Below are 57,671 nucleotides of genomic sequence, written 5' to 3' on the forward strand. Positions count from 1 at the left end.
ACACGCCAGTTGCCGCCGTTATTGCTGTTATTAATGTCCTGAATATAGAAATAGTCAGCGCCCATGCTATCGGCACGACGAGAAACCGCGCTTGCTGCATCGTTGATCGCGTTAAAGCGTCCGCTGATCGTTACTCGTTCAAATGGTTTTAGTTCGGAGGCTTTCTCTGGTGTGAGTTCCTGTGCAGCCTGAACAGACAGCGCAGTAAGAGACAATAACGCTGATGCAATAATGGTGGTTTTCAGCTTCATAAAAAATCCTTTACGCCTTTTTGCATTGACGAGTATTGCAGGCAGAACCGTTTCGTCTTTTAACAGTTGTTTCTGCTGATGCTCAACTTATCGTAGTGACAATGTATGTAAAAAATAATGGGGCAGATTATTACATGTAATAAGTTGTCATGCCTCAGTAATTTATGCGTACTCAGTGATATGGTTACCAAATCGCATTTTTGCTTCATTCTAGATTACGCTAAAGAAATTCGCGTAGCAGCCAGAATAGCACTCAAGTGTTAAGTTTGTGTTAACGCATCATTCAAGTTCATGATTAAAAGGCTTCATGGCAATCGTCTGGCTAATATCTACCCACTCTTTTGACCGTGAAATCAAGATATTAAGACCCGTTTTCACAATCTTTCTACTAATCCTGAACATAAAGCGATAAATTTTATTAAATATAGCCTGCAAACGTATGGGAATAGTGGATCATCGGTTATATTTTCAGTAGGTTATAGGTAGCTATGTATACCTAAAGTAGCAAGAGTTTCTACTCTGTGTAAAAAAGGTATAGCAAACACTGAGCTGCAAGGCTCTGACGGTCATCGCTATCTCAGGATGACGCTCATCTTATTGACAGGTGAAAAGGGAAGATTATGCGTATTGGTATACCCAGAGAGCGGTTGGCCAATGAAGCCCGTGTAGCAGCCACGCCGAAAACGGTAGAGCAGCTACTGAAATTGGGTTTTACCGTGGCGATCGAAAACGGTGCTGGCAAATTAGCGAGCTTCGATGATGCGGCATTCCAGCAGGCTGGAGCCGAAATTGTTGGTTATGAAGATATTTGGCAATCTGACGTCATTTTAAAAGTGAATGCGCCAGAAGATGAAGAAATTGCCCTGATGAATCCGGGCAGTACTTTAATCAGCTTCATTTGGCCTGCACAAAACCAAGATCTGCTACAAAAACTGGCAGAGCGTCAGGTCACCGTTATGGCGATGGATTCCGTGCCGCGTATTTCTCGCGCCCAATCCCTCGACGCCCTGAGCTCCATGGCAAACATCGCGGGTTACCGTGCCATTGTTGAAGCCGCACACGAATTCGGGCGCTTCTTTACCGGACAGATCACCGCAGCAGGTAAAGTTCCTCCTGCCAAAGTGATGGTCATTGGTGCTGGCGTGGCTGGTTTAGCTGCGATCGGCGCAGCGGGAAGCTTAGGTGCCATAGTGCGCGCCTTCGATACGCGCCCCGAAGTGAAAGAGCAAGTACAAAGCATGGGCGCCGAGTTCCTTGAGCTAGACTTCGAGGAAGAAGCCGGCAGCGGCGATGGCTACGCTAAGGTGATGTCTCCGGCGTTCATTAAAGCTGAGATGGAACTGTTCGCCGCTCAGGCGAAAGACGTGGATATTATCGTCACCACGGCGCTGATTCCGGGTAAACCTGCCCCACGCTTGATTACCAAAGAAATGGTTGAGTCCATGAAGCCGGGCAGCGTGATTGTCGATTTGGCGGCGCAAACCGGCGGTAACTGCGAACTGACAGTCGCGGACACGGTAACCGAAACGCCAAACGGCGTGAAAATCATAGGCTATACCGATCTGCCAAGCCGGTTGCCAACCCAGTCATCTCAGCTGTATGCCACCAACTTGGTAAACCTGCTGAAACTGTTGTGCAAAGAGAAAGACGGCACGCTTAACGTTGATTTCGACGATACCGTTATTCGCGGTGTTACCGTCGTTAAAACCGGTGAAGTGACGTGGCCAGCACCGCCAATTCAGGTTTCTGCTCAGCCAAAAGCGAAAGCGGCTGAACCTGTTGCGGCAAAAGAGCCAGAGAAACCGGCTTCTCCATTCAAAAAATATATCATTCTTGCCGTCGCCATTATCCTGTTTGGTTGGCTGGCGAATGTCGCACCAAAAGAGTTTCTTTCGCACTTTACCGTTTTCGCACTTTCGTGCGTGGTCGGTTATTACGTTGTGTGGAATGTCAGTCACGCACTGCATACGCCATTGATGTCGGTAACCAACGCGATTTCAGGGATTATCGTGGTGGGGGCGGTGCTGCAAATTGGCCACGGCGGCTGGATCACGTTCTTTGCTTTTATCGCCGTGCTGATTGCCAGCATTAACATTTTTGGTGGATTCACCGTGACTCAGCGCATGCTGAAAATGTTCCGCAAGAACTAAGGGGTAACACATGTCTGGAGGATTAGTTACTGCAGCATACATTGTTGCCGCGATCCTGTTTATTTTTAGTCTGGCGGGTCTGTCTAAACACGAAACGTCCAAGCAGGGTAACATTTTTGGCGTTGTCGGGATGGCCATTGCGTTGATCGCAACCATCTTTGGCCCAGATTCCAGCAACGTTGGCTGGATCATCGTTGCCATGGTGATCGGTGGTGCCATTGGTATCTATCTGGCGAAGAAAGTCGAAATGACCGAAATGCCAGAGCTGGTTGCCGTATTGCACAGCTTCGTGGGTTTGGCAGCCGTACTGGTCGGCTTTAACAGCTTTATTGAACACCAGCCGGGTTCGATGGAACATGTGATGGAAAACATCCATCTGACCGAAGTGTTCCTCGGTATCTTCATTGGTGCGGTCACCTTCACCGGTTCTATCGTCGCATTTGGTAAACTACGTGGCACGATTTCATCTAAGCCACTAATGTTGCCAAGCCGTCATAAGCTGAACCTGGCTGCGCTGGTTGTCTCTTTCCTTCTGATGGTATGGTTCGTTAATACCGGTAGCACCAGCGTTCAGGTCATGTGCGTACTGCTGATGACAATCATTGCTCTGGCGTTTGGTTGGCATTTGGTGGCCTCAATTGGCGGTGCAGACATGCCGGTTGTGGTTTCTATGCTGAACTCCTATTCCGGTTGGGCCGCAGCGGCTGCGGGCTTCATGCTCAGCAACGATTTGCTGATCGTGACTGGTGCGTTGGTGGGTTCTTCCGGTGCCATCCTGTCTTACATTATGTGTAAGGCGATGAACCGCTCGTTCTTCAGCGTTATAGCCGGTGGTTTTGGTACCGATGGCTCTTCAACGGGTGAAGATCAGGAAATGGGTGAGTACCGCGAAACTACGGCTGAAGAAGTGGCTGAACAGTTGAAAGGCTCTTCATCTGTGATTATCACCCCAGGCTACGGCATGGCCGTGGCTCAGGCGCAGTATCCGGTGGCAGAAATCACCGCGAAGCTGCGTGCGATGGGCGTAAAAGTTCGCTTTGGTATTCATCCGGTTGCCGGTCGTTTGCCAGGACACATGAACGTATTGCTGGCAGAAGCAAAAGTCCCGTATGACATCGTGCTAGAAATGGACGAGATAAACGACGACTTTGCTGATACCGATACCGTTCTGGTTATTGGCGCGAATGACACGGTAAACCCAGCGGCAATGGAAGATCCACGTAGCCCAATCGCCGGTATGCCGGTGTTGGAAGTGTGGAAAGCGCAGAATGTTATCGTGTTCAAACGCTCAATGAACACCGGCTATGCTGGCGTTCAGAACCCATTGTTCTTCAAAGACAATACCCAAATGCTATTTGGTGATGCGAAAGCCAGCGTGGAAGCTATTCTGCGCGCGCTGTAATCACCCTCAGGTATAAAACACAAGGGCCGCAATTGCGGCCCTTTTTACATCTATTATTAGCTACTCATCATCATGTTCATCGTCGTCATCTAATTCCACCGGAGACTGGAAGCCATCAGGCTTAATGGCCAGCAGGTCACACTTCAGATGGTCGATCACATGTTCTGCGGTATTGCCAATAAATGCCGCGGAGATACCGGTTCGCCCTAGCGTACCAAGCACCACAACGCCCGCGTTCAAATGTTCGGCAACGTCAGGAATCACTTCTTCAGGCAGGCCTTTTTCGACATGCGTACATTCTTCTTTCATGCCAAATTTCTGCCGCAACGCTTTCATCGCCAGCAGATGCTGTCCGCGAATCGCATCGTTATAAATACTCGGATCAAAGTCCGGCAGTTCGATGGCGATATTAATTGGCGTAACCGGATAGGCGCCGACCAAGTGCAGAGAGGTATGGTCCACGTGCTCCGCCAGTTCGAGCGACTCTTTCACTAATTTAATGTTAAGCGGGTCATGGTAGGGCTCTTCGCTCGATAGATTCACCGCCACCAGCGCTGTACCGTGCTGTGGCCATGGCTGGTCTTTGACCATCCACACAGGGCAAGGACATTTACGTAATAAATGCCAATCGGTAGGGGTGAAAATAACGGATTCTAAGCGATCGTGCTGATGCGCCATCTTGAGCAGCAAATCGTATTTACCGCTGATGACTTCCTGAATAATCGCTTCAAAAGGACGGTTATGCCAAACCACTTTGATATCAATCGGCACGCCAGCTTCCAAATAATAGCGGCACTGCTCTTTGATCCACGCTGAACGCTGGCTGATAACGCCCTGACGCATGGAGGTGCGCTCATTTGGCGATAACAGCGTTGTCATTTCATAGGAGAAATCATAGATAGACAGGAACGCGGTAATGCGTCCACCGTTTCGTTGGACCAGATAAACAGCACGACGTAACGCCGGTTGATCATCCTGATTGGGGTCAATAGCCACCAGAAGATTCTGATACTTCGCCATACCGCCTCCTCGCTAACCCAAAAAATGTGCGCATGGCACTGTTTTATCGTCCAAAGGACAAAACCATACAATAGGCCTTACTCGTTAAGAGTAAACCATGATGAAAAAACAGCGATGGTTTACTTTTACGCCATTAAAAATCAAAAACTTAAAATCCATATACAATCTATGCTTTTGTAAATGATTTAGATAGCGAATCAACTGTAGCAGTACAACAACAGGATGTGATGATAAGTGTCTCACTTTTGAAGAAAACTTATGGGGATTCACTGAAAAAGTTATCGAATACAACGTAAGAGGGTATAAGCGCTGGGGAGTTAAGCTTAGCTGAGAGATGCTGTTGGGTACCTAGCCTGTAAATACAGGCCTTATGTTTATGCCTCGATCAGCCGCTTGAACAGCAGTTGCTGAATATCTTGGCGCTGCGAAAGAATTACGTGGACGGTAATTCTTTCTTCAGTAGCTGAATAAAGAATTCGGTAACCATTCGCAGTATTGCATTCACGATACTTATCACAGCCGATTTTCACGAGTTCAGGTGCGATTGGGCAGCCTTGCGGAAATATGCCCACTTTGTTTTCAAAATCATCGAGCATTTCACCAACGATAGGGCGAGGGTCGATCTGATTATACTGAAGATAATAAACAATATCATTCAGTGTACTTTTCGCCGTTTGAGTATATTCAATGCTTAAAGGCTGTTTTGACATAAAACTCTCCAATCACTTGCAGATTCACCGATCAAGATCTGCCATTAATTGGTCACGAGAATAAACACGGCCTTCAGCCTTATCTTTCTCAGAAATCGTCAAAAGCTTAAGGAGCGCGATAGCATTATCTCGTTGCTGACGATCATCATAAGATTCAACAACATAAGCCGGTATACCATTCTGGGTAACCACCAATGGTTCCGATAGATCTAGCGCTGCAGCATTTTTCTTTAAATAGCTGATAGTTTCGATTCTCATAATGGCTCCTTTTTATTGAGATCTAAATATAGACCAAATTCAGACCAACGTAAATGGTGGGGTAGTGGCGCGTATGTTTTAGTTGAGTTGAACGATGGGCGCTATGGGCACATATAAACAAAAAGCCCACATCTTAAGATGTGGGCTTTTTAAATTCGGTTAGATAACGCACTGAGCAACTACACGTTCGATTACTCGGTGGTTGAGCGAGGATTACCTGCCAGCAACGAAAGGGCGTCTACGTCTTGAATGGTGATGTATTTGCCTTTAACGCTTAAAATTTCACTTTTCTGGAAACGACCCAGCAGACGGCTGATGGTTTCAACGGTCAGACCCAGATAGTTACCAATGTCGCCACGCGTCATGGTCAAACGGAACTCACGCGGCGAGAAGCCACGTTGGGCAAAACGGCGAGAGAGGTTATAGATGAAGGCTGCCAAACGTTCTTCGGCATTTTTCTTCGACAGCAACAGGATCATGTCCTGATCGCCTTTGATTTCACCGCTCATCAAACGCATCATCTGCTGACGCAGGCTCGGCATTTTACCGGAGAGATCGTCCAGTGTTTCGAATGGGATCTCACAAACCATTGAGGTTTCGAGTGCCTGAGCAAAACTTGGATGTTGCTGGGTACCGATAGCATCAAAACCAACCAGATCGCCCGCAAGATGGAATGCGGTAATCTGTTCATCACCTTGTTCGGTAATGGTGTAGCTCTTGATGGTTCCGGAGCGAATGGCATACAGCGATTTCAGCTCGTCACCGGCTTTAAACAACGCCTGACCTTTCTGAATCGGCTTTTTACGCTCAATGATATTGTCAAGCTGATCCAGCTCGTGCTCATTAAGAGTAAAAGGAATGCACAGCTGGCTAATGCTGCAATCCTGACAATGGATCGCACAACCGCCAGACTGGATACGACGAATGACGCGCTTTTCCGGAATCATAGGTAATGCCCAAGCAATATTGATATTGGTCAATTTTAACATCTTTTAGGGTAGAGAATAAACCCTGTTGTTGATCCAAACGATAATTCCACGATTAAGTCGGCCTAAATTTAAGAAATGTGACCGAAATTAAGTTCTTTTTATGTGACAACGTCACTCAATAAGAATGAATTTGTTGTTATGTTGTGAGTGAATTATTTTCAGTGTTAAATTTTAGCAAAGAAAATAACCATTTAGTTTTCTGCATGAAGTCGAAGTTTCATCGATAAAAGTCAATGGCGGTGCGGTTTTGAGCGCAGCATGTAAACCTTGAAGGTTAATAATTTGTCTCTATTCGTGAAATAACGGTAGCGCAGCCTAAATGAAATTTAAATAATTTCTCATAATGAATATTTTTTTCCTTTTTTGCGAACTCACAACATAAATGAGCAAAAGAGAAACGGAAAAAATCACTGTCCGGCTCACGTTTGGCTTACTTAGTTCAATAAGCTATATCAGACCATTTTTGATTATTTGGCCCGTTCAGCAAAACGCTTTAAAAATGGCGGATGTTTTCTTGTTTAAAGATAGGTCATGAACTTCCAACAACTGAAGATCATCCGCGAGTCTGCGCGTTGCAACTTCAATCTCACCGAAGTCGCTAGCATGCTCTATACCTCCCAGTCGGGAGTAAGCCGCCATATCCGTGAGCTAGAGGATGAGCTGGGGCTGGAAATTTTTGTGCGCCACGGCAAGCGTATTCTGGGGCTCACTGAACCGGGTAAGGCGCTACTCACTGTGGTAGAAAGAACCTTGGACGAAGCCAGCAATATTCGGCGCATTGCAGAGGATTTCACCCAGCAATCGTCAGGTATTTTAGTCATCGCCACCACGCACACCCAAGCGCGTTACAGCCTGCCTCTGGTATTGAAAAACTTTCGTCAGCGATTTCCACAGGTGCGCTTAGTGCTCAATCAAGGCTCGCCGCAGGAAATTCGCACCATGCTGCATAACGGCGATGCGGATATTGGTATCGCCAGCGAGTGTTTAACGGAGTCGCCTGCCATTGCCGCTTTTCCGTGGTTTAACTGGCAACATGCGCTTTTAGTTCCACGAACGCATCCGTTGGTTGAACTGCCGATTACGCTGGAGAACGTTAGCCAATTTCCTTTAATTACCTATCGGCAAGGCATCACTGGGCGCTCACGTATCGATCAGGCGTTCAGTGCGGCGGGGCTAGCACCCGATATCGTACTTAGCGCCCAGGATTCGGACGTGGTCAAGACTTACGTTGAACTGGGTTTTGGCGTTGGGATACTTGCTGAACAGGCATGTCAGAGACTGGAGACTCATCAATTGGTAACGCTTGATGCAAGCGCTCTTTTTGCGCCAAATACGGCGTGGATTGGGGTGAGGAAAGGGCAGATACAGCGTGATTATGTCTGGCAGCTAATTGAATTATGTAATCCAGCATTAACCCCAGCGCAAATAAAAACGCAGGTGATGCAGTTCGAAGACCCATCGGTTATTGATTATCAAATTTGATTTCAGCCATTGAGCATTACGGTGATAGCTCTGTATAAAGCGTGAGCTATCACCGCACTTCCCGAATTTTAAAACCTCTAGCGATGATTTAACCGCTTCGACAGCTTGTCTCCGCTAAACTGCAACACGGTGACCAATGCAACCAGCGCCACAATCACCGTAAACATAACCTGCGTATCAAAGCGCTGATAACCGTAGCGATAGGCTAAATCACCTAGCCCACCGGCACCGATGGCACCGGCCATGGCGGAGGCGTTGATCATGGTCACCAAGGTGATGGTGAAACCACTGACAATGCCCGGTAATGCCTCGGGTAGCAAAACGTGCCAAATGATGTGCAGTCGTTTGCATCCCATCGCCTGCGCAGCTTCTACCAGACCATGATCAACTTCCCGCAGGCTTACTTCTGCGATACGCGCAAAGAAGGGTGTTGCGGCCACGGTCAACGGCACCACGGCGGCCCATACGCCGTAGGTCGTTCCCACAATTAACCGCGTGAAAGGGATCAGTGCGACCATCAGAATTAAGAAAGGCACGGAGCGAAATAGATTCACAAACCAGCCCAATACCTGTTGTATACGTGGCGCTTCATAGAGTCCGTTACGGCTGCATACCACCAAAATCACAGCCAGTGGGAGGCCAATCAGCAGCGCCAGCAGTGATGAAACTCCCACCATCAATAGAGTATCAATAAATCCTTGCCACAAACGATCAAGCTGAATAGACATAGCCCAATGCCTCCACGCGGGTAGCGACTTTTTGCGCTTTGTTAATCAACGCCGTAGCACCAAATTGGGGAATTGCGGTCAGTAAAACGCTGCCGACGGTACGCTGTTGGATAACATCCAGAGAGCTGCTGATAATCTGCACGTCATGGCCTAAGGCCTTTACCAACGCGCTTAGGTTTGGACGACTCGCTTCAAATCCGCTGTAGCTAAGCCGTAATAACAGCGCGACACGCGCAGATTTTGGGTGCGGATGTAATTGAGCTTGGATATTCTCCGGCAGACTCTGTCTCGTCGGCGTGAGCAAGGTTTGTGTGACCTCATGCTGAGGCTCACCAAAAACCTGCCAGACATCGCCAGACTCAATCATTTCGCCATGTTCGAGGACGACTACGCGGTCGCAGATTTCACGGATCACTTCCATCTCGTGGGTAATCAATACAATCGTGAGCTTTAACGTTTGGTTGATGCTTTTAAGCAATGCCAGAATAGAATGCGTAGTTTCAGGATCGAGCGCCGAAGTGGCTTCATCACACAGCAAAATCTCGGGGTCATGCACCAAGGCTCGGGCAATACCTACACGCTGTTTTTGTCCTCCTGAAAGCTGCGCGGGATAAGCATTATGCCGCGCCTCTAAACCCACCAACTTCAGCAGGCTATCGACCTTTAATTTTCTTGCCGCTGCGCTCACGCCCGCTACTTTGAGCGGCAGCTCGATATTTTCACGTACGGTTTTGGCCGAAAGTAAATTGAAGTGCTGGAAAATCATGCCGGTACGGCGTCGAAAGGCAACCAGCTCATTTTCATTCAATGCGCCAATATTGACACCGTTCACAGCCACCGTTCCCGATGACGGATTTTCTAAGCGATTCAGCGTGCGAATCAGAGATGATTTTCCTGCGCCGCTGCGGCCGATAATGCCAAATATTTCACCGCGCTGGATAGTCAGATTAATGTCTTTGAGCGCCTTCACGCCGTTGGCGTAGGTTTTATTCAGATCCGCTAACACAATATGATTGTAGGGAACCTCAGGCACATTTTCGGTTTCTTGAATCTCTTGCTGTTCTAGCACCGCTGGCTCCCGCAGGCTTTCTGCCAGCATAGCGGTGTTGAACATCGAGAGTTGAAGCGCCGACAGGCGAAGCATAGAGAGATTCATCATGGTTATGCGCTCCAGCCAGGCTGATACAGTTTGCCGTAAAATGCGTCCAGTTTGGCGCGAACAACCGGAGAATGCTGATAGATATCAACGAATTTACGCAGTCTCGGGTCGGCTTGATGTCCATCGCGGATCACGAATTGAATGATGTACTGTGGATGGTCAATGCCGTCAAACAGCAAAGCGCTTTCCGGTGCCACGGTATTGGCCTGACGCAGATAGCTTGGATAGCCCTGAGCTAAGTCCACGTCGTCGAAGGAACGAGACAGTTGCACTGCTTCAATTTCTATAATCTGAATTTTCTTGGGATTGCTTATGATGTCATCTTGAGTCGCTTTGTAATCCACGCCGGGTTTCAGAGTAATTAATCCGGCTTTCTGTAACAGCAATAACCCGCGTCCGGCGTTTATCGGATCGTTAGCGATAGCGACTTTCGCACCGACTGGGAGATCGGAAATCTTGCTGTATTTTTTTGAATACAAACCCACGTTATTAATGATGGCGGGCGCGTATGGAACGAGATGCAAACCACCTTGCTGATTGGCATTTTCCAAGAAGGGCTTGTGCTGGAAAAGATTAACGTCAATATCACCATTTTCCAGACTTACGTTGGGCGCGATCCAATCACTGAACTCGATCAGCTCAACGTTCAAACCTTGTTTTTTCGCTTCGGCAACGGCCACCTCAAGCGGCGGTGCGAATGCTGCCGTGGTGCCTAGTTTTAACGGCCCTTCGAACTGAGCGGCGGCGAATACGCTCTGAACACTCAACAACAGCGTAACGGCCAAAGTTCCGAGTTTTACGTGCGCTAACTTCATGGTTCCACCCCTGTAAATACCAAAATTAAGATGCTTGTTTTAACCGGCAAAAGCTTGCAAAGGCTGCGGTTGATAACGTCGTTTAGCGGCTGGGTGCAACGCAGTAAGCTGCGCACCTTGGCCAAAAAGTTTGTGCCGCAGCGCGCCTTCGGCGTACTCGGTTTTGTAAACGCCGCGTGATTGCAGTTCAGGCACCACTAAATCGATGAAGTCGCGGTAGCTGCCGGGATTAACGATGCGCGTTAGGTTGAAACCATCCACGTCGGCTTCATCAATCCACACTTGTAGCGCATCCGCGACCTGCGACGGTGACCCGACAATGACGGGATAACGTGCGCCCAGTGAGTGCTGTTCAAGCAGGCGACGTTTAGTCCAGCCGCTGAAAGCCTTGGTTACGGATTCGATAGCCTCAACTTTTCCCGCCACGATAGGCTCATCCAAATCAAACGAAGCCAAATCAATACCCGTTGAGCTGGAAAAATGTGCCAATCCGGCTTCAGGGCTGGCATAGCGCAGATACTCCTGATGCTTTTCTTTCGCCTCAGCTTCGGTTTTAGCCACAATAACGCCCACACCCATGAACACTTTGAGTGAGTCTGCACGACGACCCGCCGCGACGGCAGCCTGGCGCAGTGTATTGACCTGAGCTTTCATGGCCTGAGGCGTAGCGCCATTCACAAAGGTGCATTCCGCATGGCGAGCCGCGAATTGAATGCCTCGTTTGGAACTTCCCGCCTGATAAAGCAGCGGAGTGCGCTGCGGTGATGGCGAGGTGAGGTGATAGCCTTCAACGTCAAAAAATTCACCATGATGTTGAATAGAGTGAATTTTAGTGCTGTCTGCATAGATTCGGTTTTGACGATCGGCCAGCAGCGCATCTTCTTGCCAACTGCCTTCCCAAAGCTGGTAAAGCACATCAAGGTATTCATCAGCCATATCGTAGCGACGGTCATGCGGGATCTGCTGAGTTTGTCCCATCGCTCGCGCAGCGCTGTCGAGATAACCGGTCACAATATTCCATCCGGCGCGCCCTTGGGTCAGGTGATCCAGCGTGGACATCCTGCGTGCAAACAAATAGGGCTGCTCGTAGCTGAGATTGGCGGTAACACCAAACCCTAAATGTTGTGTAACGCTCGCCATAGCCGGCACCAGCAGCATCGGATCATTCACGGGAAGTTGAATCGACTCCCGCGCCGTTAGACCAATGCCTTGCTGGTATACGTCGTAAACCCCCACGATATCGGCAATAAACAGGCCATCAAACAAACCGCGCTCGAGTAGCTTCGCCAAGTCGAGCCAATAGTTCAGGCTATTGAAATCCGTCGAGCGATCCTCGGGATGCGTCCACATACCGTGATGAATATGCCCAACGCAATTCATGTTGAAGGCATTCATCAAGATCTGTTTTTTAGGCTGGCTCATCAGATTGTCCCTCGGCGCGGCGGACGTTGCCCATTGAGATAAAAATTCCCAACCGCATGGTATTTCCAGCGCACCGGATCGTGCAGGGTATGGGTACGCGCATTGCGCCAATGGCGATCGAGGTTATATTCGCGCAGCGTGGAACGGCTTCCGCCTAGTTCAAAAAGAAGATTACCGGCCGCTAGCGCCACCTCGGTGGTATATGCGCGCGCCTGTGCAACATCAATAGAGGCCTGAGCCACGCTATCCGCCGTTGAGTTATGTTGGGCGGTATCAACCGATAAACCGGCTATTTCCAGCAGCGCATCACCCGCGCTCAGGCGTGCGGAAATACGCCCGATTCGTTCCAGCGTCAAAGGGTCTTCAGTGGCGGCACCCACGCCTGAGTCTATCCACGGGCGTCCATGCTCACGCACAAACGCCAGCATATCTTCGTATGCCGCGCGGGCGATGCCTTGATCGATGGCGGCATGCAGCAGCTGTGCAAATGGGCCAACGGTGGTTGGACGCTCAAATGCGGTGTGGAAAGGCACGACGTCGTCAATATCAACTTCACAATTATTGAGTAACACCGTACCGCTGCCGGTAGTGCGCTGACCAAAACCTGACCAGTCATCAATAATGGTCAGCCCTTCAGTCTCTCTAGGTAAGAAAATCAATACTTCGTTGCCGTCTTCTCCCAGTGCCAGAACCGGAATGCGCTGGGCATAAATTGCGCCGGTGGCATAAAACTTACGGCCGGAAAGCAGCAGTTTATCGCCGCTGCGATGCAGATGAGTCCGACGCGTATGGGCATTCGGTGTGCCAAATTCAGCCAATGCATTACCCAGATGCACACCGTCTAAGACCTCCTGATATAGCCGTTGCTGTTGCGCCTGAGTGCCATTGATACGCAAGACTTCCAAGGCATAAAAATGATTTTGCGGCACCTGTCCAATAGAACCGTCAGCCTGAGCCAAACGGCTTACCACCTGTGCCAAAGTGGCACATGACACATCAGCACCGCCGAATTGAGCCGGAACTGTAATACCCCCTAAACCACTGCTGAACAGCGTATGCAGTTCACTGTCAGGCAGGCGTCGTTCCCGATCACGCAGCGCTGATTCGACGGAAAAAGCCTCGGCTAAACGTTGTGTGAGCGCCAATATTTGGTCTGTAGTTTCTAATCTGGCCGCAGGCGTTTGCGGGGTAACTTGTGTTGTCATAGCAAAATCATCCTGTCGTTGAATTAAATCCAAGAGTGGCGGGCAGGGAATATGCCATTAAGGCGATACTGGCCGATGGCGTGAAATTTCCAGCGCACCGGATCGTGCAGCGTGTGGGTGCGGGCGTTGCGCCAGTGGCGATCTAAGCCAAATTCGGCCAATGTCGAGCGACTACCTGCCCACTCAAACAGTTTTTCACTGGCCGCGAGGGCGATATCCGTGGTTAAGACTTTGGCTTCTGCCACGGCAATGGAGGCATAAGCGGCACTTTCTGCCGTTATTGGCGCAGATTGCGTTTGATCCAAGATACTCGCGGCTCGTTTCAACAGGGCATTCGCAGCATTCAGTTCGATAGTTAAACGACCAACGTCGGCAATGATGTAAAGGTCGTCGCTGTTACGTTCAACGTTGGCATCAATCCAAGGGCGTGAACGTTCGCGTATAAATGATTTTGCTTCTTCTAAGGCTCCGTGGGCGATACCCGCATCGATAGCGGCCTGAATAAGCTGAGAAACTGCGCCCTGAATATTCGGCTGCTGTGAAATAGGGGCGAGGGCAATGACATTCTCTGGAGCAACTAACGCGTTGTGCAGCTTAATTGTTCCGCTGGCGGTAGTGCGCTGTCCCATACCTGACCAATCGTCGACGATGTGCAGACCTTCCGTGTGTTTAGGAATAAAAGTGATCACCGGTTGTTGATTATCATCGATAGCTTTAATCGCCACCCAATGAGCAAACAATGCACCGGTAGAATAAAATTTCTCACCGTTTAATACTAAGCCCGCTGCGGTTTTGGTTAGCCGCGTGCGCATGTCTAAAGTATCTTTCGTTCCGCGCTCTGGGCCGCCATTGCCAATTCGCCACCCTGCGAGTACAGAACCGTATAATCGTTTTAATTGTTCTTCTGATGCCGTAATACTTAATAGTTGCAGAATGCCAAAGTGATTTTGCGGTATTTGCCCCAGCGCCGGATCAACGGCGGAAATAATTCGAAAGACTTCAGCAACGGTGGCGAAAGAGAGCTGCGGCCCACCAAATTCCTTCGGAATAGTGATACTGCCAAGACCGCTATGCGTGAATAAATCGAGCGCTGCGTGCGGTAATACTCGCTGCCGGTCACGGTGCTGAGCCTCTTCAGCGGCAAATTTTGCCACCTGCTTGGCGGCTTCTATCGCCTCACGTTCGGTGGTGATTATTTTGGCTGGAGATACCGCCGAATTAGTTTGGTATTTATTTTCATCAGGCGTTAATACGGGCATATATTATTCCTTATGGTTCTTATCCAAAATTTAGGCAATAGCAACCCGCATATTGAATATATGAAAATTTAAATAACGCTAGATATTGGGTTATGACTTATTACGTTTGGTTATTTCTCTTGCCTTGAGCTTATGCCGTGCCAAGAGCGCTTAATTCGATAAAGATATAATTAACGCAATAATGTAATCGGATAGTAATAAGTATTAACGCTTTATGTAAAGCAGTTGCTTAGCCTTATTTCAGCAATGCTTAGTTAATTTTTGATTTTAGATTGCGTGTTCGCTTAAGATTTTGTTCAAACCAAATGACTTCGCAATGGGTATAAATCATCGATAAGGGCCGTTATGACGTCTCCGGCAGACAATATTATCCAGTTATACCAGCAAAACTCCGCCTTCTGGGATTCCCAACGCAATGGTGTTCGGGGAGATTCGCCGCGCTGCGAGGTTCCTTGGCTAGAACGGTTTCTCGCACAGCTTCCGGCCCATGGCCATATTCTGGATATTGGCTGTGGCAGCGGAGAGCCCATCGCGGGGCACTTTATCCGGCAGGGATTCACCGTCACCAGCATCGATGGCGCTTCGACGCAAATAGCGCGTTGCCGAGAACGTTTTCCACAGCAGCGCTGGTTGGTCAACGACATGCGCGAATTAGATTTAGGTACGCGCTTTGACGGGATCATTGCATGGGATAGCTTTTTCCATTTGTGTCAGGCCGATCAGCGAAAGATGTTTGCTATATTTCTCGCACATGCCGCCGATAAAGCCGCGCTGATGTTCACCAGCGGGCCAGAACAGGGAGAAGCGATAGGGGAATTTTGTGGAAAACCGCTTTTTCATGCCAGCCTCAGTCCAACAGAGTATATAAGCCTGCTTCATCAGCACGATTTCAGCGTGGTAGAGCATCGCATTGAAGATCCAGAATGTGGTTTTCATACCGTTTGGTTGGCGATTCGTGGCGCTTAAGCTGAATAAATCACACATTGTGAGCGGGGATTTCTTGTGAAGTGTAAATTCCCGACTACAATAGCCACGTTTTCGCCTTTTCACTAAGACGGTTTATCCATGCAACGAAGCGATGTTTTGCCTAAAATTACTCATAAAAACAAGATTGAATTATTAAGCCCCGCACGCGATGTTGCTATTGCTCGCGAGGCGATTCTACACGGCGCTGATGCCGTTTATATCGGTGGCCCAGATTTTGGTGCGCGTCACAATGCAGGCAATTCGCTCAGCGACATCGCTGAATTGGTGGGATTTGCGCATCGATATGCGGCGAAGATTTTTGTCACGCTGAATACCATTTTGCATGACGATGAACTGAAACCGGCGGAACGTTTGATCCATCAGCTTTATGAAGCGGGAGTGGATGCCCTTATCGTTCAGGATTTGGGTATTCTCGAATTGGATATCCCACCGATTGAGCTGCACGCCAGCACCCAAACCGATATTCGTAGCGTTGAAAAAGCAAAGTTTTTATCGGACGTCGGTTTTTCGCAAATCGTTTTAGCCCGTGAACTCAACCTGAATCAAATAAAAGCCATCAGCGATAATATCGACGCTACCGTTGAATTCTTTATTCACGGCGCGCTATGCGTGGCTTATTCCGGCCAGTGCTATATCTCGCATGCTCAGACCGGCCGCAGTGCGAACCGTGGTGATTGCTCGCAGGCATGCCGTTTGCCTTATACGCTTAAAGACGATCAGGGGCGCGTGGTCGCTTACGAAAAGCATCTTCTGTCGATGAAAGACAACGATCAAAGCCAAAACCTAATCGCATTAATTGATGCAGGCGTGCGCTCGTTCAAAATTGAAGGGCGTTATAAAGATATGAGCTATGTGAAAAACATCACGGCTTATTATCGCCAGCACCTTGATGCGATTATGACGGCAAGGCCAGAGTTGGCTCCGGCGTCGATGGGGCGCACTGAGCACTTTTTTGTCCCGTCTCCGGATAAAACCTTCCACCGTGGCAGCACCGATTATTTTGTTAACCAGCGCCAAATGGACATCGGCGCATTCGATTCCCCTAAATTCGTTGGTTTGCCTATTGGTGAAGTGCTGAAGGTCGGGAAAGATCACGTTGATGTGAGCGTGACAGAGCCGTTGACCAATGGCGATGGACTGAACGTATTGATTAAGCGTGACATTGTCGGCTTCCGCGCCAGTAAAGTGGAAAAGATTGCCGCTAATAGTTTCCGCGTTTGGCCAAACGACATGTTGGACGCGCTGAAAAATCTGCGTCCGCATCATCCGCTAAACCGCAATCTGGATCATAACTGGCAACAGGCGTTGCTGAAAACGTCAAGCGAGCGACGTATTGGCGTCAAACTACGCCTGAGCGGAAATGAAAATAAGCTGATGCTAACAGCCAGTACGATGGACGGCGTTAGCGTTAGCCAAACGCTGGAAGGCTTCTTCGAAATTGCCAAACAGCCTGAGAAAGCCTTCAATAGTTTGCACGATGGCCTCGCTAAGCTAGGCCAGAGTATCTATTTCTCAGAGGGCATCGAGATTAACCTGCCAGCAGCGTATTTCGTGCCTAATGGTTTGCTCAATCAGCTACGTCGCGAAACCATAGACATGCTGACGGAAGCGCGTTTACATGCCTATCAGCGTGGCAGCCGTAAAGCCGTAGCTGAGCCAGCGCCGGTTTACCCTGAAACTCACCTGACATTTTTAGCTAACGTGTATAACCATAAAGCGCGCGAGTTTTATCAGCGCTATGGCGTGCAGTTGATTGATGCCGCCTACGAGGCGCACGAAGAAAAAGGCGATGTTCCGGTGATGATCACCAAGCACTGTCTGCGCTTTGCCTTTAACCTGTGTCCTAAACAGGCCAAAGGCGTGCAGGGTGTGAAGGGGCGAGCGTCGCCGATGCAGCTGGTTCATCAGGATGAAGTACTGACGCTGAAGTTCGATTGCAAACCGTGTGAAATGCACGTGATAGGGAAAATCAAAAATCACATTTTAAAAATGCCGCTGGCTGGCAGCGTAGTGGCATCGGTAACGCCTGACGAATTATTGAAAACGTTGCCGCGTAAGTCAGCGACTGTGGCGAAAACGAAAACTCGCCGCTAACAGTTTTCTGTAAATGCGGTAAATAGCACGTTAATAATAGAGCCTATCCACCAACCGGAGAGGCTCTATTGATCTCCAAACCTACCTTCTCTGACGGGTTATATTGTCAATATCCGCGCAGGATAGACCAATATCTTTCAGCTGCTGCGCACTCATCCGTTGTAAATCGTTATGCGCTTTTCTTCGCATATGCCACGTTTGCCAATGCTGGTACAGCCCCATGAAAAACAGATAAAACGGCGACTGTAAAAATGGTTTCTTGGCTTGGTTTTCATCATATCCCATCATGCAACTCCTCGCGGTTTCGATGCAAATATCATTGCGCGAAGTGAACACACATCACAGATACAAAAATAACCATTATTTAACATACAGATTGCGCATTATGCGATCTGAATGGTCAAAATCGCGGCCAACTGTACTGGTTTTCGCCTGACATTTTAGCGAATAACGATCTTAAGCAACGATTGGAAAGGGCAACGATGACGCGCTATCAACATCTCGCAGATTTATTAGCACAACGAATTGAAGCTGGGCTATATCAAAGCGGCGAGCGCTTGCCCTCGGTTCGAACGCTGAGTGATGAACATTCAGTGAGCATCAGCACCGTGCAACAGGCCTATCACCTGCTTGAGGATAGGCAGCTCATCACGCCACAGCCACGGTCGGGATATTATGTTACGCCCCGCAAACATACGCCGCCCGCACCGGCGATCAGCCGTCCAGCTCAACGTCCGGTAGAAATAACGCAGTGGGGATGTGTTCTCGATCGCCTTAATGAAGAACCTGATAACGATGCCACTCCTTTCGGCAGCGGCTCACCGGATATGTGCCAGTCCACAATGGCGCCGTTATGGAAAGCGATGACTCGGCTTATGCAGGCGCAAGACAGCCGAGTATTAAACTACGATCCTGTGTACGGTTCTCTTGCCCTGCGCGAGCAGGTGGCACGTTTGGCCATTGATTCGGGATGCCATTTAAATCCTGCTGATGTCATCATCACTCATGGTTGCCATGAGGCGCTGATTGTGGCAATTCGCGCGGCGTGTCAGGAAGGCGATATCGTTGCGGTGGAATCGCCGGCCTTTCATGGGATCATGCAAAAGCTGCGCGGCTCTAAAATAAAAGTCATTGAAATTCCCACTGACTCTAGCACCGGTATCAGCGTCGAAGCCTTGAAGTTAGCGCTTGAGCAGTGGCCGATTAAAGCTGTGATGTTGGTGCCTAACTGTAATAACCCACTGGGTTTCATCATGCCAGAGCAACGCAAGCGGGAATTATTATCGCTGGCGCAATGCTACGATATCGCCATTATTGAAGACGATGTGTATGGCGATTTAGCCTTTGAATATCCTCGTCCTATCACGATAAAATCGCTGGATACCGATGGACGCGTATTGCTGTGCAGTTCTTTCTCGAAGACGGTTGCACCGGGGCTTCGCGTTGGTTGGATTGCGCCAGGGCGCTATTTTGATCGCGTGGTCTATATGAAATACACCGGAACCGGCGCATCGGCTTCGCATCCACAGTTAGCTATTGCGGAGTTCATCAAGTCAGGAGGGTATCAAACTCATCTGCGACGTATGCGTAAATACTATCAGCAGAATCTCGAGAAATTTACCTGTCGAGTGAGAGAGTACTTTCCCTGTGGTATCTGCGTTAGTCGTCCGCAGGGTGGATTCATGATGTGGATTGAGCTCCCCGAGCATTTTGACTCCGTGCGTTTAAGTCTCGAACTCAGCGAAGCCAAAGTGCAATTTGTCATTGGCTCGCTGTTCTCTGCATCGGGGAAATATCGAAATTGTTTGCGATTAAATTACGGACTGCCTTATAGCGACAAAGTTGACCAAGCGTTACGAAAACTGGCCAAGGCGGTTGAATGCGCCATGTTGGAGTGCCAGCTGCAAGTAGCTGAGGAAAACCGCCAAGCTCCTGCTAATCGCTAATGAAATCTAAGTCTTGCGCGTAAAAATCAATGGCTTTGCGAAAGGCTGAAATGGAATCATCCTGTGTGGTGCTGGTGAGCAATAATAAAGTATCACGCAGGGCGGTTTTAGCATCGCCCATACTGTATTTGGCTAAGGCGTAAAATACCTGTAATGCTTTGTCATCAGGAAATTCAGCGGTTGCGCGCGTAAGCAAATCAAACGATTGCTGATAATGTCCGGTTACTCGATAGGTGCTACCGAGCCCTAGATAGGCTTCCTTTAAATCAGCTTTAGGTAATCCCAAGGCGATCGCTTTTTCATAATAAGGGATCGCACGATTTTCCTGCCCTAAGCCATCACAGGCCCATGCCGCATAGTAATGCAATAGCGCTGAATCAGGCTCGATGGCTAATTGTGCGATAGCGGCATCTAATGCAGACGCATAGTTTTGGGTTTTCAAGGCAGATAAAATCATATTTCCTCGCAGGTTAATAACCTTTCGCTAAGACTTCTGCATAGCGGCGGAATATAAATATGCACCACATCAGAGAAGCCAGCGCCAGAACAGCGCCGATATAGCCGATATTGGCCATGCTTAAATGAATACTGACCTGATTACCTAGCAGCGCGCCCGCGCCAATGCCGATATTAAAAATACCAGAATATAGCGACATGGCTACGTCGGTTGCATCGGGCGCCATCGCCAAGACTTTCACCTGCATGCCCAGGCCAATCGTCATGATGGCGATACCCCAAACGACACACAGCAAAGCAATCCACATTGGGCTGGATGCGGCAGGAAGCAGTAAGACTAAGCTCAGCGTCAGCAGCACAATGGCACCAATGATTAAGGTAGCAGGGTGCTTATTTCCTAACATACTGAACAGCACGCTGCCTATGATCCCCGCAGCGCCGAGAACCAGCAACAGCATGGTGGCGAAGCCTTGGCTCATCAGCGCAACACTTTGAATAAACGGTTCAATATAGCTGTATGCCGTGTAGTGCGCGGTAACTACCACGACGGTGAGCGCGTATAAACACAGCAACGCAGGGCGCTTCATTAAGATTGGAATGCTTTTGAGCGAACCTGAATGCTCGCTGGGGAGTTTAGGCAACAGCTTAATGACACAAATCAACGTCATGGTAGCCACAATGCCAATAACCATGAACGTGGTTCGCCAGCCTAAATACTGCCCGATAACGCGGCCAAGCGGCAGCCCAAGCACCATCGCCAAGGCGGTGCCCGTAGCTAATAAGCTCAACGCTTGCGCTTTCTTGCCTGCCGGAGCTAAACGAATAGCCAGCGAAGCGGTAATTGACCAAAACACCGCGTGAGCCAGGGCAATGCCGATACGCGAAAGAACGAGGATCCAGAAATTCCACGCTACTACCGAAAGCGCATGGCTTGCGATAAACAGGATGAAGATCTTCACCAGCAGCCCGCGTCGCTCCATTTGGCTGGTCATCAGCATGAACGGCAATGACATCAGTCCCACAACCCAAGCATAAATAGTCAGCATTAGGCCGACCTGCGCGGTGCTCATCGAGAAACTGGCTGCGATGTCTGAGAGCAAGCCAACGGGAACAAATTCAGTGGTGTTAAAAATAAAGGCGGCAACGGCAAGCGTAACCACTCTTAACCATGCGGTTTTGCGGGAGACTGGAGTTGGGTTCATGGCACTTACTAAGGTTAGGAAAACAGGAGGAAACTTTTCGGTAACTAGCATACTGCGAATCGGTCACAATTTATAGCGCCTAGGACAATGACATCGAGAAGAAGCCGCCAAGCGCTTAGCTCTCTGATAAATAGGACTTAATTTATTTATAGTGTAAATAACTCAAGTTTTATTTATTCAGGCCGTTATTTAGTGTGCTGTTTCAATAAAAAACATAAGTCTGGCATATCTCTCTTCTAATCAGGGCAAGCTATCATGTTCGACTCTATCCGTTCACGTATTCTGGCTGCTTCTACCGCCATCGTTATTTGCTCTCTTTGTATCAACACATATCTTAACTACTCGATTGCGAATAAATACAACAATAGCGCAATTGATAGCACGCTTGAGGCTGTCTCCTCTAGCCATAACCGTGCCATTTCCGACTGGGTGGCAAGCAAAAGCCGGTTGGTCTCAGCGCTTACGCCACATGTTACCTCTCCTGATCCTATGCCATTGATGGTGCAAACCGCCAACGGAGGTAACTTTATGGGAATTGATATTGGCTATCCTAATAAGATCGATATTTCATCGGTGCCTAACAGCGTTCCTGAAGGTTATGATCCCACCACGCGACCTTGGTATATCCAAGCCGTAAAAGCGGGTAAACCCATTGTCACTGAGCCTTATGTTGACGCTAACACCAAGAAAATGGTGGTCACGTTCGCCGCACCGCATATCGAAAATGGCATTCTGAAAGGCGTGGTGGAAGGGGATGTCACCATGGACAGCGTGATTGAAAACGTGCGTTCCATACATCCAACGGAAAACAGCTTTGGCATGCTCATCGATGCGGCTGGCAACATTATGGCGCATCCCGATGAATCGCTGACCCTCAAGCCGTTATCCGACATTGCGCCTAGCTTAGAGTTGTCACGTTTGCTGAATGCACGTTCACCGATTGAATATGACATTAACGGCAGCGCCAAACTTTTACTGGCACAGCCTGTAGCAGGAACGCCGTGGTTTACCGTAGTGGCAATGGATAAAACCGAGGCCACGGCCGGAATGCGCTCATTGCTGACCACGTCATTAGTGACACTGCTGGTATTGATCGTTGCTGCCGCTGTGATTATCGGCGTGATTGCCCAGCGTGCGCTAACACCGCTGATTAAGATCCGTGATGCAATGGATGCCATTAGCTCTGGCACTGCGGATTTAACCCAGCGCTTGCCAACCAACGGCAAAGACGAGGTTTCACAAATTGCCGGTTCGTTTAACCGCTTTATTGATAAGCTTAGCGACGTGATGAAGTCTATCCGTAGCAGCAGTGAGTCCGTGCGCGTTGCGGCCAATGAAATTGCTTCAGGAAACCAAGATCTCTCCAGTAGAACCGAATCTGCGGCGGCTAACCTTCAGCAAACGTCCGCAGCGTTGGAGCAAATCTCTTCCACGGTGGCGCAGTCGGCAGGCGCGGCGAAACAGGCAAACAACGCGGTACATTCAGCCTCTGCGGATGCCTCTCGCGGTGGTGAAGCGATTGCCAAAGTCATCAGCACGATGCAATCGATTGAAACCGCCTCCGGCAAAATTGGTGACATTACCGGCGTCATTGACGGCATTGCTTTCCAAACCAATATTCTGGCGCTGAACGCCGCCGTGGAAGCGGCTCGAGCGGGTGAGCAAGGGCGCGGTTTTGCGGTGGTCGCCGGTGAAGTGCGCACTCTGGCGCAGCGAAGTGCGCAAGCGGCTAAAGAGATTAAATCTCTGATTGAATCGACGGTACGCAGCGTCGCATCCGGCTCAACGCAGGTGCGTCAAACCAGTGAAACCATGACGGATATCGTGACCAGCGTTTCCGCCGTCACAACGATAATGTCGGAGATCACCAACGCCGCCGATGAGCAAATGCGCGGTATCAATGAAATCAATAAAGCCGTTACCCATCTGGATACCATGGTGCAGCAGAACGCCGCGTTAGTAGAAGAATCGACGGCGGCCTCCGGTGCGCTGTTGTCGCAGGCCAATGATTTGGTCGGCGCCGTGGGGCAGTTCAACGTATAACTTGGTTATTGATTCGCGATTAATTCAGCTTAACATCCCCCGATTTGGCGGAGATGTTAAGCTAATCCCTCATCCCAAACGGCCTCGCGTATCTTAATCGCTTTGGATAACAGCCCCAACGCATAGAACCTGTCGGCGATGGTTTGCTGATCGCGCATCACGGTTGTATTTATGGCACGCGGCTCATGTTGACGGCGAGATAATGCCAGCGCCAGCGAAGCCTGTGGCAGGCCTAATTCTTGCGACAATAATTGCGCCGCATTTTCTGGATACGTGGCGATAAATATCCCGGTCTGTTTGAGCTCATCTAAAACAATCTTGAGCAGGTCTGCTGAACGTTGGGCAAAATCGCGGCGCGAGAGATAAAACTGCTGATTGAGTACCTTTCCGTGACCATCTTCAATAATGCGCATGTCGCCAGAAAGTTGCGCATCGCTCAGCAACGGATCCCACATCATCCACGCATCAACAGAATGAAAGTCTGACGGAGTCAGTGGATATCGTAGCGGCGTATAGTTCACTCGAACATCGTCGAGCGTGAGGCCATGCTCATCCAACATTTGCAGCAACAGATAATGCACGTTAGAGCCGCGATTCACCGCAATACGCTTGCCGCGTAGATCTGAACAGTGGTAAATCGGACTGTCTTGAGCAACGACCATAGCCACGCTGTGGGGAGAAGGTGGTTCGTAGGCGACATAGATGAGCGAACTGTTTTGTGCCTGAGCCAGTATAGGCGGAACTTCACCCGTCGCCCCAAAATCGATCTCATTATTTTGCAGCGCGTGCAACAACTGCGGGCCTGCCGGAAACTCACTCCACAGAACCATAACGCCTTGTTGTGAAAACCTTTTCTCTAGGCTTTGTCGAGCTTTAAGCATGCCTAAATTCCCAAACTTTTGATAGCCAATGCGCAATTCACGTTCAGTTATCAGGCCCTCAGATAATGTATAGCCGCGGGGCGATAGGCGCTCTTTTTTGCGTGATTTGATAAGCCCCAGATTCGCAAGATGAGTGCGTAACGTATTCCGGCTGATACCCAACATAGCGGCGGTTTGCTGCTGATTGTTATTGTTCATACTGAAGGCATGCTGTATCAGCATATCAGTGATTTTCTGAAACAGCCTTGGCGTCTCTTTTTCTAGCTGCGAGCGAATAAAAAGGGCAAGTTCATCGTCATCAACGGCTTTATCATTAGTGACGCTGTCACTTTTCGGGGCGTTGAGTTTTAATATATGGGGCTGTATCTGCAATTCTTGAGTGAGCAGCACTGCGTTGTGCAACGTATTTTCGAGCTCTCTCACATTGCCGGGCCAGTGGTAAACGGCTAATGCCTCAAGCGTATCCTCCGCTAAGGTAAGATGCGGGCGCCCTAGGCGATAGGCATATAAAGCCAGAAAATGCTGTGCGAGCGCAGGAATATCCTGTGGGCGCTGGCGTAAAGGTGGCAACGTAACTGCGGCGACATTGAGGCGATAATAGAGATCTTCACGAAAGCGGCGCTCTTTAATCGCATCGGCTAAATCAACGTGCGTGGCTGCAATAACCCGCACATTAATGGAGATCGGCGTTCGTGAACCCACACGGGTAATTTCTCGCTCTTGCAGTACGCGTAACAGCTTGACCTGTAGCGACAGGCTAAGTTCGCCAATTTCATCCAGCAATAAAGTCCCGCCTTCAGCGGCTTCAAACCAGCCCTGATGACGATTTAGCGCACCGGTAAACGCGCCTTTCTCATGCCCAAATAACTCTGCTTCCGCCAGACTTTCACTCAAGGCACCGCAGTTCACCGCCAAAAAAGGCTGTTCGTTGCGTAGGCTATGGTGGTGAAGATAGCGCGCCACCACTTCTTTGCCGGTTCCTGTTTCCCCAACGATCAGTACGGTAGCATCGGTGGGAGCAAGTTTATCCAGCACGTTTTTAAACGCGATAGAAGCGGGATCGACCAACACCGGCTGTGATGAGGGTAACGGCAGCGGCATAACTCATTTCCAAAATGAATGCGTAATGTGATTGAACATATCTCATCAATGCTCTTGCGGCGAGATGCCGCAAATCTCTATTTGCTGCATTTGCAGCAAATAGACGCCGCTGTTGTTGCATTTGCAGCATGCTGCAGAAAGCAAAATAATTTTAATTAATTGATTTTTATCAAAAATAAAAACCTATCGAGTTGGCATGTATCGTGCAATTTGTTTTATAACCAAAGAGATTATTTCAATAGATATTCTTTAAATATAGTTATAAAGGAAAAGCATAATGAGTGAACAACATCAATCTGGCATTAACGTTTTTTGGTTCCTTCCAACCCATGGTGATGGACGTTATCTTGGGACCGCAGAAGGAGGGCGTTCCGTTGATCTTCAATATTTACAACAAATTGCGGTAGCGGCAGATTATCTTGGCTACTACGGCGTATTGATTCCAACGGGGAAAAGCTGTGAAGATTCATGGCTTGTCGCGGCGGCACTAGCCCCCATGACGAAACGCCTACGATTTTTAGTCGCTGTTCGTCCTGGATTGCAACCACCCAGCTTGGCTGCGCGCATGGCTTCAACGCTTGACCGGCTTTCTGAAGGGCGGTTGCTGATTAATGTTGTCACCGGCGGAGATCCTGTTGAAAACAAAGGTGATGGTATATTCCTTAATCACTCCGAGCGTTACAACGTCACGAATGAATTCCTACACGTCTACAAAAAACTGCTCCAAGGCGAGAAAGTCGACTATGCCGGAAAGCATATTCAGGTTGAGGGCGCAGAATTGTTGTTTCCACCTGCTCAGCAGGATGGTCCTCCGCTGTATTTTGGCGGTTCATCGCCCGAAGCTATCGACGTTGCGGCCAGTCAAATTGATACCTATCTTACGTGGGGGGAGCCGCTAGACTTAGTTGCTGAAAAACTGGCTACCGTACGTCAGCGCGCTGAACAAGAAGGACGAACGTTGAAATATGGCATCCGTCTACACGTTATTGTGCGCGAAACCGAAGAGGAAGCATGGGCTGCCGCAGAAAAACTGATTAGCCACGTGGACGATGACACCATTGCCGCCGCACAGAAAATTTTTGCTCGCATGGACTCATCGGGTCAAAAACGTATGAGTGAGCTCCATAACGGATCTCGGGATAGTTTGAAAATTGGCCCCAATCTGTGGGCGGGCGTGGGATTGGTACGCGGCGGCGCAGGCACCGCACTGGTTGGAAACCCGCAGCAGGTTGCCGACCGTATTGCTGAATACCAAGCGTTAGGCATCGATAATTTTATTTTGTCTGGGTATCCGCACCTAGAAGAAGCCCATCGTTTTGCCGAGCTGGTGATGCCGCTGTTGACCTTAAATCATACGCCAGCGCAGCGTGCTCAGAGTATTAATACCGGTCCTTTTGGTGAAACAATTGGGGGAGCTCAACGTCCAACGGCTAAAAAGCCGGACGCTGTAAAGCTCTGATTACCGCAAGCAGTAAAATCCACCACGTGCAGGGAAGCATTTGTGGGTGGAATAAGGGATAATTAGCTGATTAATTCTGGTAATTGATATGGACACGCTAATGAATTCTGAAACAACTCACATGACACGCGACGGCGATTACTTCACGAAGAAATATGAATTAACGTCTACACACTCTGAAGTGCTGAATGCGGCTAAGATCGTCCCCGTTGGCGACGCACTAGATCTGGGCTGCGGCCGTGGCCGTAACTCGCTGTATCTGAACTTGAAAGGGTTTAACGTTACCGCGTGGGACAAAAATGCCATGAGCATCAACAGCCTGAATGACATTATTCAAGCTGAAGGTCTAAAAAATATTACGGCAACGCAGGTTGACCTCAATACCCATCGCTTCAGTGGAGAGTATGATTTCATTCTTTCAACGGTGGTGTTTATGTTCCTTGGGCGACCAGAAATTCCGGCCATTATTCGTAACATGCAAGACAGCACGCGCATCGGTGGTTACAACCTGATTGTGGCCGCGGTGGATAGCCCTGATTATCCTTGTAACGTCCCGTTTTCATTCACCTTTAAACCCGATGAGCTGCGCAACTATTACAGCGGTTGGGAGTTTGCGAAATACAACGAAGACGTAGGGGAACTGCATCGCGTCGATGAAAACGGCAACCGCATTAAAATGCGTTTCGCAACGATGCTAGCGAAAAAAATCAGCTAAGGCAGCCAGCTAAGCTAAATAAGCAAAAGGAGCTTTAGTGATAAAGCTCCTAGACAGGTTGGGTTAGCTAGTAGTAAACGCACTCGTGTTTAACCTCTGGGCTGGAGTGCATGACGGCCAGAATCGCATTCAGCATGTGATCAACATTTTGCGGTGGGTTTCTCTGCTCAATTCTGCGCACCCATTCTTTGCCATCAATATGTTCTCCCGGCCGCACCAGAAAGCTGTATTTCTGCACCGCAAGCTGGAAGCTCTCTTCAATATGATCGTATTGCGCACAGTGGCAGCAGTCGACAATCAAAATTCCTGCAAACGTACGCGTTAAGCCGAAAGTATTCATAAGACACCTCAGAGAGGAATAAATGACTACTCTTTAGGTATAGCATTTTCATATGGCATTTGTGTTACAGGCAATAAATATAGAGCCATGATGATTATGAAAAGAGTATCAATGGCTCTACGGTGCGCCGAACGTTAGGCCATCGCGGGTTTAGCCTTTATCGTTTTCATCAGCAATATCGATAAGAAGATCAAGATAATACCGCTCCATTGAACGATAGAAAGGCGTTCACTTAGGAAGACGAAACCGAGTAAAACTGCGGTAACAGGATTAAATAGCGATATCATCGACATGGTATGTGGGCCAAGGAGCGTTACCGAACGTGTCCAGCACCAGTAGGCAAACGCGGTGTTACACACCACCAACCACGTTAGGCCAACCCAGGTTTTTGGGGTAGGTAGTGCGGGCATTCCCGCAAGCATGAATGCAAAGGGCAGCAAAATAATCCCCCCAAGGAATAGCTGCCAAGCCGCAAGACCAAGCTGATCGTTAGTGGGCCAACGTGATATCCACAGAGACGTTTGCGCCATCAATAACGTGCCTAACAACGCAGCAGCCACGCCAATAATGTCTAAATTAGCCGAAGGATTCAGCAGCAGCATTACGCCAACTAGCCCTAATACCGCCAGTCCAAGCTTGGATAATGCCGGTTTTTTTCCTTCCTGAATCCATTGTAATAACAGCACCATCAGCGGCAGCGTTGCTCCCAATGTGCCCGCTACAGAGCCAGGTAAGCGATGCGCGGCAATAAACAAAAGCACAAAGAAAAGAGATATGTTACAAATGCTTATTGCAAACATTCGGCTCCATTTTAACGGTGACTTTGCTGGATGAATCAGCAACAGTAAAATACCGGCAGGCAGGGCACGGAAAACCGCAATCCAGACCGGCGAGATGTCTTGCAGGAAATAGCCAACAACGGCGTAGGTACTTCCCCAAAGTAGCGGAACCATAAAAGCGATGAGTATGTTCATATTTATCTTTTTAAAAAGTTACTTTCGTGAAAGATAAGTTAGTGGCGAAATAGAAATAAAACAAGTATCTTTTTAAAAAGATATCTTGGAGGGGCGATGACACAGGATCACGTAGATAAAATTATCGAGCAATGGCAACGCGAACGGCCTGATCTCGACTGTTCTCCGATGGGTATTATTGGACGAATGGCGCGTATGGGGCAGCTACTCTCAGGCAAAGTTACCTGCGTTTATGAGCAACACGGCTTAGATACCATCGAATTTGATATTTTGGCTACGCTACGCAGAAGCGGGGAGTTGATAACCCCGACGGATCTCTATCAAACGGTCATGCTGTCTTCCGGCGCGATGTCGGTACGCCTTGAACGGCTGGAATCGCGGGGATTGGTGTTCAAGCAGCCCAATGCGCATGATAAACGCAGCTGCAAAATAGGGCTGACAGAAGAGGGGCTGAATGTCATAGATAGGGCGCTGGAACATCATGTTCAGAATGAAAAAGAGATCCTTGAACCGCTTACAGCCACCGAAAGACAGCAATTAGCCGATCTTATGCGCCGCTGGTTGCTGCATAATGAACCCGCTGAGTAATACCAGCGATAAGCAAAATTTTACGAGTAGACCATACTGTTAAACCTGCGCTTTTCGAGTCATTAAGGGGATATTTTGAATAAATCACAAGAGACTATGCATCTCACGGCGTCCGAAGCACTTGATCGACTTGAATTACTGTATGAGTCAGCACTGTCCGCGCTGCGTACTGCCATCAGCGATTATATCAATGAGGGAAAACTGCCAGACGTAGGAGAAAGGGCAAAAGGACTATTTTCCTACCCACAGCTGAGCGTTAGTTGGGATGGGAAATTTCGCGATCATCTCAGAACGCGCGCCTATGGGCGTTTTTCTCGAACCGGTCAATACAGCACAACTATCGCACGCCCAGCGCTATTTCGTGAATATTTAGCGGAACAGTTAGCCTTATTAGAAACCGAATATGGTGCTAGCTTTGAAGTGACACCGTCACAACAAGAAATGCCGTATCCGTTTGTTATTGATGGTTCAGACCTTGTTCTGGATAGAACCATGACGGCAGGGTTAGCACAGCATTTTCCAACCACCGATCTGGCCAAAATTGGCGATGGGATCACCGATGGTTTAGAAACGGGGACGGATTTCTTCCCGCTGTCGCACTTTGACGCGCTGCGTACTGATTTCTCTTTGGCACGCCTCAAACACTATACCGGTACGCCTGCCGAACATATTCAGCCTTATATTCTATTTACTAACTACAGCCGCTATGTTGATGAGTTTGTCAGTTGGGCTTGCGAGCAAATTCTTGATCCGAATAGTCCTTACGAAGCGTTGTCCTGCGCCGGTGGGAGCTATATCACCGCTGAAACAGCAGACCCAGAGAAAACCACCTCAGATTTAGCGTGGAAGAAACACCAGATGCCTGCCTATCATCTGATTTCATCGACAGGTCAGGGGATCACGCTGGTTAATATCGGGGTGGGTCCTTCCAATGCGAAAACAATCTGCGATCATCTGGCAGTTCTCCGCCCACACGTCTGGCTAATGATTGGGCACTGCGGTGGGCTGCGTGAAAGCCAAGCGATAGGCGATTATGTTTTGGCTCACGCTTATCTGCGTGACGACCACGTATTAGACGCCGTTTTACCGCCTGATATTCCGATCCCAAGCATAGCTGAAGTGCAGCGTGCATTATATGATGCGACCAAGGCAGTCAGTGGAATGCCGGGAGAAGAGGTGAAACAACGACTTCGTACCGGTACTGTAGTGACGTCTGACGATCGCAACTGGGAGCTACGTTTCTCCGCGTCGGCGCTGCGCTTTAGTTTAAGCCGCGCAGTGGCTGTGGATATGGAGAGCGCAACAATTGCCGCGCAAGGCTATCGTTTCCGCGTTCCATATGGCACGCTATTGTGCGTATCGGATAAACCGCTGCATGGCGAAATTAAGCTACCAGGCCAAGCCAACCATTTCTATGAGGGCGCAATATCCGAGCATTTACAAATTGGTATACGCGCGATTGATTTGCTGAGAGCCGAAGGCGATAAACTTCATTCACGTAAACTGCGCACCTTTAACGAGCCGCCGTTCCGTTAAGATTTTTAATATGCTGAAAACCCACATCTGTGGGTTTTTTCATATTCATCCGTGGCCCATTGACGAAAAGTTCATCTCCTTGTGAGCCTGTGTTTAGATTCAACATTTACACAATACAGCATGTTCGATACCATTTAACCGAATTTGCCGTAAGGAAAATAGGTATGAACCTTCCACATTTGCCTCTGCTCAAACACCCTCGAATCTCTAATGACAGTAATTATCTGAACGAGTAATTACTGCCACGAAATCAAATCGTTCCGTGGCTCTTATAAAGAAAAGGATGAGTCATGAAAGAAAAACATTGGTCAAAGACCGAGCTATTGCACCTCTCGGTAACTAACCCTAATATCATCGTTAAAGGCACACACAGTTATTACAGCGATTACTGGGACGACGGATTTGAACGCTCGGTTGTTCGTTATCTGCACGGTGACGCTGTTAGCCAAAATTGGGAGCCTTTAGGCTATATCGATAAATTGTTCATTGGCGATTATGTCTGCATCGCTGCAGAGTGCGTGATTTTAATGGGTGGAAATCACAATCACCGGACTGATTTTATAAATCTCTATCCCTTCATGGAAACGATATACGACACCTATCAACATAAAGGTGACACCGTTCTTGGTGATGCATGTTGGTTAGGAATGCGCAGTATGTTGATGCCTGGAATTACCGTGGGTGAGGGTGCCATTATTGCTGCGGGAAGCGTCGTAACCAAAGATGTTCCACCGTATGCCATTGTTGGTGGCAATCCGGCAAAGCTGATTAGGTACCGGTTCTCTGACGCAGATATTGTTCGGATTTTAGCGTTGAATATTTATAGCAGACCTGAAGCAGAGATTGAGAAGATTAAGCTATTGCTCAGTTCAAACGATCTCGACGCATTGGAACGCGTATTGGCTTAGCTATCTGACATGTCGTAACGGTTTCGTTGAAACGAGATAAGCCGTAAAACGCGAAATGAAAAGCCTAGCAAGTGACGCTGGGCTTTTTTGTCTGCTTTATATAGGTTTCAACTGACGAAATCTGGCCGGTAATCCTACTGCTAAACGCTCAGATTTCACGTAGCGCAACCAGTTGGTTTTAGCTCCTAAGAGTAGGGGAAAGCATTTAGTGAAGCCTGGGTATAGAAACTGATAGAAAAAACTCAGTGAGCTGTAGCTATAGGATGGGTGCATGAAGTAATTGGCATCTGCTACATTCAATTTAACATAATATACATTATACGAACCAAGCAATATGTGTGCGTTAAGCTGTTGAGCTGATGTTCAGAGCAAGGCTGTTCAAAATCGTTACAATAGCGACACCATCACTAACAAGAGCTTATCAATATGTATGAATCAAAAAATATGCCCGTGATTTCGATTGGTGCGTTTTTAAAACGTCTATCACTACATTTTGGTGGTGCTCTTCTTCTAATAATTACTACTTTGCTTATTGGCGTCGCAGGACACATGATTTTTGACACCAATATCAATTGGCATGATGCGACATTAAACAGTGCGTTTATAGCGAATGGCATTGGTCCATATATTATTCCTCAAAGTTTAGCGGGAAAGGTTTTCTTTGCTTTCTATGGTATGTTTACCAGCCTAGTGTTTATGACGACCTTGGGATTAGTGCTGGCACCTATTGCTCATCGGATACTGCATCAGTTTCATCTCGATGCTGAAAGTTAAGCAATATTATCGAAAATGGTCACAAGAAACCCAATCCGATGATTGGGTCTCTTCATTCAAGATCGCTCTATCCGTGTATCATCAATCCTTCTTCGCTTTGTTAGCAAAGAAAATGTCAGACTGAATATCTTTAGTGCGGATGGTGAATACTTCGTTGGTCAGATCTTCGGTGAGCTTCTCTGCATCGGCCATGACACGGAGATTGAAATCATTCAGCATTTTATCTGCGGCGGCTTTGTCGGTTTTTGCCAATTTTAGATATTGCGCTTCCGTTTCTTTTTGTTGATTCGCAACTTTTGCTTCCCAGTCTAGATAGGCTCGCTGGACGACCGGCGCAAGTTTTGGATAATCCGTCATGACCAGCGTTTGTAGTTTGCGATACTTCCAGTAAATTGACTGGCTGTCAGCGTGATCTGAACCGGTGGCGTAATTGGCTGGGAAAGACGTCAATCCACTGTAGTAAGGAACAAACGCAGTTAAGTCAGCCATTCCTAATCCCACATAGGTCACTTCACCGATTTCTTTCGGTAACTCAGGACGAACCTGCATGACATGTGCTTCATAGGTTCTGAACACGCTGATTGGGCGCCACTCTTCTTTACCATTCAGCCCGTTCGAGTATGGATCATGTTTCGTGCCTTGGTAATGATTACGCAAAATGGACTTAACTTCATCAAGCGTGACTTTCTTTTCTGGCGTGAGGAAAACAGGAGACTGTCGCCCTTCAGCCATAACTTGCTTAACCGAAGGGTTTAATTGTTTCTGTATTGTCCAGACGCGCGGATCGTTATAGGTGCGATCGCGTTCATCGTCTCGGGTATAGGCTTTAGAAAAATTAAATTTACCGTCTGTTTTAGGCTGATAAAGCCCCTTTTCTACCGCAAACTCAACCAGATTCTTTGATCCCATAACGTTAGGATCTTTAGGGTCATAGTTTTGTAAACGTCCCTGATTAGCGGTAGCAAAGTATTGATTATTCGGCACTCGCTGTGCCATCCATTGATGGCCAGTGCCGGTTTCTAAGTACCACAATTCTTTCTCATCGACCACGGCAACGCCAAATCCCTCGCCTGCCCCTTTGGTTTCGATGATATGTCCAAGTAAAGCCACGGCCTCGCGCGCAGTTTTGGTTTGCGACAGCAAAATATCAGGAATATCGTCTTCGGTAATTCCCGTTTCTTCAACATAGGGTTCGAATGCAAGTGCTTTAGGTGAGGCAAAAATAGATTCAGTCCCACTCACGCCAACGCCGGCTTCATTAAATCCAGTCGCACCATGTAACTGTGTTTTCCAGTTTGGCACCGTGGTATACCGTAGTGAATCTTTCGGTAAAGGATAAGTAAAATCATTTGCGCCGTTATGCGCTTTCGTACTATATATTCCTGTTTGGTTCTGTTTTGCCGGATGAATAACAAAGTGCTGCGCCTTTAAAGCATCACTATCCGCGCTGCGTGCAACAATAATTGAACCATCTGCTGTAGCCTCATTACCTGCTAAAAATGTGGTGCAGGTAAAACCTGAGGAGACTAATGCCATATTAATGGATAAAGCAATCACGCACTTTTTAAAAGAATACATTCCTGTTCCTTATTTTCCTGATTTAATTAATTATCCTTTGCTATCAGTCAAACTGAAGCGCTGGAAAGTTCCTGCAATGAAATAAGGGTAGCAATGAGTGAGATGTGATTACCGTGACAATGCTCCCAAGGCGATTGAGCAGCCTTAGGATTATGCACACATTTTTAGATAAGTTGGTTTTAGCGTAGAAACAAACAGAAAAAGATTAATTTAAGATCATGACTACGTTTTTTAAGTCATTGAGGAAAGTCATATATTGATCATTAGAGATGACTTTTTTGCTGCTCAGAACCACTAATTTATGATCGCTAATCTCTGAATGGTAGCTTGGATGTGCATGAGAATAACTATTTTCTACAAAACCAAGACCTTGGTAGAAGCGTAAACGCCTGTTAGCAATTTCGGTTGTCAATGGATCTATTTCTAAGATTGTCAGTGGGTTTTGAGCCAAAAAACATTCCAGAACCTTTTTACCATATCCCTGAGAACGCAAATTTGGGTCTATCGCCAAATGTTCGATATAGACATAGTCTTTAAATTGCCAATATCCAATAAAACCAACGAATATATTATTGTGATGCCAGGCAGTTAAATAATAACTATCATTATCAAGTGCTGCTTGTTTCGCCCTTTCGTCTCGCTTTTCATGATAAGGAAAAGCACTTTCATAGAGCTCATCCACACTTTTATAAAGTGGGTTATCTTTTTTTTCTATGCGTTTAAGGCTAAACATTAATATCCTTCTTCTGAAACAATCGAGGGCGATACATTAAAGCTTCTTAATATACCGCCCTCGCAGGGTAATTCCAATCAAATCATCATACCACTGGGGGCTTCTCTCTTATATTACGAATAAGCCCCTTACACAATACAATGCCCGCGCCGATCAATCCACCCAGCAATACGGATAGGATTAATATTAGCGATTTTTTCGGTGCATCTTTAATGACAGGTAATGATGGCTGTTGTGAGAATGAAAATGCTTCGAATTTGTCATTGCCACTATCGCTGAGTTTAATCTCGCGCAGCGCCTGTAATGTCTCACGGTTGGAGTAATAGCCATCGCTTAAATACAACGGCCAAGAAGTTTCATTGGCAATAATTGTTTTTAACGCAGGCTCCCCGAGCATAAATAGCATTTCATCAGAGAGAGCCGTGACCTCTTTAACCGTAACGTTCTTGGTGTTGGTGGCTTCAGCCACTTTTAATGCTTCTGATAAAGCATTTAAACGGCGCGCTTTTTTCTCCTGAGCAGTTTTGATCTGAGCATCTAATGCAGTATTGATTGCCTGCATTCTCACTTCTAATGCTTTCGCTGCGTTTGAGTAAAAACTACTTGAGGTTTGTTTATTCACTTTGTTTAAAACAGCAACTAAGGACTTTTGCGCATCCTTCGCCGTTTCAGCGCTAAAACTCACGGTATATGAATCGCTACTCCCTGAGTTTGTCGGCTTAATATCTAAGGGTTTTTCAGGTAAGAACGTCAAGGTTTCAGCAGAAACACGTGACACAAAGTTAGCAAAAACATCATTGCTAATATCCTTGCTATTACCAGGGTCAATAACAGCCACAGCAGTAGGATAATCGGCTAACTGCCCTAGCTGTGGTGGTGTAATAATCGCGGTCGATGTCCATTTCTCTTTTGCAACGGCAAGATAGCCAATAGCCAAAACAATCGCAATGCAAACAGTGGTAATGATTGTTTTCTTTCCATTCCATAACTGCAACAACAGGTCAAGCAGATCAATCTCATCAGTACTGTTTTTTTGCTCAAGACTCATAGGATTTCCCATACAAACTCATAATTACATTAGCTGACATTGCTCTCAAACAAATAATATATCGCCATTTTGATTTAAAGCGATTGTTATATCGTGTACGTATATGAATAGCGATAGTACTAAATCTGTAACCGGTTCTCAATGGAACAACTCTCTGTTATGCCTATATTTTGGCTAGGAAAGTTCCGTATTTTTAAGTATAGATGCACGCCATTATTCTGCCCGCGTCATGGCAATTTGGTCTGCTTCTGGTAGATTGAGAGGCCTGCACTTTCGCTAAATTAACGAGGCAATTGAGAATGAATATATTTGTAACCGGAGCAACCGCAGGGTTCGGTGAGGCTATCACGCGCAAATTTATCAAGAACGGACATACGGTGATTGCTGCCGGTCGCCGTTTAAGTCGTCTCGAAGCGTTAAACGATGAGTTAGGTGATGCTTTAACTATCGTGCAACTCGATGTGCGTAATCGAGCGGCAATACAGTTAGCTTTAGAAAGCCTTCCCGCTGAAAAACGTCACATTGATGTTTTAGTGAACAATGCTGGATTAGCATTAGGCTTAGAGCCTGCGCATAAAGCAAATGTTGATGATTGGGACACGATGATCGATACCAATGCCAAAGGCTTGGTGAACATGACCAGAGCAATTTTGCCTAATATGGTTGAACGTAATGTAGGTCATATCATTAATATTGGCTCAACCGCAGCTAACTGGCCGTATGCCGGTGGTAATGTGTACGGCGCGACAAAAGCGTTTGTTAAACAATTTAGCCTAGGTTTACGCGCAGACCTGCATGGCACCAAAGTACGGGTTAGCGATATCGAACCTGGATTGGTTGGCGGCACGGAATTCTCTAATGTTCGCTTTAAAGGCGATGAAGGTCGCGTAGAGAAAACCTATGAGAATGCTAACGCTTTAAGCGCAGATGATATTGCTGAAGCTGTGTATTGGGTCGCTACCTTACCTGCGCACGTCAACATTAATACCATTGAAATGATGCCGGTTAGCCAGTCCTTTGCCCCGCTGTCGGTCTATCGCGGCTAAATTTAACTTCATTGTAAATTTCTGTTTTTTGCACTAAACCGTATCGAAACCAACGTTTGCGCAAACTATCAGCGGAACTGACAGAGTGCTATAGTGTCTTCATATCGAGAATGATGACCTTAAAGACGGTCGTTGTGAAAAGAGGATAGCTAATTTGAAACTGAATAAATTGCACATGGCCGCTCGTTGGATGCCTTTAGCCGCAGCGCTCATCTTGGGTGGTTGGCAGGCTTCTGCCCTTGCAAACTCTTGCGCATCTGGCAGTACCTGCGTCTTTGGCTCAAGCGGTGGTCAGGATAACTCGCTGACCAAAGAAGATGCTCGCCAGCAGAAAGAACAATGGGATGACACGCGTTCTCTGCGTAACAAAGTTAACACCCGCGTTGAGAAACAGTTCGACAAGTTCGATAAAGCCGTCGATCTGCAAGACTCATGTGAAAAAAGCCTAAACGTTAATGCGTACTGGGAACCGAATACCCAACGTTGTTTAGATAGAAATACTGGACGCCCGCTTAATCCATAAGCATTAAGCTTAAACGCTTTTGCAAGGATCCTTGGAGGATATTTCATGAAGAAATTATTGCTTAGCATCATGCTATTAAGTGCTATTCCACTGGCCGCTCAGGCTTCATGTGAAACGGTCAAAGCAGATATTAGCCAAAAAATCATCAAAAATGGCGTGCCAGAGTCTGGCTTTACGCTTGATGTCGTACCGAACGATCAGGCTGACGCAAGTGGTGGTCAGGTTGTGGGTCATTGCGAAAACGACACACAGAAGATCATCTATCAGCGCACGAACGGCGCTGAAGACGACAGTACGCCAGCACCGGCTGCACACTAATTATCAGCGTTATGTCGAAACGGCTGCCTTATGGCAGCCTTTTTTGTTTCTAGCATTCACCGTCAAATTCAGTACAGGTCACACTGTCTGGCTTTAATTTTGCCGGAATGAGCCACGCGGTGATTAGAGCAAACAACGACAATATTGCCGCCACGATAAACACCCAATGAATGGATGCCGCCACCTGAGTCGTTAAATTAATCATGTTATCGTCTAGCGGCGTGCCACTTTGATGCATACTCATGAGCTTTTGAACCGGATCATGAATATCCGGCAAGCGCCAATCAAGATTGAGATTCAGCGTGGCGCCTAAAATGGCTGTACCTAGCGCTGAGCCTAACATACGGGTAAACACCGTTGAAGCGGTGGCAATTCCTCGCATGTTGGAAGGCGCAACATTCTGTACCGAAACCAGAAATGTGGTATTGGTCATCCCCATTCCGCAGCCAATCACAAAGGCGGCGACTCTTCCCCATAGCAAACCACTATCCGGCTGCTGCATGAGCAAAATCAAGCTTCCGGCGATAAGCAAAAAACTGCCGAAAAACGCCGTAGTGCGGTAGGACGTCAGCGACATCATTCGCCCGCTAAGGGTGCTAGCCAATGGCCAGCCGATTGACATCATTGCTAACGTGGTGCCCGCCTCCAACGGCGTTCCGCCCATGACTCCCTGCACAAACGTAGGCAAGAATGCGGCAACGCCCATCATGGATGCGCCGACAATCAGCCCACCAATATTACCCGCGACAATCACGTTATTTCGCCAGAGGGCTAACGGAAATAACGGTTCTGGGGCTTTTTTCTCTTGTCGCAGCAAAAAAACTGACGCAACGACGAATATCAATAATAACGGGAATACCCAGAACTTGAGAATATCGGCCTGTAAGAGCGCAACTAACAACGAAGCCACGGCGATAGTTAGCCAACAGGTACCAGCAAAATCGATAGGATGCTGCCGAGGATGTACCGTTTCGGGAAAATAACGCCACAGAAGATACATCGCCGTAATGCCAATAGGCACGTTAACCCAGAAAACCAATGCCCAATTGAAATGCTGAACAATAAATGCCCCCATCAGCGGGCCTACGATGGCCGATACCCCCCAAACGCTAGAGAGATAACCCTGGATTTTTGGACGCTCCGCGGGTGAATAGATATCAGCAACAATGGTGAATGCAATCGGCGTGATAGCCCCTGCGCCGATCCCTTGAACCGCACGAAAAACGATCATCCACAGCATGTTATGGGAAAAGCCGCATAGCACGGAACCTAGCAAGAAAAGCGATGCACCTATGTAGAACATCCGCTTACGCCCGTAGAGATCGGCGAGTCGACCATAGATAGGAATTGAAATAGCCTGTGTTAAAAGATACGCAGCAAATACCCAGCCCAGCAGTGAGAAACCGCCTAAATCGCCAATAATCGTGGGCATCGCCGTTGAGACTATCGTAACCTCAATAGCCGCCATAAATGTCGCTAACATACAAGCAGTTAGCACAATGCCTCGATGTAAATATTGCTGCTCTACCTGTTCAACCATGCTGCCTCGCGGAAAGATGCGAATAGAGATTTAGCTCAACACCTTACCATGAATTTCTAGGCTAATAGTGTGAACTCTCGAAGAGAGAATAAGACTGACATAAACACAAAAGTGACAGCGTCACATACAAGCTTGATTGATTGCTGTTTCCTATCTCAATGATAGGTAAGGCTGGCCGTTATCATTGATGATTATCAACAAAGTAATGAAATACAACACGCACTATGGGAAGGCTAAATTTTGGCCCTCTGAGGGTTGTGCACCCAGCGCTGGCGCGGCCCGATTTCATGCTCTGAAATGGAGTTTTAACATGATAAAAATAACAAAGCTTTTGGGAATTGCAGCAACTGTCGGTGTTGTTGGTTATCTAGGTCTAGCGGGATATGTCTACTACCATGATAAGCAGAGAATCACGATGCCCGATCAGGCATCACTTTCGCCACAAAATGCGGCCGTTCTGAAAACCCTGAGTGAAAAAGGCTGTGACTACTGTCACACCCCGTCAGCTCAGCTCCCGTTTTATTCGCAACTTCCCATCGCCAAGCAACTGATGGAATATGACATCAATCTTGGCTACAAATCATTTGATCTCACCCCTATTCGCAACAGCCTCATTAATAATAGTCGCCCTCCGCAGGGAGACATGACTAAAGTGGAATGGGTCATGCAGCACGACACCATGCCGCCGACCCGTTACACGGCGGTGCACTGGGCTGGATCGCTGAATAATGAAGAACGGGCTGGTATTTTAAACTGGGTGAAAGATCAGCGCATAAAATACTACGCTGCAAAAGACATGGCGCCGGCATTAATGAATGAGCCCGTTCAGCCATTGCCGCGTACCCTTCCCGTTCAGGCTGATAAAGTGGCATTGGGTTTCCGCTTGTACCACGACCCGCGTTTATCTGGCGATAACTCCATTGCTTGCGTTCATTGCCATCAGTTAGGGGCTGGCGGCGTTGATGGTCGACAAACCTCTATTGGCGTAGGCGGTGAAATTGGCCCAATCAACGCGCCAACGGTATTTAACGCGGTGTTTAACGTTGAGCAATTCTGGGATGGTAGAGCGCCAGACCTGCAAAAACAGGCTGGTGGCCCACCGCTTAATCCAATCGAAATGGCGTCCAAGTCATGGGATGAAATCACAGGAAAACTTAACCAAGACGCCCTTCTCAAACAACAGTTTACGGCCGTTTATCCCGAAGGCTTTACAGGCGATACCATCACCGATGCGATTGCTGAATTCGAGAAAACCCTTATCACGCCGGACAGCCCGTTTGACCGATATCTTCGCGGCGACGATAAAGCGCTAAGCGCCCAGCAAATGCATGGATACCAGCTGTTTAAAGATAATAAATGTGCCACATGCCACACAGGGAAAATACTCGGCGGTCAGGCTTTCGAACCTCTGGGACTGAAGCAGGACTTTGCCTTCGGTAAGGTGACCAGCGCGGATATTGGCCGACTCAATGTAACTCAAGGGGAGCGTGACCGCTTCCGTCAGAAAGTACCAACGCTGCGTAACGTTGCACTAACGGCACCTTATTTCCATCGTGGTGACGTACCAACGCTGGATGAAGCGGTGAAGCTGATGTTGAAATATCAGGTCGGCACCTCGTTACCACAGAAAGATGTAGACGACATTGTGGCATTCCTCGAGTCGCTCAACGGCGTTTATACGCCTTATCCAATTCATTAACCCTCTCTAAGCGCCGCATTTTTGCGGCGCAGTTTCTTCCTGTGGTTAAAACCCTTAAACTGCTCCCACTTTTATGCCTTCGCACAACGCAGTATGTGCTTCTTTTTTGGTAACCCGCGGCTAAACATGACTTCACCACGCATGAAACGTCTGATTCATATGCAACATTATCAACTGATGCTGCGCCGCTTGGCCATTGCGATGATTTTGGGGATCGCCGCTGCCACCGCTGTTTGGCTATTTCATCAATCAATGTTGAAGCTGGAATGGCTATTCTTAGGCAGTCGAGGCGGAAGTCTGGTGGCCGCTGCGGCCGAACTACCATTATGGCGGCGTTTGCTCACGCCTGCGTTAGGCGGGTTGGTGGCAGGATCCATATTGTGGCTGTTTCAGAAATATCAGCACCAACGCCCATCGGCTCCGACTGATTATATGGAAGCCTTTGACGCTGGCGATGGCCGTTTAGATATTTCCGCCAGCCTTGTCAAAAGCTTGGCATCTCTGATAGTCGTATCAAGCGGAAGTGCAATCGGGCGCGAAGGCGCTATGATTCTACTGTCAGCTCTGTTTGCATCGGTTTTTGCTCGATTGTTTACACCGCCAAAGGAGTGGAAACTGTGGGTGGCCTGTGGTGCTGCTGCGGGGATGGCTAGCGCCTATCACGCGCCCTTAGCCGGAAGCTTGTTTATTGCGGAGATCCTTTTTGGATCGCTAATCCTCGCCTCTCTTGGCCCGGTGGTGATCGCCGCGGTTAGTGCTCTGCTGATGAGTAACTTACTCAACGGTGGGCAAGAAACGCTATATCAGGTGCAAATTCTAGTCGCACCGTGGCCAGTGCAGTATTTATTGATGGCGCTACTGGGTGTCATCGCAGGATTTGCCGGGCCGCTATTTCTCTCCTTGATGCAGTACAGTAGCCACTTCTTCCAACAGCTACGCCTTCCCCCACCGCTGCAGCTTGCGCTTGGTGGGCTTATCGTCGGTGGATTATCAATCATTTTTCCCGAAGTCTGGGGAAACGGCTACAGCGTGGTTCAATCGTTATTGTCTGCCCCACCGGGTGCTTTACTCATTGGGGCTATTTTGCTGTGTAAACTGGTTGCGATACTGGCCAGCAGTGGTTCAGGTGCCCCCGGTGGTGTATTTACACCAACGCTGTTTATTGGTGCCGCGCTGGGCGCATTTGTTGGGCAACTATTTGCGCTCTGGCCAGGAATGGGAGAACACATCGCGTTATTGATGGCGCTCACCGGTATGGCAACATTGCTAGCAGCAACCACGCATGCACCGGTGATGTCAGCGCTGATGGTGTTTGAAATGACAGGAGAATATACGCTGCTGCCGGGATTGTTGCTGGCCTGCGTGATGGCAACAACCCTGTCTCGCTGGCTGCGGACAGGGTCAGTTTACGGTAAATAGACGGCGCTATTTGAGAGGAGAAAGATCAATATATTTAGACAGATCTTTTTCCTCAGGGCGGAACAGGTATGGAATTTCGCCTAACTGTGGCCCCGGCAACTTTTGGCGTAACGCTTCTAACGTTTCGGCATAATGCGAAAGTCCCGGATTGATGCGGTTTGCAATCCAACCGGCAAATGGCAAACCGTCATTAATGATCGCCTGTGCCGTCAAAATAGCGTGGCTGATGCAGCCCAGCTTAATACCGACGACCAGAATCACCGGCAGTTGCTCTTGCACCACCCATTCAGATAACGGGCGCAAATCGTGCATTAAGACACGCCAGCCTCCGGTTCCCTCAACTACTAAATGTTCAGATTTACCGCTCAGGTTTTGAAGCCCACGGCTCATCAGGCTGTAATCCAAAGGCTCACCGGTATAAGCGTTCGCAATTTCTTCCTGCAACGTTATAGGGTTTACTTCGTCATAATTCAATGGGATAGAAGAAGACGCCTGCAATGTTAACGCATCTTTATTACGCAGTCCTTGCGGGGTTTCTTCACTACCGACGGCGATAGGCTTGTAGCCTACAGCAGTAGCACCAGAAGCATGGATGGATTGCAGTAACGCACGAGAAACGACGGTTTTACCGACTTCAGTGTCTGTTCCTGTGACAAAAACACGCTTTAACATGAATAATACTCCGGAGAATCTCCGATAAAAAACACCAAAAAATTGGCGGAACGACAATTTCCTTCCGCCATCAAGAATGATGAAAAGTCTAGGCGAAGCGGTAAAGCAGCAGCTTGCGTTAGCTCAATATTTTGTTTAACGAGGTGACAATTTCATGAAAAACCTCTATTTGTACCAAAATAGAGGTATGAATTAGAAAGGAATTTAGCCAAATACTCTCAGTTTTTGCTAGCCCTGCAGCAGCTGAACTAACAATGAACCATTGTAAAGCGCTTCTTTGACTAACGCGGCCGCAGGCATGGTTCCATTATTACGGAAACGCGTAGCCTCAACGCTCAGCCCCTGTGCATAGTAGGGTAAGGACTGTTGCTGAATTGCCGCATTGATCGAGGGAAAGAGCACCGCGCTGGCTTGATTGAGCGGTGAGCCAATCAGGATTTTTTCGGGATTAAACAAGTTCACCATAATGGCGAGAATACGTCCCACGTTGTTACCCACGCTACTGATAATATCCTTCGACAACTGATCGCCCTGCATGGCGGCCTGACAGATAGCATCAATCGTGATGGGCCCGTTATGCAGCAAAGACGATGGTGAAAGTGGTAACCGCTGCTCGGCTAATTCAAGAATATGCCCAAGCCCTGCCACGGTCTCCAAACAGCCATGATTACCGCAATAGCACTGCTTGCCATAAGGATCGACCTGCGTATGACCAATTTCCACCACGCTATGACGGCCACCGTTGAGCAAGCGACCATCGGTAATGACACCCGCGCCCACATCGTGATCGATAACCACCTGAAGCATATTTCTACAGTTTTCACCGGCACCGAACAGCGACTCAGCCATCGTCCAGGCGCAGATATCATGCTGAAGAAACACCGGTAGGCCGGTATGTTGCTCCAATTCGGTGCCCAACGGCATATCACACACATCGGCATAGAATGGCATGCGATGAACCATACCCTTCGCCGAATTAATCAATCCAGGAAGCGTAATGGCAATGGCCGTTAGTCGTTCAAGCTGATGCTGATGACGGATAAAGAACTGGTCAATTTCATTGATGATGCGTTCGAGTAACGGCTGGTCGGCCTGTGCAGGCAATTCGACGTCGTCTTCAGCAACCAATTTACTGCTGAGATCGCGTAGCGCCAGCGTCATAACACCATGACCCACACGAACGCAGAGATAATGCCAAGCCACAGTATCTAAAATGAGACCAACGGCAGGACGCCCTCGGCTACCCACGTCTTGGAATTCGGTTTCTTGTACCAGATGAGCTTCTAGCAGTTCACGCACAATTTTGGTGATACTTGCGGGCGCAAGCTGTGCGCGTTTAGAGAGTTCGATGCGGGAAATTTGGCCATGCTGATCAATAAGACGGTATACCGCCCCAGCATTTATCTGCTTGATTTGATCAATATGTCCCGGTTGGCTTTCAGCTATCACCCACCTACTCCCGCTTATTTTTCGCGCTTCTAAATAAATATTAACGCTATGGTGTCGGTTTTGAGTAAACCCGTCAACTATTTGATTCGTTATGTGATTTAGTGCACAAATAAGCCCCGCAATGGTCGGTTTTAGCAGCGATTATTTATCTATGGTTGAGCTATCATTAAATTTATCAATGCTGTTGCCTGTGCGCTCAATGGTCTAGTTTTACTGTAAGCTAACCAAACTTCCGTGAACGCCATTTCCTCATCTAAGTATCTATAGCAAACGCCATCCACCTTAATTCGGGTAAACGACGTAGGTAAAATAGACACGCCGAGACCTGCGGAAACTAGCCCGACAATCGTCATCGCCTCACCCACTTCTTGAGTGATATAGGGTGTGATCCCCGCATTTTTCAGCAGCGTTAATATTTCATCGTGCAGCGCCGTGCCCACTTCTCGGGAAAAAAAGACAAAGGGCTGATTGGCCAAATCGCTAAACTTCAGTTTTTCTCGGCCAGAAGCCGCTAAGGGATGATTCTGGTGTAGCACTGCAACTAACGGCTCGCGCAGCAAGAGTTGATGCGTCAGCGTGTCGGGTAATCGTGTGTTACGCATCACGCCAATATCGAGTTTGCCTTCTAACAGCGGTTCAATCTGTTGCTTAGTGTTCACCTCGCGCATTTGCATGTGAACTAAGGGATAGCGCTGCCGGAAAATAAACAGGCTGCTGGCAACTAAACTGATAAACGGCGCGGACGAGGTAAAGCCAATCTTCAGATTACCCAATTCACCACGGTGTGCTCGCGCGGCGTTTTCTGCCGCATGTGAAAGATGGTCCACAATTTCGTAGCACTCTTTCAAAAAGAGTTCCCCCGCTTGCGTGAGGCTCACATTTCGGTTGTTTCGCTCCAAAAGCCGAGCGCCCACCTCCATTTCAAGCGCCTGAATTTGTTGGCTCAATGGCGGCTGAGAGATATTCAAACGCTCCGCTGCACGCCCAAAATGACACTCTTCAGCAACGGCAATAAAGTACTTGAGATGTCTAATTTCTATACGCATAGGCTGATTGATATCTTAAACGTCTTATTTTCATTTATTAATATATTAGACAATAAAATCGCGGATACCTATGCTGAATTTATATCAGCCGTTGTGACCTGCCGCACATAATATGGGCAAGCAGAGCTGATGAACCGTTTTACCCGATATTTTCGGTAAGGATACAGATTGGAAACCCCTCCGGCAGAAACAATGCCGTCTCGCATTGATACAACCTCAAACTCGTCTGTTGTGTCGCCTGTAGCGCCAACGCGCCGCGCGTTAAACAAACTTCCGTACATTGAACGTGGCCAACCACAGTTTATCCGCGTAACCCTGGCGCTGTTCTCTGCGGGTCTGGCAACTTTTGCCCTGCTCTATTGCGTTCAGCCTATTTTGCCCGTGCTGTCGCATGATTTTGGGATTTCGCCGGCCAGTAGTAGCCTGTCACTCTCCGTCTCTACGGGGTTGCTTGCCGTCGGGTTGATGTTCACCGGGCCGTTATCAGATGCGATTGGGCGTAAACAGGTGATGGTTACCGCACTATTGATGGCGGCAATCTGCACGTTAATTTGTTCAATGATGACCAGCTGGCACGGTATTTTAGTGATGCGCGCGCTGGTTGGGCTTTCGTTGAGCGGCGTTGCCGCGGTCGCCATGACTTATCTTAGCGAGGAGATCGATCCTGCCGTAGTCGCGTTTTCTATGGGGCTGTACATCAGCGGTAATTCGATTGGAGGAATGAGTGGGCGTTTAGTCAGCGGCGTTCTGACAGATTTCTTCTCTTGGCGCATTGCGGTGGCCATTATTGGTTTGTTCGCTCTGGCCGCGGCGTTTATGTTCTGGAAAATTCTGCCCGCGTCGAAACACTTTAGAGCCACGCCTCTCCGCCCTCGAACATTATTGATTAACTTCCGGCTGCACTGGCATGACAAAGGGCTTCCGCTGCTTTTTGCCGAAGGCTTTCTGCTGATGGGGAGTTTTGTCACGTTATTTAACTATATTGGCTATCGTCTGCTTGGCACTCCGTACTCTCTCAGTCAGGCTTTGGTCGGTCTATTATCAGTGGTTTATCTGACAGGGTCATACAGTTCACCTAAAGCCGGTGCGTTAACCAGTAAATTTGGTCGTGGGCCTGTGCTGACGGTTTCGATTCTTATTATGCTGATTGGGCTGTTGATTACGCTTTTTGCCCCGCTCACTACCATTTTTATTGGCATGATGCTGTTTACCGCAGGCTTCTTTGCCGCGCACTCAGTGGTAAGCAGTTGGATTGGCCGCCGTGCCCGTCGCGCTAAAGGCCAAGCATCATCACTCTATCTATTCTGTTATTATGTCGGCTCCAGCGTGGCCGGTACACTCGGTGGCGTATTCTGGAACAACTATGGATGGAACGGCATCGTAATTTTCCTTAGCGTAATGCTAGTTTTGGCGCTGTGGATCAGCCGAGCATTGAAAAAATTGCCCGAAGCCAAACGGATTTAACCCTCGAGTAGAATCCCCGCCATACGGGGATTCTAACTGACGACATCAGCCCTTCTTTTCACTACAAAGCTTTTTCTCGATCTAATAGGCAATACTGTTGTTGGAAATTTCACAGTGGTAACAGACAACACTTAGGTAATGAACTACAATGTATGTTGTAACTAAATAAGCATAGTAAGAGAACCTATGTCAGCTAACCATGTTATCGATCGTATGAACACGTGTTTTCGCCAGCTTGAGCAGGGCTTAGTGGAAATTGATGCGGTTTTGAAATCTCTGGTACCGCTACAGGCAAACGTGTTTTGGTTGCCTGATATTGAGAAAGGTAAAGAGCATGATGACATTACAAAAATCAGCGTCATCCCCTGCTCAGGCGAGTCAGCATTTGAAGCCGGTTTACAGCACTTTCGCCGCTTGTTCATCCATCACCATGCGCAGCATATCAGCAGCAAAGCCGCGGTTCGTATGCCCGGCGTGCTCTGCTTTTCCGCCAGTTACTCGCAGGTAAAATCCACCAGCGCCCTGATTACCGATGTTAACCAACTCAAGAAACAGCTAGAGAAGATTATCGCCGTTGAATCTGGCCTTCCCCCTGAGCAACGGTTTGAATTTGTGCATGCGCATCTCAAAGGTTTGCTGACGCTGAGTGCCTATCGCGCCTTAACCGTACTGCACAACCCTTCCACCGTCCGCTTCGGGTGGGCGAATAAAAGTGTGATCAATAATATGAATCGCGAAGAGATAATTAATCGACTCGAGAAAAGTTTGTCCGCTAATCGCTCTGTTCCACCCTACTCGCGCGAGCAACGGGCGGCGATGGTGGGGAAAGAACTTGATGACATTATGCGTTTGCCGGAAGACGTTAAGCTCAAAATAAAACGGCCGGTTAAAGTCCAGCCGATTGCGCGAGTGTGGTATCAAGAAGAGCAGAAACAGGTACAACACCCGTGTAGCATGCCGCTTATCGCATTAACGGATGAGTTTAGCGAAACGCCCATTCCTATTCTTGGCGATTTAAGTGATTACGATGCGGACAATATTAATGTGAAATATCGTCCGCGAGCTAAAAAGCTGGAACTCTTGATCCCTCGTTTGCATTTATACCGTGAGCTTGAATAGCGTGACAACGTCACGCATTAATTCTGCTCCCAACCATGCCTTGTGGCTTCACCCATTCATCAAACTGCGATTCGGTGACATAGCCTAATAGCAACGCCGACTCTTTTAACGTCAGTCCTTCATGATGGGCTTTTTTGGCAATTTCGGCTGCTTTATCGTAGCCAATATGTGTATTCAGCGCAGTCACTAACATTAATGATTCATTTAATAGCTGATTGATTCTAGGGCGATTCGGTTCAATGCCGCGTGCACAGTGCTCATTAAAACTCTCAATGCCATCGGCCAGTAGACGTATTGACTGTAAATAGTTATGGATAACAAGTGGGCGGAAAACATTAAGTTCAAAGTTACCTGACGCGCCGCCAATATTAATCGCCACATCGTTGCCCATCACCTGAGCACAAAGCATGGTTACCGCTTCACATTGAGTCGGATTAACTTTACCCGGCATAATTGAGCTACCTGGCTCATTTTCAGGAATTAAAATTTCTCCGATCCCACAACGCGGACCGGATGCTAACCATCTTACATCGTTAGCAATTTTCATCATTGAGGCGGCCAGTCCTTTCAATGCACCATGAGATTGAACCAGAGCGTCACAGCTGGCTAAGGCTTCAAACTTATTCGGTGCCGAGATAAAATCGCTACCGCTCAGTTGCGCAATCGTTTTGGCCACGCGAACCGCATATTCAGGATGCGTATTCAGCCCCGTTCCTACCGCCGTTCCACCCAGCGCCAATTCATAAAGATGCGCCAAACTATGTTCAATATGCTTTTTACTGTGCATCAACATAGCAACCCAACCAGAAATTTCCTGCCCCAACGTTAGCGGAGTCGCATCCTGTAAATGTGTGCGACCAATTTTAACTATGTCGTTAAATTGCTCTGATTTATCTTGTAGAGTTTGTATCAGGACGTCTATTTGCGGCAGAAGCTGGAGGCGAATAGCTTGCACGGCGGCAACGTGCATCGCTGTAGGGAAAACATCGTTTGAGCTTTGGCTTTTATTCACATCATCATTAGGATGAACTTTACGTTCATTTCCGCGTTCGCCGCCAAGTAATTCACTGGCGCGATTAGCCAAAACCTCATTCATATTCATGTTGCTTTGAGTTCCCGACCCCGTTTGCCATACAGCCAGCGGAAACTCCTGATAGCGAAAGCCGTCGATGACCTCTTGAGCTGCCTGCATAATAGCCTCTGCTTTATCTTCGCTCAGCAAGCCGAGATCGAGATTAACCTGCGCAGCGGCTTTTTTTACCAATGCCAAAGCGTCAATTAATGCCTGAGGCATTTTTTCCACCGAAATACGAAAATGTTCCAAAGAACGTTGCGTTTGCGCGCCCCACAATCGCGCTTGAGGTACATCAATATCGCCCATAGAGTCTCTTTCAACACGCATAGCTGTCATATTTTCTCCTTGAGAATATAAGCATGATTCCGATGAGTTAATCATTAATCCAATGAGTATAGCGGGATATCAACCAGTTAGAATGTGAGAGCTAAACGAATTTCTTACATCAATATCCTTGCATCGGATAGGCCCTCTCCTGTTTACTTAGCGCAATAGCTTTATTATTCATATTCACGTTTCGCTTTAACTTCACTTTAGGTTGATACCAATGCAAAAGATGATTAATGCCGTACAAAACTATGCTTGGGGCAGTCACGATGCACTGAGCAAGCTGTATGGCTTCTCGAATCCAGATAACAAACCTATGGCTGAATTGTGGATGGGGGCTCATCCGCTTAGCAGCTCTAAAGTTTTGGATAAAAACGGCAATAAGGTGTCATTACGTGATGAGATCGCCAAAGATCTCACGGGGAATCTAGGCAGCGCCGTCGCGAAACGTTTTGGCGAGTTGCCATTCTTATTCAAAGTTCTGTGCGCCGCACAGCCGTTATCGATTCAAGTACACCCAAGCAAACATGCCGCAGAAGAAGGTTTTGCGCGTGAAGAATCCGCGGGTATTGCGATCAATGCCGCAAACCGTAATTACAAAGATCCTAACCACAAGCCCGAGCTGGTTTATGCGTTAACGCCTTTCAAAGCGATGAACGGCTTCCGTGAATTTGCCGAGATTGCTCAGCTATTACAGCCTGTAGCCAGCGCGCATCCTGATATTGCGAAGTTTATTCAATCGCCAGACGCACAGCATTTATCCGTGTTATTTGGTAATTTGCTGAGCATGACTGGTGAACAAAAATCGCATGCCTTAAGTGTGCTTGCCGAAGCGCTAAACCACCAGCAAGGGCCAGCATGGGATGCAATACGCGGCATTGCGCGCTTTTATCCAGACGATAGCGGCCTCTTCTCGCCGTTGTTACTCAATACCGTTGAGCTTGAGCCTGGCCAAAGTATGTTCCTGTATGCAGAAACTCCGCACGCATATTTGGATGGCGTCGGCTTAGAAATCATGGCGAACTCAGACAACGTTCTGCGTGCCGGCCTAACGCCAAAATACATCGATGTGCCAGAACTGTTAGCCAATGTGAAGTTTATTGCTAAGCCCGCTAACACGTTGCTGACTGCCCCAGTGGTGAACGGGCATGAAACTCGCTTCCCTATTCCGGTCGAAGACTTTGCTTTTGCCGTGCATACCCTAGCTGAAGCGCCACAGTCGTTAGCGCAAGAAAGCGCGGCGATTCTGTTCTGTGTTACCGGCGAAGCGACGCTGATTAAAGGCGAACAGCGTATCGTGCTGGTTCCAGGAGAATCCTGTTATCTGCCAGCCAGTGAGTCGCCAGTGCAGGTTCAAGGCCATGGCCAATTAGCCCGCGTATTTAACGAACTCTGATTTATGCTATGAAAATAAACCTAATGTAAACCTTGGTAGAAGTATCCCTTTCCCCAGCAAATTCAGATAAGTATTTGCGAATGGGCTTGGTTTACATTGAATGGGTTTACATCCACAATGAAAAGCGCCTGCGGGCGTTTTTTTGTTATACGTCTATCATCATTTGTTCGACACGCCGTTTTTGAGGCATTTCCCTCGCGGCAGCACATTTAAGGCTTAAGGAAGAACTCAATATGAAAAAATCAGCTGTCGCGGTTGCGGTCATTGTTGTATTAGGCGCAGCCTGGACCGGAGCCTCTTGGTATACCGGCAAGCTCATTGAGCAACGAATGACGACTGAGGTTGAGAACGTTAATAGCCAGATCAACAACTATTTCCCTAAAGCAGGGTTAAAACTCAGCTACGAAGACTACAACCGTCATCTGTTCTCGACCGACGTTCGCTATATTCTGCAAAACGATCCAACTTTCAAAGGCGAGCCAAGCCTCAAAGCCGGTGAACAGATTGTACTGAAAGAAACCATTACTCACGGACCATTCCCGCTGGCTCAGCTCAAGAACTTCAACTTTGTGCCGAGCATGGCATCCGTACATACCGAATTAGAAAACACGCCAGCGGTAAAAGCGCTGTTTGATGCCACTAAAGGCAAATCGCTGGTTGATGCTGATACACGCATCGCCTACAACGGTGATACACAGTCGAAAATTACGCTAATCCCTGTCGATTACGCGAAAGATAAGATTTCAGTGAAATTTGACGGCGCAGTGATTAACGCAGACGTCGCTAAAGATCTTTCCACGCTGAAACTCGACATGAACAGCGATAACGTGGCGATCTCTGCGCCAAATGAAATGGGCCAACAAGAGCTAATCACTCTGCAAGGCTTCACGATGGAAAGCGATAGCCATCGCGGTAAGTTTGACCTGAATATCGGCTCGCAGAAAATGAACGCCAAGCATCTGTCAGTGTCTGTCGATGGCAAAGAATCTGCCGTGCTTGATGGCTTCAAGCTAGACGCGAACGTCGGCGAAGATGATAAGAATCTTAATGGCGTGCTGAATTACACGCTTGATGCGCTGAAAATCAGCGGCAAAGATTTCGGTCAAGGTGCCTTAACGTTGAAATTCAACGGCGTAGACGGGAAAGGATTGAAAGCGTTTACCTCCCAGTACAATGATTTCATCAATCGCCAACTGGCGCAGGGAGACGACGTCGATCCTGATGTCTATCAGCAAGAATTAGCGGCGCTGGTTGAAAAGAATATGCCTGCCCTGCTCGCCGGAAACCCAACGCTAAATATTCAACCGCTGAGCTGGAAAACCGCTCAGGGTGAAAGCCAGTTTAGCTTGGATCTCAATCTTGCGAATCCTCAGCCTCAGGCTGAAACCACCGGCGAGCCGTTGATGTTGCAATCAATCAAAAAGCTGGACGCAAAACTGGCTATCTCCATGCCGATGGCGACCCAGTTGACTTCTCAGGCAGCTGAATTAGAAGGTTATAACGCCGAAGATGCGAAACGTTTAGCTGGACAACAGGTTCAAGGCATTTCAGCCATGGGCCAGATGTTTAAACTGACAACGCAAAAAGACAACGTGATTTCGAGCAACTTCAGCTATGCCGATGGTCAGGTTGATTTGAATGGCACCAAAATGCCGCTGGCTCAGTTTGTTGGCCTGTTTGGGATTTTAGGTGGTATGCAGGATCAGAGCGAAGCCCCTGCGGGGAATTGATTCAGCATTCAGACACGATGTTAACGATAAGCGGCCTCTCTTGGGGCCGTTTTTTTAAGCTAATTCAGAAAGGATTACGCCGAGCCTCTAGCAATCAGCTTGGGCGGCAAAATAATATGTTGGACCTGCTCATCCGGCGCATCAATACGCTGTAGCATACGGTTCGCCGCGCTATAGCCAATTTCGCGCGCGGAGCTACTGATGAAGGTCAACGGAGGATCGGTCAGTTCCGCTTCCGGCACATCCCCAAAGCCTATTAATGCGACCTGACGCGAATAGTAGCTTTCGTTTTCGTCTTTACCCACGCTATTGCCCATGCCGATTACGCCAAAATAAGCCCCCATAGCAATAGACGCCTTATGACACAAGATAGCGGTAATTTTAGGGTGATGATTCAACAGCTTTTTAGTGGCTTCGGCCGCGTCCTGTTGCTTGCAATCGCACTCGACGACCCACTCAGATTTGAACGGCAGACCATATTGGATCAAGGTTCCACAAAAACCACCTAAGCGTTCGGCGCGCGTAAGGGAACTGCTTTCCCCACCGAGATATGCAATCTGGCGATGACCATGTTTGATCAAATATTCCGTCGCTATCTTTGCAGCCTGCGAGTTATCAGGACGAATAACGTCGATATCATCAAATTCGCTGGCTCGCGCGGCGCACACCAACGGTAAATGCATATCTCGCGCCTTTTGTTTCATCTCATCACTAAGAAAGCGCCCGCTGCCGACAATAATGCCATCAACACCGTAACCACTCAGGCTATCAAGGCAACGAGCCAGATGCAGCCCTTTTTTGCCGCACTGCGTGAGAAATAATACCTTGCCCTGCGCTTCTAAGATTTCACTAATTCCGGCTGCCACTTCGGCATAAAAAGGCTCACTAATGTCACTAACGATAAGCCCGATCACGTTAGACACGCTTCCGCGCAGCATCGCCGCCTGTTGGTTGCGTACATAACCAAGAGTTTCAATCGCCGAGTTAACACGGTGACAGGTTTTATCAGAAATACGCCCCTTGCCGCTAAGGACCAGAGAAACAGTAGTGACTGATACGCCTGCATGCTGCGCAACGTCGGTAATGGTGATCTTTTTCGGGTTCATGCCGTTAATTATTCACTTGTCGATAGCATAGGGTATTCATTTCCGTAGGTTATTTTACCGTATTTTTTAGTAAAACATTTAATCCAATCTCGCATAATTCACATTAACACTGATTTTTAGAACTGTGATCCGGCAAATGGTTTTGTTTGGTAAAACGTTTTATCTTCTTTTACCAGAAAGACTAAGACTAGTTGATAATTTTTATTAGAAACAGCGATCCTATCCACGGATCTTTCCATCAGGAGTGTCCATGCCCACCCAGACCAAACAAAAAATTACGCTATGGGAGTTTTTCCAAAGCCTTGGTAAGACCTTTATGCTGCCCGTGGCGCTGCTCTCTTTCTGCGGCATTATGCTGGGAATTGGTAGCTCGCTGAGCAGCCGCGATGTTTTAACGTTATTGCCGGTGCTGGATAATACCCCGCTTCAGTTGCTGTTTACCTGGATGAGCAAAATTGGCTCCTTCGGTTTTAGCTTCCTGCCAGTGATGTTCGCCGTTGCTATCCCGCTGGGTATGGCGCGCGATAACAAAGGCGTTGCTGCATTTGCCGGATTCGTAGGTTTTACCGTATTCAATCTGGCCACCAACTTCTATCTGACGACCAAAGGGATTTTGCCAAGCATTGACCCTCTGGTGCTGAAAGCCAATAACATTCAAACCGTGCTGGGTATTCAGTCTATTGATACCGGTATTTTGGGTGCGATTATCGTCGGGATTGTGGTGTTCTTACTGCACGAACGCTTTAGCACTATTCGCCTGCCGGATGCGCTTTCGTTCTTTGGCGGTACCCGCTTTGTCCCTATTATCACCCTGCTGGTTTTAGGCCTGCTTGGTCTGCTGGTTCCATTGATCTGGCCGTGGTTCGCCATGGGTATTAATGGCCTTGGTCGCCTGATCCATAGCGCTGGTGCATTTGGTCCGATGATCTTCGGTACAGGTGAGCGTCTGCTGTTACCGTTTGGTTTGCAGCACATTCTGGTTGCCATTATTCGCTTCACCGAAGCGGGCGGCACCATGGACGTTTGCGGCCACTCCGTAAGCGGCGCGTTGACCATCTTCCAAGCCCAACTTTCTTGCCCGACCACCCACGGCTTCTCAGAAAGCGCAACGCAGTTCCTGTCTCAGGGTAAAATGCCCGCCTTCTTAGGTGGTTTACCGGGTGCCGCGTTAGCGATGTACCACTGTGCGCGTCCTGAAAACCGTCATAAAATTAAAGGTCTGCTGATTTCTGGTGTGGTTGCCTGTGTTGTTGGCGGTACCACTGAACCACTTGAATTCCTGTTCCTGTTTGTCGCGCCGTTCTTGTATCTGATCCACGCTATCCTGACAGGTTTGGGCTTCACCATCATGTCCGTGCTCGGCGTGACTATCGGTAACACTGACGGCAACATCATCGACTTCGTGGTGTTTGGTGTTCTGCACGGCCTACAAACCAAATGGTATATGGTTCCTGTGGTTGCAGCAGTGTGGTTCGTTGCCTACTACGCTATCTTCCGTTTCGCTATCACCCGCTTCAATATCAAAACGCCGGGACGCGATATTGACAACAGCACCACCAGCGAGAAATCGGCCAAGGCTGCCTCTTCAAGCAAATCAGGCTATGACACCCCGGGGATTTTGGTTGCTCTCGGCGGCGCGGATAATATCGTGTCACTCGACAACTGTATTACCCGTCTGCGCCTCTCGGTGAAAGACATGAAGCTGGTTGACGATGCAACGTTGAAAAATCTGCGCGCCATTGGTGTGGTGCATGTTAACGAGCATAATTTGCAGGTTGTTATTGGGCCACAGGTACAGTCGGTCAAAGATGAATTAGACTACCTAATAGCTCAGCCAAGCGTATAACCTTGTTTGACCATACATTTGGGGCGCTTAGCGCCCCGCTTTATTTCTCATTCGAGCAAACATCAAATTAAGGCGAATGAAATATGTTTGATTTTTCTAAGACTGTTGACCGTCACGGCACGTGGTGTACCCAGTGGGATTATATTGGCGATCGTTTTGGTGTTAACGATCTGCTGCCTTTCACCATTTCCGACATGGATTTTGCGACCGCTCCTTGCATCACGCAGGCACTGGAAAAACGCATTGCGCACGGTGTGCTCGGCTACAGTCGCTGGCAGCACGAAGATTTTCTCGGCGCACTGCGTCACTGGTACGCTAAGCGTTTTAACAGCGCTATCGATACCGACACCGCCGTTTATGGTCCTTCCGTGATCTATATGGTGGCACAGCTCATTCGCCTGTGGACTCAGCCCGGTGAATGCGTTGTCACCCATACGCCCGCCTACGATGCTTTCTATAAAGTGGTACTTGGTAATCAGCGCCAATTGCTGGCCTGCCCGATGAAACAGTCTGAGGGTGAATGGTTCTGCGACATGGCCCACTTAGAAGCGCTACTGGCTCGCCCACAAACCAAAGTACTGTTGCTATGCAGCCCACAAAACCCAACGGGGAAAGTCTGGACCCGTGCCGAACTGGAAACCATGTCCGAGCTGTGTGAACGGCATGACGTGAAGGTCATCAGTGATGAAATTCACATGGATATGACGTGGGGCGATCGCCAACACCTTCCGTGGAATGAAGTGGGCAAAACACCGTGGGCATTGCTCACCTCCGCCTCCAAGTCTTTCAATATCCCTGCTTTAACCGGTGCCTATGGCTTCATTAACGATCCCGCCACTCGTGACGCCTATTTCTTGCAGCTTAAAAGCAAAGATGGTCTTTCCTCTCCGGCGGTGCTTGCCGTTGCGGCGCATATTGCCGCCTATCGTGAAGGTCAGCCGTGGCTAGACGAACTGCGCGCGTATCTTCAGTCTAATCTGGAATACGTCGCCACCGAGCTTAACCAAGCCTTCCCACAATTGGCATGGAAAATCCCACAGGCAACGTATTTGGCATGGATAGATCTGCGCGTTCTAGGCGTGGACGATCAAGAACTACAGCGCGTACTCATCGACGAAGAAAAAGTGGCGATTATGCCTGGCTTTACCTACGGTGAAGAAGGCCGTGGCTTCGTTCGACTTAACGTTGGCTGCCCACGCAGTAAGGTTGAATTAGGCGTGCAAAAACTAATTTCTGCTTTAAATAAGTTAGTTAAATAGCCAGTCTAAACATCCCCGTCGCAACTCAGCGGCGGGGAAAAACCCGCTCCTCTCACGCCTCAGCAAAAATCTTGCTCTCAAAAGCGGCACACTTCCAGCGACCCATTTACTGGTTGAAAGTTTGTTCGAACGCTTCTATAGTCAACGTACGGAAAAATACCGTACACATCCAATATTGAATTTATTTGAACCGTTTAAAACTTATTTGTGAAAAATGACTGCCGCAAGCGCGAGCCGTCGAGGAATACAGTATGTCTGCATTAAAAAAACAGCGTATCGATCTTCGATTAACTGACGAAGACAAAAACGCCATCGAAGAAGCTGCGGCGATGTCCAACCAAACTATCACGCAGTTTATGCTTACCAGCGCCTCTGAACGTGCAGCGGAAGTTATCGAGCAACACCGTCGCTTGATCCTTAGCGA

General features: G+C 48.2%; 51 protein-coding genes (2 of these 51 cut by a window edge). 25 read left to right on the forward strand and 26 right to left on the reverse strand.

The features are described 5' to 3' along the window. Positions 1 to 251, reverse strand: the beginning of a protein-coding gene (gene ydgH / locus RSC70_RS05865) for a DUF1471 family protein YdgH (protein WP_040044964.1). Its footprint begins 700 nt before the window's first position; 251 of the gene's 951 nt are visible here — the first part of the coding sequence; its start codon is at positions 249 to 251; its stop codon lies off the left edge, out of view. A gap of 620 nt (positions 252 to 871) precedes the next feature. Between ydgH and pntA the strand changes: the two genes are divergently transcribed. Both pntA and pntB read left to right on the forward strand, forming a co-directional pair. After that, positions 872 to 2,401, forward strand: a complete 1,530-nt coding sequence (gene pntA / locus RSC70_RS05870; protein WP_025801338.1) for a Re/Si-specific NAD(P)(+) transhydrogenase subunit alpha — start codon at positions 872 to 874, stop codon at positions 2,399 to 2,401. A 10-nt stretch (positions 2,402 to 2,411) separates the two neighbouring features. Next, positions 2,412 to 3,803: a Re/Si-specific NAD(P)(+) transhydrogenase subunit beta gene (gene pntB / locus RSC70_RS05875; RefSeq protein WP_025801339.1), complete on the forward strand. Its 1,392-nt coding sequence runs from the start codon at positions 2,412 to 2,414 to the stop codon at positions 3,801 to 3,803. Between the two features lie 60 nt (positions 3,804 to 3,863). On the opposite strand, the gene uspE is transcribed toward pntB, so the two are convergent. From uspE to RSC70_RS05895, 4 genes are all read right to left on the reverse strand, one after another. Continuing rightward, positions 3,864 to 4,823, reverse strand: a complete 960-nt coding sequence (gene uspE / locus RSC70_RS05880; RefSeq protein WP_040044962.1) for a universal stress protein UspE — start codon at positions 4,821 to 4,823, stop codon at positions 3,864 to 3,866. 374 nt (positions 4,824 to 5,197) lie between these two features. Next, positions 5,198 to 5,533 (reverse strand): type II toxin-antitoxin system RelE/ParE family toxin, encoded by a 336-nt coding sequence (locus tag RSC70_RS05885; RefSeq protein WP_115102660.1) that lies wholly within the window; start codon positions 5,531 to 5,533, stop codon positions 5,198 to 5,200. 24 nt (positions 5,534 to 5,557) lie between these two features. Further along, positions 5,558 to 5,791 (reverse strand): type II toxin-antitoxin system Phd/YefM family antitoxin, encoded by a 234-nt coding sequence (locus RSC70_RS05890; protein WP_040044960.1) that lies wholly within the window; start codon positions 5,789 to 5,791, stop codon positions 5,558 to 5,560. A 191-nt stretch (positions 5,792 to 5,982) separates the two neighbouring features. Further along, the gene (locus RSC70_RS05895; RefSeq protein WP_040045164.1) at positions 5,983 to 6,738 is read right to left on the reverse strand and encodes an FNR family transcription factor; all 756 of its coding nucleotides are present in this window, start codon (positions 6,736 to 6,738) and stop codon (positions 5,983 to 5,985) included. 573 nt (positions 6,739 to 7,311) lie between these two features. Here RSC70_RS05895 and cbl point away from each other — a divergent pair. Then, positions 7,312 to 8,262 (forward strand): HTH-type transcriptional regulator Cbl, encoded by a 951-nt coding sequence (gene cbl, locus RSC70_RS05900; RefSeq protein ID WP_040044958.1) that lies wholly within the window; start codon positions 7,312 to 7,314, stop codon positions 8,260 to 8,262. A 77-nt stretch (positions 8,263 to 8,339) separates the two neighbouring features. Here the strand turns inward: cbl and RSC70_RS05905 are convergent, their stop codons facing one another. The 6 genes from RSC70_RS05905 to RSC70_RS05930 are packed head-to-tail and all read right to left on the reverse strand — an operon-like array spanning position 8,340 to position 14,850. Further along, a complete protein-coding gene (locus tag RSC70_RS05905) occupies positions 8,340 to 8,990 on the reverse strand; it encodes a methionine ABC transporter permease (RefSeq protein ID WP_040044957.1) in 651 nt (216 codons plus the stop codon). Then, positions 8,974 to 10,149 carry a methionine ABC transporter ATP-binding protein gene (locus tag RSC70_RS05910; protein WP_332542016.1) on the reverse strand — a complete coding sequence of 392 codons (1,176 nt, stop codon included), beginning with the start codon at positions 10,147 to 10,149 and terminating at the stop codon, positions 8,974 to 8,976. The genes RSC70_RS05905 and RSC70_RS05910 overlap by 17 nt, the downstream gene beginning before the upstream one ends. Before the next feature lie 2 nt (positions 10,150 to 10,151). Then, positions 10,152 to 10,964 carry a MetQ/NlpA family ABC transporter substrate-binding protein gene (locus RSC70_RS05915; protein ID WP_061554580.1) on the reverse strand — a complete coding sequence of 271 codons (813 nt, stop codon included), beginning with the start codon at positions 10,962 to 10,964 and terminating at the stop codon, positions 10,152 to 10,154. A gap of 39 nt (positions 10,965 to 11,003) precedes the next feature. Continuing rightward, complete coding sequence (locus RSC70_RS05920; RefSeq protein WP_040044956.1) at positions 11,004 to 12,386, reverse strand: LLM class flavin-dependent oxidoreductase; 1,383 nt, start codon at positions 12,384 to 12,386, stop codon at positions 11,004 to 11,006. Then, positions 12,386 to 13,591 carry an SfnB family sulfur acquisition oxidoreductase gene (locus RSC70_RS05925; protein ID WP_332542017.1) on the reverse strand — a complete coding sequence of 402 codons (1,206 nt, stop codon included), beginning with the start codon at positions 13,589 to 13,591 and terminating at the stop codon, positions 12,386 to 12,388. Before RSC70_RS05925 ends, RSC70_RS05920 begins: the two co-directional genes overlap by 1 nt. Before the next feature lie 23 nt (positions 13,592 to 13,614). Beyond that, positions 13,615 to 14,850: an SfnB family sulfur acquisition oxidoreductase gene (locus tag RSC70_RS05930; RefSeq protein ID WP_332542019.1), complete on the reverse strand. Its 1,236-nt coding sequence runs from the start codon at positions 14,848 to 14,850 to the stop codon at positions 13,615 to 13,617. A 345-nt stretch (positions 14,851 to 15,195) separates the two neighbouring features. On the opposite strand from RSC70_RS05930, the gene RSC70_RS05935 reads away from it, so the two are divergent. Then, a complete protein-coding gene (locus RSC70_RS05935) occupies positions 15,196 to 15,816 on the forward strand; it encodes a class I SAM-dependent DNA methyltransferase (RefSeq protein WP_332542020.1) in 621 nt (206 codons plus the stop codon). Positions 15,817 to 15,915: 99 nt separating this feature from the next. Then, positions 15,916 to 17,931, forward strand: a complete 2,016-nt coding sequence (locus RSC70_RS05940; protein WP_332542021.1) for a peptidase U32 family protein — start codon at positions 15,916 to 15,918, stop codon at positions 17,929 to 17,931. A gap of 81 nt (positions 17,932 to 18,012) precedes the next feature. On the opposite strand, the gene RSC70_RS05945 is transcribed toward RSC70_RS05940, so the two are convergent. Next, a complete protein-coding gene (locus RSC70_RS05945) occupies positions 18,013 to 18,216 on the reverse strand; it encodes a DUF1127 domain-containing protein (protein ID WP_043493209.1) in 204 nt (67 codons plus the stop codon). A 197-nt stretch (positions 18,217 to 18,413) separates the two neighbouring features. Here RSC70_RS05945 and RSC70_RS05950 point away from each other — a divergent pair, with 197 nt between their 5' ends. Continuing rightward, on the forward strand, positions 18,414 to 19,877 hold the full coding sequence (locus tag RSC70_RS05950; RefSeq protein WP_332542023.1) for an aminotransferase-like domain-containing protein: 1,464 nt from the start codon (positions 18,414 to 18,416) through the stop codon (positions 19,875 to 19,877). Here RSC70_RS05950 and RSC70_RS05955 read toward each other — a convergent pair. Then, complete coding sequence (locus RSC70_RS05955; RefSeq protein ID WP_304183649.1) at positions 19,867 to 20,334, reverse strand: tetratricopeptide repeat protein; 468 nt, start codon at positions 20,332 to 20,334, stop codon at positions 19,867 to 19,869. The two genes, RSC70_RS05950 and RSC70_RS05955, sit on opposite strands and share 11 nt — an antisense overlap. Before the next feature lie 13 nt (positions 20,335 to 20,347). Then, positions 20,348 to 21,535, reverse strand: coding sequence for a sugar transporter (locus RSC70_RS05960; RefSeq protein ID WP_063587626.1), 1,188 nt, complete (start codon positions 21,533 to 21,535; stop codon positions 20,348 to 20,350). Positions 21,536 to 21,790: 255 nt separating this feature from the next. On the opposite strand from RSC70_RS05960, the gene RSC70_RS05965 reads away from it, so the two are divergent. Further along, a complete protein-coding gene (locus RSC70_RS05965; protein ID WP_040044947.1) occupies positions 21,791 to 23,578 on the forward strand; it encodes a methyl-accepting chemotaxis protein in 1,788 nt (595 codons plus the stop codon). A gap of 56 nt (positions 23,579 to 23,634) precedes the next feature. On the opposite strand, the gene RSC70_RS05970 is transcribed toward RSC70_RS05965, so the two are convergent. Beyond that, complete coding sequence (locus RSC70_RS05970) at positions 23,635 to 25,560, reverse strand: sigma 54-interacting transcriptional regulator (protein ID WP_332542025.1); 1,926 nt, start codon at positions 25,558 to 25,560, stop codon at positions 23,635 to 23,637. A gap of 277 nt (positions 25,561 to 25,837) precedes the next feature. On the opposite strand from RSC70_RS05970, the gene ssuD reads away from it, so the two are divergent. Continuing rightward, positions 25,838 to 27,019, forward strand: a complete 1,182-nt coding sequence (ssuD, locus tag RSC70_RS05975; protein ID WP_332542027.1) for an FMNH2-dependent alkanesulfonate monooxygenase — start codon at positions 25,838 to 25,840, stop codon at positions 27,017 to 27,019. 100 nt (positions 27,020 to 27,119) lie between these two features. Continuing rightward, positions 27,120 to 27,734, forward strand: a complete 615-nt coding sequence (gene tehB / locus RSC70_RS05980) for a tellurite resistance methyltransferase TehB (protein WP_234619370.1) — start codon at positions 27,120 to 27,122, stop codon at positions 27,732 to 27,734. A gap of 67 nt (positions 27,735 to 27,801) precedes the next feature. On the opposite strand, the gene RSC70_RS05985 is transcribed toward tehB, so the two are convergent. Then, positions 27,802 to 28,074, reverse strand: coding sequence for a hypothetical protein (locus RSC70_RS05985; RefSeq protein ID WP_332542029.1), 273 nt, complete (start codon positions 28,072 to 28,074; stop codon positions 27,802 to 27,804). A 134-nt stretch (positions 28,075 to 28,208) separates the two neighbouring features. After that, positions 28,209 to 29,048, reverse strand: coding sequence for a DMT family transporter (locus tag RSC70_RS05990; RefSeq protein ID WP_332542030.1), 840 nt, complete (start codon positions 29,046 to 29,048; stop codon positions 28,209 to 28,211). 96 nt (positions 29,049 to 29,144) lie between these two features. On the opposite strand from RSC70_RS05990, the gene RSC70_RS05995 reads away from it, so the two are divergent. The 4 genes from RSC70_RS05995 (at position 29,145) to RSC70_RS06010 (ending at position 32,854) form a co-directional block, all read left to right on the forward strand. Beyond that, positions 29,145 to 29,636 carry a MarR family winged helix-turn-helix transcriptional regulator gene (locus RSC70_RS05995; RefSeq protein WP_040044942.1) on the forward strand — a complete coding sequence of 164 codons (492 nt, stop codon included), beginning with the start codon at positions 29,145 to 29,147 and terminating at the stop codon, positions 29,634 to 29,636. Positions 29,637 to 29,711: 75 nt separating this feature from the next. Next, a complete protein-coding gene (locus RSC70_RS06000) occupies positions 29,712 to 31,172 on the forward strand; it encodes an AMP nucleosidase (protein WP_071892804.1) in 1,461 nt (486 codons plus the stop codon). A 290-nt stretch (positions 31,173 to 31,462) separates the two neighbouring features. After that, a complete protein-coding gene (locus RSC70_RS06005) occupies positions 31,463 to 32,080 on the forward strand; it encodes a CatB-related O-acetyltransferase (protein WP_332542033.1) in 618 nt (205 codons plus the stop codon). A 426-nt stretch (positions 32,081 to 32,506) separates the two neighbouring features. After that, on the forward strand, positions 32,507 to 32,854 hold the full coding sequence (locus tag RSC70_RS06010; protein ID WP_040044939.1) for a hypothetical protein: 348 nt from the start codon (positions 32,507 to 32,509) through the stop codon (positions 32,852 to 32,854). An 81-nt stretch (positions 32,855 to 32,935) separates the two neighbouring features. Here the strand turns inward: RSC70_RS06010 and RSC70_RS06015 are convergent, their stop codons facing one another. From RSC70_RS06015 to wzzB, 3 genes are all read right to left on the reverse strand, one after another. After that, a complete protein-coding gene (locus tag RSC70_RS06015) occupies positions 32,936 to 34,432 on the reverse strand; it encodes a C69 family dipeptidase (protein ID WP_332542036.1) in 1,497 nt (498 codons plus the stop codon). A 205-nt stretch (positions 34,433 to 34,637) separates the two neighbouring features. Next, complete coding sequence (locus tag RSC70_RS06020; protein ID WP_332542037.1) at positions 34,638 to 35,165, reverse strand: GNAT family N-acetyltransferase; 528 nt, start codon at positions 35,163 to 35,165, stop codon at positions 34,638 to 34,640. 85 nt (positions 35,166 to 35,250) lie between these two features. Next, a complete protein-coding gene (gene wzzB / locus RSC70_RS06025; protein ID WP_304183629.1) occupies positions 35,251 to 36,213 on the reverse strand; it encodes an LPS O-antigen chain length determinant protein WzzB in 963 nt (320 codons plus the stop codon). A 299-nt stretch (positions 36,214 to 36,512) separates the two neighbouring features. Between wzzB and ydfG the strand changes: the two genes are divergently transcribed. The 3 genes from ydfG to RSC70_RS06040 all read left to right on the forward strand — a co-directional run bounded on the left by ydfG (position 36,513) and on the right by RSC70_RS06040 (position 38,100). Next, positions 36,513 to 37,259, forward strand: coding sequence for a bifunctional NADP-dependent 3-hydroxy acid dehydrogenase/3-hydroxypropionate dehydrogenase YdfG (ydfG, locus tag RSC70_RS06030; protein WP_332542038.1), 747 nt, complete (start codon positions 36,513 to 36,515; stop codon positions 37,257 to 37,259). 175 nt (positions 37,260 to 37,434) lie between these two features. Then, positions 37,435 to 37,782, forward strand: coding sequence for a DUF1283 family protein (locus RSC70_RS06035; RefSeq protein WP_332542064.1), 348 nt, complete (start codon positions 37,435 to 37,437; stop codon positions 37,780 to 37,782). A gap of 45 nt (positions 37,783 to 37,827) precedes the next feature. Beyond that, complete coding sequence (locus RSC70_RS06040) at positions 37,828 to 38,100, forward strand: DUF1161 domain-containing protein (protein WP_040044934.1); 273 nt, start codon at positions 37,828 to 37,830, stop codon at positions 38,098 to 38,100. Between the two features lie 49 nt (positions 38,101 to 38,149). On the opposite strand, the gene RSC70_RS06045 is transcribed toward RSC70_RS06040, so the two are convergent. Next, the gene (locus RSC70_RS06045; protein ID WP_332542039.1) at positions 38,150 to 39,640 is read right to left on the reverse strand and encodes an MDR family MFS transporter; all 1,491 of its coding nucleotides are present in this window, start codon (positions 39,638 to 39,640) and stop codon (positions 38,150 to 38,152) included. A 310-nt stretch (positions 39,641 to 39,950) separates the two neighbouring features. Between RSC70_RS06045 and RSC70_RS06050 the strand changes: the two genes are divergently transcribed. Beyond that, the gene (locus tag RSC70_RS06050; protein ID WP_332542040.1) at positions 39,951 to 41,339 is read left to right on the forward strand and encodes a cytochrome-c peroxidase; all 1,389 of its coding nucleotides are present in this window, start codon (positions 39,951 to 39,953) and stop codon (positions 41,337 to 41,339) included. A gap of 141 nt (positions 41,340 to 41,480) precedes the next feature. Continuing rightward, positions 41,481 to 42,758 (forward strand): voltage-gated ClC-type chloride channel ClcB, encoded by a 1,278-nt coding sequence (gene clcB, locus RSC70_RS06055; protein ID WP_040044931.1) that lies wholly within the window; start codon positions 41,481 to 41,483, stop codon positions 42,756 to 42,758. Positions 42,759 to 42,764: 6 nt separating this feature from the next. Here the strand turns inward: clcB and bioD are convergent, their stop codons facing one another. The 3 genes from bioD to RSC70_RS06070 form a co-directional block, all read right to left on the reverse strand. Further along, positions 42,765 to 43,430: a dethiobiotin synthase gene (bioD, locus tag RSC70_RS06060; protein ID WP_040044930.1), complete on the reverse strand. Its 666-nt coding sequence runs from the start codon at positions 43,428 to 43,430 to the stop codon at positions 42,765 to 42,767. A gap of 228 nt (positions 43,431 to 43,658) precedes the next feature. Further along, positions 43,659 to 44,879 (reverse strand): sugar metabolism global transcriptional regulator Mlc, encoded by a 1,221-nt coding sequence (gene mlc, locus RSC70_RS06065; RefSeq protein ID WP_025801375.1) that lies wholly within the window; start codon positions 44,877 to 44,879, stop codon positions 43,659 to 43,661. A 149-nt stretch (positions 44,880 to 45,028) separates the two neighbouring features. Then, positions 45,029 to 45,925 carry a LysR family transcriptional regulator gene (locus RSC70_RS06070; RefSeq protein WP_332542041.1) on the reverse strand — a complete coding sequence of 299 codons (897 nt, stop codon included), beginning with the start codon at positions 45,923 to 45,925 and terminating at the stop codon, positions 45,029 to 45,031. A 192-nt stretch (positions 45,926 to 46,117) separates the two neighbouring features. Here RSC70_RS06070 and RSC70_RS06075 point away from each other — a divergent pair, with 192 nt between their 5' ends. After that, positions 46,118 to 47,389 (forward strand): MFS transporter, encoded by a 1,272-nt coding sequence (locus RSC70_RS06075; RefSeq protein ID WP_332542042.1) that lies wholly within the window; start codon positions 46,118 to 46,120, stop codon positions 47,387 to 47,389. Positions 47,390 to 47,575: 186 nt separating this feature from the next. Continuing rightward, entirely contained in the window at positions 47,576 to 48,508 is a 933-nt protein-coding gene (gene tus / locus RSC70_RS06080; RefSeq protein ID WP_332542043.1) for a DNA replication terminus site-binding protein, read from the forward strand. A gap of 10 nt (positions 48,509 to 48,518) precedes the next feature. Here tus and fumC read toward each other — a convergent pair whose 3' ends face one another. Then, complete coding sequence (fumC, locus tag RSC70_RS06085; RefSeq protein ID WP_332542044.1) at positions 48,519 to 49,919, reverse strand: class II fumarate hydratase; 1,401 nt, start codon at positions 49,917 to 49,919, stop codon at positions 48,519 to 48,521. A gap of 211 nt (positions 49,920 to 50,130) precedes the next feature. Between fumC and manA the strand changes: the two genes are divergently transcribed. Next, the gene (gene manA, locus RSC70_RS06090; protein ID WP_282807078.1) at positions 50,131 to 51,306 is read left to right on the forward strand and encodes a mannose-6-phosphate isomerase; all 1,176 of its coding nucleotides are present in this window, start codon (positions 50,131 to 50,133) and stop codon (positions 51,304 to 51,306) included. Between the two features lie 233 nt (positions 51,307 to 51,539). After that, complete coding sequence (locus tag RSC70_RS06095) at positions 51,540 to 53,036, forward strand: YdgA family protein (protein WP_332542045.1); 1,497 nt, start codon at positions 51,540 to 51,542, stop codon at positions 53,034 to 53,036. Positions 53,037 to 53,110: 74 nt separating this feature from the next. Here the strand turns inward: RSC70_RS06095 and malI are convergent, their stop codons facing one another. Beyond that, positions 53,111 to 54,142: a Mal regulon transcriptional regulator MalI gene (gene malI / locus RSC70_RS06100; RefSeq protein ID WP_040044923.1), complete on the reverse strand. Its 1,032-nt coding sequence runs from the start codon at positions 54,140 to 54,142 to the stop codon at positions 53,111 to 53,113. A 250-nt stretch (positions 54,143 to 54,392) separates the two neighbouring features. Between malI and malX the strand changes: the two genes are divergently transcribed. The 3 genes from malX to RSC70_RS06115 all read left to right on the forward strand — a co-directional run. Beyond that, on the forward strand, positions 54,393 to 55,988 hold the full coding sequence (gene malX, locus RSC70_RS06105) for a maltose/glucose-specific PTS transporter subunit IIBC (RefSeq protein ID WP_025801383.1): 1,596 nt from the start codon (positions 54,393 to 54,395) through the stop codon (positions 55,986 to 55,988). An 83-nt stretch (positions 55,989 to 56,071) separates the two neighbouring features. Then, positions 56,072 to 57,247 (forward strand): MalY/PatB family protein, encoded by a 1,176-nt coding sequence (locus RSC70_RS06110; RefSeq protein WP_332542046.1) that lies wholly within the window; start codon positions 56,072 to 56,074, stop codon positions 57,245 to 57,247. A 251-nt stretch (positions 57,248 to 57,498) separates the two neighbouring features. Further along, on the forward strand, positions 57,499 to 57,671 hold the 5' portion of the coding sequence (locus tag RSC70_RS06115; RefSeq protein WP_025801385.1) for a type II toxin-antitoxin system TacA family antitoxin. The gene runs 97 nt beyond the window's last position; the window shows 173 of its 270 coding nt (coding positions 1-173); it begins with the start codon at positions 57,499 to 57,501; the stop codon falls past the right edge of the window.

The organism is Hafnia sp. (genome assembly GCF_036648275.1).
GTDB lineage: Bacteria > Pseudomonadota > Gammaproteobacteria > Enterobacterales > Enterobacteriaceae > Hafnia > Hafnia alvei.

What these genes read in the sequence shown, in the direction of transcription:
- RSC70_RS05905 (WP_040044957.1), bottom strand. Translation starts at nt 8,990, where the DNA reads ATGTCTATTCAGCTTGATCGTTTGTGGCAAGGATTTATTGATACTCTA.
- RSC70_RS05995 (WP_040044942.1), top strand. Translation starts at nt 29,145, where the DNA reads ATGACACAGGATCACGTAGATAAAATTATCGAGCAATGGCAACGCGAA.
- RSC70_RS06010 (WP_040044939.1), top strand. Translation starts at nt 32,507, where the DNA reads ATGTATGAATCAAAAAATATGCCCGTGATTTCGATTGGTGCGTTTTTA.
- RSC70_RS05890 (WP_040044960.1), bottom strand. Translation starts at nt 5,791, where the DNA reads ATGAGAATCGAAACTATCAGCTATTTAAAGAAAAATGCTGCAGCGCTA.
- RSC70_RS05960 (WP_063587626.1), bottom strand. Translation starts at nt 21,535, where the DNA reads ATGAACCCAACTCCAGTCTCCCGCAAAACCGCATGGTTAAGAGTGGTT.
- RSC70_RS06035 (WP_332542064.1), top strand. Translation starts at nt 37,435, where the DNA reads ATGGCCGCTCGTTGGATGCCTTTAGCCGCAGCGCTCATCTTGGGTGGT.
- RSC70_RS05965 (WP_040044947.1), top strand. Translation starts at nt 21,791, where the DNA reads ATGTTCGACTCTATCCGTTCACGTATTCTGGCTGCTTCTACCGCCATC.
- RSC70_RS06095 (WP_332542045.1), top strand. Translation starts at nt 51,540, where the DNA reads ATGAAAAAATCAGCTGTCGCGGTTGCGGTCATTGTTGTATTAGGCGCA.
- ydfG (WP_332542038.1), top strand. Translation starts at nt 36,513, where the DNA reads ATGAATATATTTGTAACCGGAGCAACCGCAGGGTTCGGTGAGGCTATC.
- RSC70_RS05955 (WP_304183649.1), bottom strand. Translation starts at nt 20,334, where the DNA reads ATGATTTTATCTGCCTTGAAAACCCAAAACTATGCGTCTGCATTAGAT.
- RSC70_RS05930 (WP_332542019.1), bottom strand. Translation starts at nt 14,850, where the DNA reads ATGCCCGTATTAACGCCTGATGAAAATAAATACCAAACTAATTCGGCG.
- clcB (WP_040044931.1), top strand. Translation starts at nt 41,481, where the DNA reads ATGAAACGTCTGATTCATATGCAACATTATCAACTGATGCTGCGCCGC.
- pntA (WP_025801338.1), top strand. Translation starts at nt 872, where the DNA reads ATGCGTATTGGTATACCCAGAGAGCGGTTGGCCAATGAAGCCCGTGTA.
- RSC70_RS06050 (WP_332542040.1), top strand. Translation starts at nt 39,951, where the DNA reads ATGATAAAAATAACAAAGCTTTTGGGAATTGCAGCAACTGTCGGTGTT.
- malI (WP_040044923.1), bottom strand. Translation starts at nt 54,142, where the DNA reads ATGAACCCGAAAAAGATCACCATTACCGACGTTGCGCAGCATGCAGGC.
- manA (WP_282807078.1), top strand. Translation starts at nt 50,131, where the DNA reads ATGCAAAAGATGATTAATGCCGTACAAAACTATGCTTGGGGCAGTCAC.
- RSC70_RS06070 (WP_332542041.1), bottom strand. Translation starts at nt 45,925, where the DNA reads ATGCGTATAGAAATTAGACATCTCAAGTACTTTATTGCCGTTGCTGAA.
- bioD (WP_040044930.1), bottom strand. Translation starts at nt 43,430, where the DNA reads ATGTTAAAGCGTGTTTTTGTCACAGGAACAGACACTGAAGTCGGTAAA.
- RSC70_RS05940 (WP_332542021.1), top strand. Translation starts at nt 15,916, where the DNA reads ATGCAACGAAGCGATGTTTTGCCTAAAATTACTCATAAAAACAAGATT.
- uspE (WP_040044962.1), bottom strand. Translation starts at nt 4,823, where the DNA reads ATGGCGAAGTATCAGAATCTTCTGGTGGCTATTGACCCCAATCAGGAT.
- RSC70_RS06040 (WP_040044934.1), top strand. Translation starts at nt 37,828, where the DNA reads ATGAAGAAATTATTGCTTAGCATCATGCTATTAAGTGCTATTCCACTG.
- tehB (WP_234619370.1), top strand. Translation starts at nt 27,120, where the DNA reads ATGAATTCTGAAACAACTCACATGACACGCGACGGCGATTACTTCACG.
- RSC70_RS05915 (WP_061554580.1), bottom strand. Translation starts at nt 10,964, where the DNA reads ATGAAGTTAGCGCACGTAAAACTCGGAACTTTGGCCGTTACGCTGTTG.
- malX (WP_025801383.1), top strand. Translation starts at nt 54,393, where the DNA reads ATGCCCACCCAGACCAAACAAAAAATTACGCTATGGGAGTTTTTCCAA.
- RSC70_RS05970 (WP_332542025.1), bottom strand. Translation starts at nt 25,560, where the DNA reads ATGCCGCTGCCGTTACCCTCATCACAGCCGGTGTTGGTCGATCCCGCT.
- pntB (WP_025801339.1), top strand. Translation starts at nt 2,412, where the DNA reads ATGTCTGGAGGATTAGTTACTGCAGCATACATTGTTGCCGCGATCCTG.
- wzzB (WP_304183629.1), bottom strand. Translation starts at nt 36,213, where the DNA reads ATGAGTCTTGAGCAAAAAAACAGTACTGATGAGATTGATCTGCTTGAC.
- RSC70_RS05935 (WP_332542020.1), top strand. Translation starts at nt 15,196, where the DNA reads ATGACGTCTCCGGCAGACAATATTATCCAGTTATACCAGCAAAACTCC.
- RSC70_RS05945 (WP_043493209.1), bottom strand. Translation starts at nt 18,216, where the DNA reads ATGGGATATGATGAAAACCAAGCCAAGAAACCATTTTTACAGTCGCCG.
- RSC70_RS06075 (WP_332542042.1), top strand. Translation starts at nt 46,118, where the DNA reads ATGCCGTCTCGCATTGATACAACCTCAAACTCGTCTGTTGTGTCGCCT.
- tus (WP_332542043.1), top strand. Translation starts at nt 47,576, where the DNA reads ATGTCAGCTAACCATGTTATCGATCGTATGAACACGTGTTTTCGCCAG.
- RSC70_RS05990 (WP_332542030.1), bottom strand. Translation starts at nt 29,048, where the DNA reads ATGAACATACTCATCGCTTTTATGGTTCCGCTACTTTGGGGAAGTACC.
- RSC70_RS05895 (WP_040045164.1), bottom strand. Translation starts at nt 6,738, where the DNA reads ATGATTCCGGAAAAGCGCGTCATTCGTCGTATCCAGTCTGGCGGTTGT.
- RSC70_RS05950 (WP_332542023.1), top strand. Translation starts at nt 18,414, where the DNA reads ATGACGCGCTATCAACATCTCGCAGATTTATTAGCACAACGAATTGAA.
- RSC70_RS06045 (WP_332542039.1), bottom strand. Translation starts at nt 39,640, where the DNA reads ATGGTTGAACAGGTAGAGCAGCAATATTTACATCGAGGCATTGTGCTA.
- RSC70_RS06005 (WP_332542033.1), top strand. Translation starts at nt 31,463, where the DNA reads ATGAAAGAAAAACATTGGTCAAAGACCGAGCTATTGCACCTCTCGGTA.
- cbl (WP_040044958.1), top strand. Translation starts at nt 7,312, where the DNA reads ATGAACTTCCAACAACTGAAGATCATCCGCGAGTCTGCGCGTTGCAAC.
- RSC70_RS05920 (WP_040044956.1), bottom strand. Translation starts at nt 12,386, where the DNA reads ATGAGCCAGCCTAAAAAACAGATCTTGATGAATGCCTTCAACATGAAT.
- RSC70_RS05885 (WP_115102660.1), bottom strand. Translation starts at nt 5,533, where the DNA reads ATGTCAAAACAGCCTTTAAGCATTGAATATACTCAAACGGCGAAAAGT.
- fumC (WP_332542044.1), bottom strand. Translation starts at nt 49,919, where the DNA reads ATGACAGCTATGCGTGTTGAAAGAGACTCTATGGGCGATATTGATGTA.
- RSC70_RS05925 (WP_332542017.1), bottom strand. Translation starts at nt 13,591, where the DNA reads ATGACAACACAAGTTACCCCGCAAACGCCTGCGGCCAGATTAGAAACT.
- RSC70_RS05910 (WP_332542016.1), bottom strand. Translation starts at nt 10,149, where the DNA reads ATGATGAATCTCTCTATGCTTCGCCTGTCGGCGCTTCAACTCTCGATG.
- RSC70_RS05985 (WP_332542029.1), bottom strand. Translation starts at nt 28,074, where the DNA reads ATGAATACTTTCGGCTTAACGCGTACGTTTGCAGGAATTTTGATTGTC.
- RSC70_RS06110 (WP_332542046.1), top strand. Translation starts at nt 56,072, where the DNA reads ATGTTTGATTTTTCTAAGACTGTTGACCGTCACGGCACGTGGTGTACC.
- ssuD (WP_332542027.1), top strand. Translation starts at nt 25,838, where the DNA reads ATGAGTGAACAACATCAATCTGGCATTAACGTTTTTTGGTTCCTTCCA.
- RSC70_RS06015 (WP_332542036.1), bottom strand. Translation starts at nt 34,432, where the DNA reads ATGTATTCTTTTAAAAAGTGCGTGATTGCTTTATCCATTAATATGGCA.
- RSC70_RS06020 (WP_332542037.1), bottom strand. Translation starts at nt 35,165, where the DNA reads ATGTTTAGCCTTAAACGCATAGAAAAAAAAGATAACCCACTTTATAAA.